This is a genomic window from Kitasatospora sp. NPDC057965 (assembly GCF_042887135.1).
Lineage (GTDB): Bacteria > Actinomycetota > Actinomycetes > Streptomycetales > Streptomycetaceae > Kitasatospora.
Window position 1 is genome coordinate 273,400 of sequence record NZ_JBHVPZ010000003.1, and the last position, 56,638, is coordinate 330,037.

Here is a 56,638-nt window from a genome sequence, read left to right on the forward strand (position 1 = left end):
CCCGCCCTCCCCCCCCCCCACCCCCCCGGGCCACGCCCCCCCCCCCCGCGGCCCCCCCGGGCGGCGCCCGGGCACCGGCGGGGCCCCCGCCGAACCAACCACACATGCGTGGGCTTCCACCGAACCCCCGTGGTAGCGCCTACCGGGGGGTGTTCTTGGCGGCAGTCTGGGTCTTCTGGTTGTAGATCTCCTTGCCGTCCGCGTCGAAGGCGTGGACGTAGGAGACCGGCGGGAAAGCGTTCCCGTTGGCGCCCGGGGAGACGGCCGCCGTGTGGACGAACGCTCCGCCCGCCATGACGACCGGGTACTGCGTCGGGTCATCGCCGTAGCTGACGGTGATCTTGGCGACCTCGGGCGTGTAGTGCCCGGCCCCCAGCGAGAGATGCTGCCCATCACCGGCCGGCGCGCTGAAGCCGTCGAAGAACTCGATCCGGTGACCGGCGCCCCACAGGCGGCCGTTGATGAGCGTCGGAGGGGCCGACATGCTGCTGCCCTTGTCGCCCTTCGACTCGCACTGCACATACTTTCCGGCGGAGTCGACGGCGACGACCACGCCGTCGGTGTCCGACGAGGCGACGGGAGTGCGGACCGCGATCACCGCGTGGTACCGCGTCGCATCCGAGCCCAGGCAGGAGCCCAGGATCCCGGCGACGGCCCCGGCCTCGATCGGCACCGTCGCCGTGCTGGTGACGGTGAAAGCGGCCGGAGGGGCGGGAGAAGCCGGTGCGGAGGCGGCGTCCGAGGTGGCCGCTCCTTGTTGTGGTTCCGGTGATTGCTGCGGTGCCGGTGAGTTCTGCGTCCCCGGTGATGGCAGCGGCCCCGGTGAGTTCAGCACCGACGGGAGGGCCAGGCACAGCGCTGCCGCAGTGCAGGCCACTGCCGTGCCCAGGGCGCGCCGGCGGTGGCGGCGCCGGTCGGCGCGGCGGCGGATCTCCGCAGCGGGCAGGGTCGGTGCGGACATCTGCGTGCCGAGTTGCCGCAGCCGGTCGCCGAGGGTGTCGTGCGTGGGGTCAGACACGGAGCTTTCCTTCCTCGCTGGTCGGGGTCCGGTCGGCGAGTATGGCCGCGAGCGCGGTCCGGCCTCGGGCGAGGCGGCTCTTGACGGCGCTGACGCCGGCGCCGGTCTCGGCCGCGACCTGCTCGACGGACAGGTCGCACATGTGGTGCAGGACGAGTGCGGCCCGCTGTGCCTCGGGCAGGCACCGGAGCGCGGTGACCAGCATCAGGTGCTCCTCACTGGGCGGCTCGACGGTGGGTGGTTCCTGGCGGTGGTGGCGGCCGGCCAAGTGCAGGCCCCGGGCCAGCCGCCGCCAGCGGGAGTGGGCCAGCCGCCGGGCCGTGGTCCGGATCCATGCCTCCGGGGCGTCGTCCGGGTCGAGGGTGCGCCTTCGGTCCCACGCACGAATGAAGGCTTCCTGGACCACGTCCTGCGCTTCGGACCAGTCACCGGTTATCGCGTAGAGCTGCCCGGTCAGGCGGGAGAAGGACGCCGCGTAGAACGCGTCGAACTCCTGTGGCGTCATCAAGGGCCTCTCTCTTCTGGGACTGTCCGGCAGCTCGCGGCACAAGCGGGTCGTGAGGAGGCACTCCTCGCCCACGGCGGTGAAAGCCGTGCGTCGCGGGTGAAGCCTCCCGCCCTGTACGCACGAGCGCCGTGCCGGGGTCGCACCCGCGGCCTATGACATGGATCACGCGTGCGGGGTGCGACCCGCCGGGCATCGGGGGGCCTACAGGGGTGCCGGCGTCAACCGGACGCCCGCAGGAAAGGACACGGATCCATGCGCATCCGCCCGATCATGCTCATCGCCGCCACCGCGACCGCCGCGGCCGTCGCGGCCGCCGGGGGAATGGCCACCGCCGCGACCGGCACCTCCACCCCCGCCCCCACGATCCACAGCGAGCCCGCCGCCGCCCCGGCCACCACGCCGACCGCCACGCCGGAGGCCGCGCCCGCCGCCGCCCCGGCCACCGCGCCCGCCGCCCCGGCCTCCGGCAGCGGCACGGCCGTCACCGGTGCGCCTGGCGCCCCGGCCGCTTTCACCGTCACCAGCACGACGACGACCCCGATCGACGCCGGGACCGTCGCCGGGATCCTGGGCACCTGCCTGGGCTCCGACGCGTCGCAGTACAACGCGGTGATCGCGGTCCGCACCCCCGTCGCCTCGTCCGACACCGACGGCGTGGTCGTCGCCGTCAACTCCGCCGGAAAGTACGTGCAGTGCGAGACGAAGGGCAGCAGCGGCAACAGCCTGTCCTCCCCGCCGACCTTCATCAACGACCGCCTCTGGGGCACCGGTCACCGGATCGCGTTCTTCGACAGCTTCAGCGAGCCGGTCGCTCCCGGGCAGTACCTCTCGCTGGGCGCCGGGCACTACACGTCCGACGTCGCCAAGATCACCGTCAGCTACGGCGACGACCCGACCCAGTACCCGGCCGTGATGGCGGGCGGCGCGTTCGTCCACACGGCGGCCGTCTCCACCGACCCCAACGAGAAGCGCTTCCCCGCGACCCCCTACGTCCACGCCTTCAACGCCGACGGCAAGGAGATCTACAACCAGAAGGCGCAGCCCAACGTCAAGAACACCCACCGGTAGGCGTTACCAAGGGCACCCGGTGCGGGGCGGCCGTCCCGGCGGCAGAGCAGGTGGAAGGCCACGACGCGGCTGCGCTCCTCGGCGCGGCGCCGCGGCCTGACGCAGCCCGCTGCCGGGGCCGCGGCTCCCGCCGCCGCCACGTTCGTTCCGGTGCGGGAAGTCGGCCGGTCCGACTTCCCGCTCCTGCCCGCGCCCTGGGGAATGCGGGCAGTGCCGTGCTGGACCTGGCACAGAAAGTCGGCCAGTTCGACTTCCGGCTCCTGCCCGCGCCCGGGGGCGCCCGGCACAGGAAGTCGACCGGTCCGACTTCCTGTGCCGGGAGCAGCCGGATTGTCAGTTCTCCCGGCGGGGGCGTAGGGCGAGGGCGAGGCCGGTGGCGGCGGTCAGGATGCCGAGGAGGGCGAGGGGCCGCGACCACTCGCCCGCGCCGGTGTCGGTGAGGGCGGCCGGGAGGGTGAGGGCGGAGGCCGCGAGGGCGGCGACGGTGTGGGCGGGGCGGGGGCGGCGGCGGTCGGGGCCGAAGGCGTCGAGCAGCAGCAGGTAGGCGGTCAGCAGGACGGCGACAGCCGCGCCCCGCCAGAGGCCGGGCTCGCCGAGGGCGGCGAGCAGGACGCAGCCGGTCGCCAGCGCGGTGGTGCGCCGGGTGGCCAGCCGGGCCGGCCAGGTGGTGGGGCGGCGCTCCGGCTCGGGCGGCGGCGGGGCGGCCCAGGTCGCCACGGCGAGCAGGGCGACGAGTCCGACCGGCCCGACCAGGGCGGCCGCGCCGTCGTCGGCGCCGACCCCGGCGCAGGCCAGCAACAGGGCGTCGCCGACGACGCACAGGAGGATCCTCTCCAGCCGGTTCGTCATCGGGATCCTCCTGTGATCCGGCGGCGCAGCAGCGGCGCGAGGGCGAGGTCCAGCGCCTCGCCGGGAACGTAGCGGGCGACCGGGACGCCGCGCCCGCGCAGGGCGGCGCGCATCGCCTCCCGCTCGGCGCGCCAGAGCCGCAGGGCCAACGCACCCACCTCGTCGTCCTGTTCGACCACGGGCTCGCCGACCGGGATCTCCACCACCACCAGCGGGTTGCCGTGGTCGGCGACGCGGCCGAGCACCTCCAGGATCCGCTGGTCGGCGAGCGGGGTGAACGCGTAGACGAGGGTGTGGCCCGGCAGAGCGGTCAGCGGCAGCCGGGGCAGCGCGGGCCCGCGGTGGGCCCGGTCCTGGCGGACCTCCAGCACGCTCTCGACCATCCGGTACACCTGGCGGTCGCCGGTGCCGGCGGTGAGCCAGCGCAGTTGCCCGCCGACCGCGATCAGGCCGACCCGGTCGTGCCGGCGCAGGTAGGCGCGGGTCAGTCCGACGGCGGCGCGCAGGCTCTCGTCCAGGCTGGACAGTCCGGTGGCCGGGTCGTGCACGTCGTCGAGCGTGTCGAGCAGGACGACGGCGTCGGAGGCGCGTTCGGCGGCGAACTGGTTGATCTGGATGCTGCCGCGGCGGGTGGTGGAGGGCCAGTGGATGCGCCGCTGGCGCTCGCCGTGGACGTACGGGCGGACGCCGACCACCTCGACGCCGGCGCCGTCGTGGCGGGTGGTGTGTTCGCCGAGGCGCTCGGGCAGCCGGACCGGGATCGGGGTCAGGCGGGCGGTCGCGGGCACCGGGAAGACGTCCGCGGTGCCGAGCTCGGTCCGTACGGTGCGGCGGGTCAGGGCGCCGGCGTCGTGCACGTCGATGTCGACGGTGCCCAGGCTCCAGCGGCCCCAGCTGTCGGCGCGCAGGGCGAGGTCCACGCCGGTGGGGCGCACGGTCAGCGCCTCCAGGACGACGCCGGGGCCCAGGGCGATGGTGGGGTCGAGCGGGCCGGTCCGCCCGTCCTGGTGGATCTCGATGCGGGCGGTGATGCGCTCGCCCTCGAAGCAACGGCGCGGCTCCACGGTGACGGTGGCCGCCAGCTCGGTGGGCCGGCCGCCGCCCGGGGCCGCCAGGGCGAGCAGCACGGCGGGGGCGGCGGCCAGGGCGAGCAGCCAGCCGTGACCGGTCAGCAGGGCGGCCACGGCGGCGGCGGTGGCGACGGAGAGCAGCCGCAGGGTCCGTTCGGCGGCCCGCCAGTGCGGCGAGGGCGGGCTGCTGGGCAGGCCGTCGGCGGTGGCCCGGGCGCTGCGGGCGAGGATGCGGGCGGTCACCGGGTCGGGGGTGGGAGACGCGGCCGCAGGAGGCGGGCCTGCGGCGGGAGGCGAGACGGTCACCGCGCGGCGTCCACGCCCGGCCCGGCGGCGCGCGGTACCGTCTGCGGCGCCGGGACGCCCGCGACCACCCGCGCCAGCACCTCGTCCGCCTCGACCTGGCGCACCCACAACTCCGGCTTGAGGGTGACGCGGTGGGCCAGCGCGGGGACGGCGAGTTCCTTGACGTCCTCCGGTATCAGGTAGTCGCGCCCCTCCAGCATCGCGTGCGCCCGGGCCAGCTGCACCAGCGCGAGACCCCCGCGCGGCGAGGCGCCGACCTGGATCTGCTGGTCGTTGCGGGTGGCGTCGACCAGCGCGACGACGTAGTCGACGAGGTCCTCGTCGACCTCGACGCGCTCGACCGCGGCCCGTACGGCGAGCAGTTCGGCGGGGCTGCTGACGGTGTCGAGCACCGCCTCGGGGGCGGAGCGGTCCAGCCGGGCGCGCAGCATCGCGGCCTCCAGACCGGTGGACAGGTACCCCATCCGCACCCGCAGCAGGAAGCGGTCCAGCTGGGCCTCGGGCAGGGAGTAGGTGCCCTCGTACTCGATCGGGTTGGCGGTGGCGATCACCGCGAAGGGCTGCGGCAGGCGGCGGGTGGCGCCGTCGACCGAGACCTGGCCCTCGGCCATCGCCTCCAGCAGCGCGGCCTGGGTCTTCGGCGGAGTGCGGTTGATCTCGTCGGCCAGCAGCAGCTGGGTGAAGAGCGGGCCGGGCCGGAACACCATCTCGCCGCTGTGCTGGTCGTAGAACGGCGCGCCGGTGACGTCCGAGGGCAGCAGGTCGGGCGTGAACTGGATCCGGCGGAAGTCCAGGCCCAGGGTGGTCGCGAACGAGCGGGCCAGCAGCGTCTTGCCGAGCCCCGGCAGGTCCTCGATCAGCACATGGCCGCCGGCGACGATGCCCAGCATCACCAGGCGCAGCGCGTCGGGCTTGCCGACGACGGCGCGTTCGATCTCCTTCAGCACCGCGCGGACGCGCTCCCCGGCCTGCTGCGGCGTCAGCTCTCCGGGCCCGCCGTGGTCGCTCGGGTCGACGGGGGCCTGGGGGTCGGCGGTCATGGCTCTCCTGAGGGGACGGGCGGGACGGGCGGGACGGACGGAACGGACGGGACAGGCGGCTGCGGATGCCTCGGCGTCGGGACTCATGGCTGGAAGGACGCTCGGCCGGGCGGCTACAGGGACTCCAACCGGTCGACGAGCTCCCGCAGGACGTCCGGCGGGAAGGCCGGGGCCGGCGGCTCGCCGACCGGGTCGATCCACGGCCAGAGGCGGGCGCCGATCAGCTCCGCCGCCCGCTGCCGGTCGGCGGTGAGCGAGACGTGGTGCTCCTCCGACAGCCGGGCGGCGAACAGCCGTTGGAGCCGGCCACGCAGCAGCTGGGCGTCGCGGTCCGGCGTCAGCCCCTGGCGCACGGTCCAGCGCCAGTCGGACAGGCCCGGCTCGTGCGAGTCCATCAGCCGCGGCCGCCGGCGCAGGCCCACGTCCTCGGACCCGGCGCCGGCCACGTACCGGCCGGTGAGCAGGGCGACGGCGACGAGCACGGCCGCTCCGGCGACGACCGCCGGCGGGCCGCCGACCAGACCGAGCACCACCTCGGCGAGGACGGCGACGACGGTCAGTTCGGTCAGGCTGTGGCGTACGGAGCCGGTTCGGGTCGGCTGCCGTCCGCCCTCGGACGCGGCGGCGCGGCGGCGGGCGGGTTCGCTGCTCATCGACGGCTCCGGGGCGCGGCGGCGCGGTCGGCCGCGGACTGGCCGGCCCCGTCGGCGGCGGGCCGATCGCCGCCGTCCGCGGCCAGCCGGGCGGCGATGGTGTCCAGGGCGGCGCGGGCCCGGCGCACATGGCCGTCGTCCATCGCGTGGGAGGAGTACCTGGCCTCCCGGAACAGCTCGGTGAGCGCGTACGCGGGGGCCCGGTCGACCCGGTCGTCCGCGACGGCCCGCTCCAGCAGCTCCGCCGGGTTGTCGCCGATCCGCCGTTCCACGCCGGACTCGGCCAGCGAGCCCTCCATCGCGGCGTAGCAGGCGATCACGGCGGCCCGCGCGTCGGCGCCGTGCAGGGAGCGCCGGCCGGTCGCGACGGCGGCCGCGAGGGCGTCCTCCCCGGGGGCGGCCCGGCCGACGGCGGGCAGCGGGCGCGCCCGCTGCCGGGCGCGGTACCGGACCAGCACCACCCGGGTCAGCGCCACGACCAGGGCGACCACGAGGAGCGCGCCGAGCGCGTACAGCAGCAGGGTGAGCAGGTTGCTGCCGCCCTCGACCGGCGGGGTGTCCTCCGGGGGCTCCGTCGGGGCCGGCCGCGTCGGGAGCACCATCGGCTCCTGCGGGCCCGACGGCTTCCGCAGGCGGTTGTGGAGGGCGAGCAGCAGCAGCGGGACCAGCGCGGCGGCGGCGCCCAGCAGCAACCCGGCCGCCTCGCGCAGGCGTTCGGTCCAGGGCGTCGGCCCGACGAGCGGGCGGACCTCCGCCCGGAAACGCGCCGTGAACCATCCGACGAGCACCGCCCAGCCGAGGGCGATCAGCACCACGGGGCCGGTCGTACGGACCACCGCGTCCCCGGGCGGGCCCAGCAGGCCGTCGGCCGGCCGCAGCGCCGCGGCGGCGAGCAGCAACCCGCCAACGACCAGCAGCAGCGGTACCGTCCGACCGCCGACCGCTCCCCCGCCGGCCCGGCGACGGCTCCCGTCCGGCGGCACGTCCTCGGCCAATCCGACCCCCCGACTCCCCGAGTCACCGCGCCCGCGTTCGACCGTACGGCCGGGCGGCGCGTGCGTGGAAGCGTCGCACACCCACGGTCGCACTGTCACCCTCCGCCCGGAGCCCGGACCGCGGAGCCCGGACCGCGGAGCCCGGACCGCGGACCGCGGACCACAGCGCTACGGACCCCGCCGCTACGGCAGCCCCAGCAGGCGGGCCACCGCGCCCGGCGTCCCGGGGCCGTCCGCGTGGACGGCGGTGATGCCCAGTGCCTCGGCCGGGGCGAGGTTCGGGGCGTGGTCGTCGACGAAGACGCACGCCTCGCCCGGCAGGCCGAGCCGTTCCAGGGTGAGCCGGTAGATGTCCGGGTCCGGCTTGGCCAGCCCGACCTCGCCGCTGATCACCCGGACGTCGAAGAGGTCCCAGACGCCGGTGGCGGTGTACGGGTTGTAGGGGTCGAGACCGTAGGAGTTGGAGAGCAGGGCGACGGCCAGGCCCGCCGCGCGGGCCGCCCGCACCAGCTCCACCATCGCGGGCACGGACCGCACCCCGGCGTGCGCCCGGCCCATGAGGTCCTCGGGCTCGACCCCGATCAGGGCGGCCGTGCGGCGGTTCCACTCGTGCTGGGTGATGCGGCCCAGCTCCAGCTCCCCGTACAGCGCCCGCCCGGCGGGGTCGTCCACCAGGGCGCGCCGCCAGGTGTCCGGCGCGAGGCCGTTGCGCGCGCACCAGCCGCGCACGGACTCGCCGAGCGGGGTGGTCAGCACTCCCGCGAAGTCGACGATCAGACCTTCGTACGGCAACGTCCCCGCCCCTTCCGACCGTCCGCCCGGCAGCCACCGCGTCACAGGTCGCAGGGCACCCGTTGTCAGTGGGGTGTGCCACGCTACACGGGCCGCGACGGGCGGGTGACGTCCGCGGCCGCCGCACCACCGAGCACCAAGGAGACCACCGTGCCCTCAGCCGACGAGATGCTCAACCCGGACACCGTCGCCGGACTCGCCCGCTGCCTGGCCCGGACCGGCCACGGTGTCACCACCGACGCCCTCGACGGGTGCGGAGCGGCGCTGGACGGGCTCGGCTTCAGCGAACGCGTCGCCGCGGTCCGCGACGCCGTGCTCGCCGACCTCCCGTCCGACTACCCCGCCTTCGAGCGGGTGCTGCGCGAGGCGCTGCGCGACGAGGAGTTCACCGGCCCGATGACCTTCCCCGTCGGCGAGGCCGTCGCCGTCCGCGGTCTGGACGCCTTCGAACCGGCGCTCGCACTGCTCGCCGCGCTCACCCCGCGGCTGACCTCCGAGATGGCCGTCCGCCCGTTCCTGCGCGCCGACCAGGGTCGCGCGCTCGCCGTCGTGCGGCGGTGGACGGCCGACCCGGACCCGCATGTGCGCCGCCTCGCCAGCGAGGGCACCCGGCCCCGGCTGCCCTGGGCCGCCCGGCTCCCGGCGCTGATCGCCGATCCGGCGCCCGCCCTGCCCGTGCTCGACGCGCTGTACCGGGACCCCTCGGAGTACGTCCGCCGCTCGGTCGCCAACCACCTCAACGACATCAGCCGCGACCACCCCGACACCGCTGTCGAGACCGCCGCCCGCTGGCTCGCCGACCCGGCGCCGACCACCCTCCCGCTGATCCGGCACGGCCTGCGCACCCTGATCAAGGCCGGCCGCCCCGAGGCGCTCGCGCTGCTCGGCCACCGGCCCGACGTCCCGGTCGACGTCGAGGGCCCGCTCGTGCGCACCGCCGAGATCACGCTCGGCGAGGAGCTGGTGTTCGAGTACGCGGTGACCAACACCCACGACGAGAGCGCCAGCGTGGTCATCGACTACGTCGTGCACCACGTGAAGGCCAACGGCAGCCGCACGCCCAAGGTCTTCAAGCTCACCACCCGCTCGCTCGCGCCCGGCGAGACCTGGCGGGCCGTGCGCCGGCACGCCGTGAAGCCGATCAGCACCCGGCGCTACCACGCGGGCGTGCACCTGCTGGAGCTCCAGGTCAACGGCCGCCGCCACGGGGAGGGTTCGTTCACCCTGAGCCTGTGACGGGCCGCCGCCGCGCGAGCGCCGCGAGCACGGCGTCCGCCAGCTCGTCGGCCGCGCGGCCGCTTCCGGCGTCCAGCCGGTCCAGCCCGAGCCGGTCCAGCTCCGCCAGCATCAGCTCCTGGTACCGGACGCTGCGGGCCAGGAACCTGTCCATCAGGTAGCGCCCGTCCTCCGTCGCTTCCGCGTACCGTCCGGCGAGCCGGATCCGCTCACGGATCACGGCCTCGTCCGCGGTGAGCCAGAGCGCCGCGGTGCCCGGGCCGACCAGCCGTGCCACGCCGTCGGGCCACAGCGCCGAGCCCCCCAGGACGAGACCGGGGCCGTCGCCGTCCGTCACCCGCTCCGCGACCAGCTCCCCGATCACCGGTCTCAGCCGCGCGTAGTGGGCGAGCGCCGAGGCGATCAACTCGTCCACCGTGAGCGTGCGGTAGTGCTCCGCGACGTGCGGCGGCACCTCCCACCCCGGCACCGGCCAGGGGCGGCCCGGGTGCCGCGCCAGTGTGTCGGTCGACCGGTACTCGAAGCCGAGCCGCTCCGCCACCAGCCGGGCGACCGTCGACTTCCCGGTGTTCGACGTCCCCCCGATCAGCACCACCCGCAGCACCTCGTCCGTCATGCCGCCGACCCTACCCGGCGGCCGTGGACCGAGACCGAACCTTGACCTCGGACGGCCCGCCCCGACCCCCGCCCGCGCAGCTGGACGGGCCCTTCCCGGCCTCCCGCGACAGCACCACCTGCCGCCCGCCCCACCCGCGAGGGGACCCTGCCGGACCGCCGCCGGGCGCGCCTGCCACCGGCCGCACGACCCTTTCCACGGACCCGACTCGGGGGTGCTCGAACGCCCGCGAACTCCTGGGCTCGACCGCACCGAAACCCCACCGGAAGGGCCGCCCTTGAACCGCTCCATCCGCTCCACCGACGACGTCCTCGCGCTGCTCGACGGGCTCTTCGCGCCCGAGGCGGACCGCTGGACCGACCGGGCCGCCGCCTGGTGGGACGACCTCTACGCCGACCGCGCCTCCGGGCGGCCGTTCTTCGCCGCCGCGCCGGACGAGAACCTCGTCGCCCACCTCGACCGCGGCCTGCTCGCCCCCGGCGCGCGGGTGCTGGACCTCGGCTGCGGGGCCGGCCGCAACGCCGTCCACCTCGCCGCCCGCGGCTTCGAGGTGGACGCCGTCGACCTCTCCGCCACCGCCCTCGCCTGGGCGCACGAGCGCGCACAGGCGGCGGGCGTCGCACCGCGGTTCCACCACGGCGACATCTTCACCGTCGAACTCCCCCTCCCCGCCTACGACCTGGTGTACGACTCCGGCTGCCTCCACCACCTGCCCCCGCACCGCCGGATCAGCTACCTCGCGCTGCTGGAGCGCGTGCTGGCACCCGGCGGGCACCTCGGGCTCACCTGCTTCGCGGCCGGCGCGATGGGCTCGGAACTGCCCGACACCGAGCTCTACCGCACCGGGAGGCTGGACGGCGGCCTCGCCTTCACCCCGGACGAACTGCGCTGGATCTTCGGCGACTTCACCGAGCTGGAGCTCCGCCCGATGCTGCCGCAGGAACCCGGCTCGCCGCTGTTCGGCCTGCCCGTGCTGCTCACCGCGCTGTTCCGCAGGCCGCCCGCCGGGTGAGACGCGCGCCGGCGCGGGGTAGGAGGAGAGGCGGGGGTGGCCGGCCGTACCGGCCAGTGGAGCAGGGCGACACGAGGGGACGGGACACATGTCCGCCGACGAAACAGTGTGGGACGCCGCCGTCGGGCGCGGACTGGGCTTCCTGCACGGGGCGTTGGGCCCCGGCGGGCTGCCGTCCGCCCGGCCCGGCCTCGACCCGGAGCTGCGGGCACCGCTCACCGGCGCCGACGCCCGCCGGCGCCTGCTGGTCTCGCACGGGGTGGACCTCGGGTTCGACCCCGACCACGAGGGCCTGTCCGCGATGTGGGGCCTCGCCCTGCTGCGGCCCGACGCCGAACGGCCCGAGGAGCGCGAGTTGGTGGCCGCGCTGGCGGAGCAGGTCCGGAGCCACCGCGATCCTCAGCGCAACCGGTTCGGCCTGTTCCCGCCCGGTGTGCCCTTCCCCGCCGACACCGGCAGCACCGCGGTCGCGCTGTCCGGACTCGCCCGGCACGGGCTGCTCGCACCGGACGAACCGGCCGACTACGCCGGCCAGTTGCTGGACACCCAGATCGGCCCGGACGACGGCCCGATACCGGCCTACTGGGAGGACACCGACCGGACCTCCTCCCGAGGCCGCCGCTACGACGCGGTCATCGCCGCCGACATCCTCTTCGCGCTCCACCTCCCTGGCGCGGCGGGCCGGTTGCCGCACCCGGCGGCCGAGGCGACGCTGCGGTACGTCCGCCAGCACCTGAGCGGCCCGCGCACCGGCACCCGGTACTACGCCTCCCCCGAGGCCTTCCTGCACGCCGCCGCCCGGGCGGCCACCACCGTGCCCGAACTGGCCGAACCGGCACGGCGCGCGGTCGAGCACGTCACCACCCAGTTCGCCGACACCCCGCTCGAACTGGCACTGCTCGTGCTCGCCGGCGAGTACACGGGCGCCACCGCCGACCTGCCCGGCCTGCGCCGGCGGCTGGCCGGGGCACAGCTCCCGGACGGTTCCTGGCCGGCCGCCGGCTACTTCCGCACCGGGCACCTGCCGCTGTACTTCGGCTCGCCGCACCTCAGCACGCTGTTCGCCGTCCGCGCGCTGCGGCCCGAGACCCCGTCGGCGGGCTGACCACCGACGAACCGACCACCGACGAACCGACCAGCGGCGCGCCGACCGCCGACGGGGCGGGCCCGGTCAGTCGGCGAGGCTGAAGTCGCCGCCGACCGCTGCGGCGATCGTGTCGGCGCGGACCAGGTCGGTGAAGGTCCGCACCGGGGAGCTGCTGTCCGTGGTGCCGCCGTCGCCGAGCTGGCCGGAGGCGTTGGCCCCGCAGGAGTGGACCTCACCGTCGGCCAGCAGGACGACGGTGTGCTCACGGCCGCCCGCCACCTGCCGCACCCCGGTCAGGCCCGGGACCGCCACCGGCGTGACCCGGAAGGTCGTGCTGCCGTCGCCGAGCTGGCCCGAGGTGTTCTGCCCCCAGGCCCTGAGCCGGTGGTCGCCGCCGGTGACGGCCAGGCTGTGGTGGGAGCCGGCCGCGATCCAGCTGACCCCGCCGGACCAGCCGCCCCGGGTGTGGACCGGGGTGTAGCGGTTGATCGTGGTGTTGTCGCCGAGCTGGCCGGAGGCGTTGAAGCCCCAGGCCTTCACCGCGTTCCCGCCGCTCACGGCGAGGCTGTGGTTGGCGCCGGCCGCGATCCGGGTGACCGCGCCGAGGCCGGCCACCTGGACCGGGACGTTGCGGGCGGCCGAAGTCCCGTCACCGAGCTGGCCGTTGACGTTGTGGCCCCAGGCCCACACGGTGCCGTCCGCGCGCAGCGCCAGACTGTGGTGGAGTCCGGCGGCGATGGCGATCACCTCGTCGAGGCGTCTGACCCGGACCGGAACACTGCTGTCGGCGTCGCCCCCGCTGCCGAGCTGACCGTGGGCGTTCTGGCCCCAGGCGAGCACCGTGCCGTCCTCGCACAGCGCGAGGCTGTGGGCGCCGCCCGCGGCGATGTCGGTGGCGTCGCCCAGGTTGACGACCCAGTCGGGCGCGCCCCGGCCGGAGACCGAGCCGTCACCGAGCTGCCCCGAGCCGTTGGCGCCCCAGGACCGCACACTGCCGTCGGTCAACAGCGCCAGCCCGTGCCCCGTGGCCGCGCCCGCCCCGCCCGCGGCGGTCCTGACCACGTCGGAGCCGGCCAGCCCGAGCACGGTGGTGGCCTTGGTGTGCAGGGCGGCCCAGGAGCCGTCCCCGAGCTGGCCGGCACGGTTGTTGCCCCAGGCCTTGAGCCGCTTGTCCGCCACTTCTTCTCCCGTCGTGTCGATGAACGGCCGCCGCGCCGTACCCCCCGGGGTCGACGCGAGCGCCGCGCGCCATGCGTAGCCAATCAGACACCCACGGTGTTCGTGGGCCCGTGACGGGCCGACGGGGCTTCCGACACACGCAGGGGTGACACGGCGGTGCGGCAGCACGGGCGGGCGCCGCCGGAACGGACCAGTCCGGCGGGCGGGCGACCCGCCCCCGACCTAGGCTTCCGGCACGGAAGCTCCCCCGGCGGCCTCGGATCGGAACCCCCATGCACCCTGTCGTACGCGGCGCCGGAGCCCTGGGCCTGGCCGTGGCGCTGGCCGGCGGCCTCACCGCGTGCCACAGCGGTGCCCCGGCGAGCTCCGCCAAGGTCGAGCCGTCGACCCCCGCGAGCACCGCCGCCTCCCCCGCCACCGCCTCCCCCACCGCCACCGCGGCCACCCCGGAGCTGCCCGCCGCGCTCACCGGCCAGCAGCTCGCCTGGCACACCTGCCCGGCCCCGTCGGCCGCCCAGGGCGGCGGCCGGGCCCCGGGCGCGCCGTGGGAGTGCGCCACCCTGAAGGCCCCGCTGGACCACGCCCGGCCGGACGGGCGCACCCTCGACCTCGCGCTGATCCGGGCGCGGTCGACCGGCGGGCCGAGGATCGGCTCGCTGATCTTCAACTTCGGCGGCCCCGGCGCCTCCGGCGTCGCCACCCTGCCCGCCCTCGCCAAGGACTACGCCGACCTCAACACCCGCTACGACCTGGTCGGTTTCGACCCCCGCGGGATCGGCGACAGCGCCGGCGTGCACTGCCTGGACGACGCCGCCACGGACGCCTCGGCCGCCGTCGACGGCTCACCGGACGACACCGCCGAGGCGCGGGCGCTCGACGAGGCCAACACCGCGTACGCCGCCGCCTGCCAACAGAACTCCGGCGCCGTCCTGCCCTACGTCGACACCGTCTCGGCCGCCCGCGACCTCGACCTGCTGCGCCAGGTGCTCGGGGACGACCGGCTGCACTACTTCGGCTTCTCCTACGGCACCGAACTCGGCGGCGTCTACGCCCATCTGTACCCGCACAACGTCGGCCGCCTGGTGATGGACGCCGTCGTCGACCCGGACCAGGACCCGCTGCAGGGCTCGCTCGGCCAGGCCAAGGGCTTCCAGCTCGCCCTGGAGAACTTCATGGCGGCCTGTGCCGACCAGGCGGGCGAGGCCTGCCCGACCGGCCCGGGCGGCGCCGAGGGCACCCGGCGGATCACCACCCTCCTGCAGGGCCTGGACGCCGCCCCGCTGCCGGCCGACGGCGGCCGCAGACTCACCCAGGACCTCGCCGTCACCGGCATCGCGGCCGCGCTCTACAGCGAGGCGAGCTGGAACGCCCTCGCCGTCGGCCTCCAGGAGGCGATGCAGGGCGGCTCCGGCACCACCCTGCTCGCCCTCGCCGACGCCTACACGGGCCGCGACGCCCAGGGCCACTACAGCAACCTGCTCGCCGCCAACCGCGCCGTCAGCTGCGTCGACGACCGGCAGCGCTACACCGAGGCCGAGGTGCGCGAACAGCTCCCGGCGTTCCGTCAGGCCTCCCCGGTCTTCGGCGACTTCGCCGCCTGGGGCCTGACCGCCTGCTCGCACTGGCCGGTGCCCGGACGCACCGACCACCCCGAGGTCGACGCCCCCGGCGCGGCGCCGATCGTGGTCATCGGCAACACCGGCGACCCGGCCACCCCCTACGAGGGGGCCCGTGCGATGGCGCAGCGGCTCGGCCCGGGCGTCGGGGTGACCGTCACCCTGCGCGGGCAGGGCCACGGCGGCTACGACACCGGCAACCCCTGCCTCAAGCAGGCCGTCGACCAGTACCTGCTGGACGGCGTGGTACCGCCCGACGGCACCACGTGCGGGTAACAAGCCGTCACCAACCTCCCACCCCGGTCGGGGACTTCGCGACCTGACGCCCTACCGTGGGCCCCGGAAAGGGGACCACATGACCGCCAACCCGCCACGGCTGCAGGGCAACCGCCGCCTGCTCGACCCCGCGCGCCCGTTCCCCGAACGGGTCGCGCGGCTGGTCCGGGACTGGGAGGACGACGGCCGGGCCGGCTACCGCCTGGTCGACGGCCGGGCGCTGCTCGCCCTGTACTGCTGGCACCTCGACGCGACCCGGCGCGGCACCGCCGACGAAGCCCCCGCCACCACCGCGTACGTCGCCGCGGCCTTCGCCGCCAACGGGGGTGCGGACGGCTGGGACACGCTGCTGCGCGAGCGGGCCGACTGCACGTGTCACGGTCAGAGTTGGCGGCTGGAGAACATATCGATCTGTCTGGGCTGTCTGCGCTACGTCTGCTACCGGGTCGACGCCCCCTGCTGCCCCGGCGCCCGCATCGTCGGCTGAGTCCCGTCCGGCTCCCCCGTCAGCAGCCGGGCCAGCAGTGCGGCGGGCCCCTCCGGCAGGGCGCCGTGGACGAGTTCGGTGCGGTGCACCAGGCGGGGCGCCCGGACCGGGACGGCCACCACCCCCGGCGCGCCGGCCGCCACCGCGGCGGGCAGCAGGGCCGGCCCGTGTCCGGCCGCGACCAGGGCGAGCAGCCCGCGCACATCGGTACCCAGGTAGCGCAGGGACGGCCGGTAGCCGTCGACGGCGGTGGCGGCGCGCAGCCGGGCACCGGTCGGGGCGAGGGCGGGGGCGTGCAGCCAGCGGGCGGCGGACAGGTCGGCGAGCGCGAGCCCGGAGCGCCCGGCCAGCGGGTGGCCGGCCGGCAGGGCGACGGCGAGCGGCTGCTCGGCGACCGCGACGGTGGCGAGCGGGCCCACGTCGGGCAGCGGGAGCGGATCGGACGGGGCGGCCGGGCCGTCGACGAGCGCGAGGTCGACGGCGCCGGTCGCGACCTCGGCGGGCAGCGCGTCCTGGGCGAGCACCCGGACCGTCAGGTCCACCGTCGGATGGACGCGACGCACCTCGGCGAGCGCGCGCCCCACCTCCGCCCCGAGCGCCAGCGGTGTGGCCCCGACGGTGAGACAGGCGCTCGCGGCACCCGCCAGGCGCGCGATGTCGGCGCGCGCCGCGTCGATCCTCAGCAGCAGGGCCGCAGCGTGCTCCAGCAGCCGCGCTCCCGCCTCGGTGGGGCCGACCGGACGGCGGTGCAGCACCGCCGTGCCGAGGTCCGCCTCCAGCGCGGCGATCTGCTGGGAGACCGCCGACTGGGTGTAGCCGAGTTCGCGGGCGGCCTCGGAGAACGAGCCCAGCCGGACCACGGCGACAAAGGTGCGCAGCTGCTGCGGCTCCACGCGCTCATCACGTCCACTGATCGAGGGGTAAGCAATCATCGTTGGCGCTGATGTCGAGCCGCCGGTCAGGATAGTCCCATGACCCACCCGATCCCCCGTCTCGCCCTGGTCGGCGACCGCTCGACCGCCGTCCGCTCGCACACCCGCGTCCCCGCCCTGCTCGACGCGCTCGCCGACCGCGACCAGCTCGTCCTGGACGCCTACTGGATCCCCACCGAGGACGCCGCCGCCCCCGGCGCGCTGGACGGCTTCGACGCCGTCTGGCTGCTGCCCGGCAGCCCGTACCGCAGCGAGGACGGCGCGGTGGCCGCCGTCCGCACCGCCCGCGAGCGGCGCATCCCCTTCCTCGGCACCTGCGCCGGCTTCCAGCACGCGGTGCTGGAGTACGCCCGCCACGTCTGCGGGATCGGCGGCGCCGCGCACGGCGAGAGCCGTCCCGGTGAGGCGGACCTGGTGATCGTGCCGCTCAGCTGCTCCCTGGTGGGGCACGAGGGCGCCGTGCGGCTGACCCCCGGCTCGCTGGCCGAGCGCGTGCTCGGCGCGCCGCGCACGGTGGAGCGGTACCACTGCGGGTACGGGCTGAACGACGCCTACCTGGAGCGGCTGCGCGCGGGCGGCCTGCGGTTCAGCGGCGCGGACGACTCCGGGCAGCTGCGGATCCTGGAGCTGCCGGCCGAGACGCACCCCTTCTTCCTGGCCTCGCTGTTCCAGCCGGAGCTGGCCGGCGACGGCACCCGGGCCCACCCGATGATCCGCGCCTTCGCCGCCGCCGCGGCCGGCCGCATGGCAGTGGCCTAGCCACGGGCGGTGAGCCGCTCCCACACCTCGGCGACCCTGGGCGCCAGCTCCTCCAGCGGGCCGCTGTTGTCGATCACCAGGTCGGCGACGGCCAGCCGGTCGGCCCGGCTCGCCTGGGCCGCCATCCGGGCCCGGGCCTCCTGCTCGGTCATCCCGCGCAGCCGGACCAGCCGCTCGACGCGCACCTCGTCCGCCGCGTCGACCACGATCACCTCGTCGTACAGCGGCCCGAGCCCGTTCTCGGCGAGCAGCGGGACGTCGTGCACCACCACCGCGTCCGGCGCGGCCGCCGCCTCCAGCTCGGCGGAGCGCGCCCGGACCAGCGGGTGGACGATCGCGTTCAGCGCCCGCAGCCGCGCCGGGTCGGCGAAGACGATCGCGCCGAGCGCCGGCCGGTCCAGCGAGCCGTCCGCCGCGAGCACGTCCGCGCCGAACTCGGCGACCACGGCGTCGAGGCCCGCCGTACCGGGGGCGACCACCTCGCGGGCGATCACGTCGGAGTCCACGATCACCGCGCCGTGGGCGGCGAGCAGCCGCGACACCTCGCTCTTGCCCGCGCCGATGCCGCCCGTCAGTCCGATCTTCAGCATGGCGCCAGGCTACCGGCGGACCTCACCGCGCGGTCACCCCAGGTCGAGTCACCCCAGGTCGAGGCTCTCGCCCTCGCCCAGGGTGTGCAGCTCCGCGCCGGTGCCCGGGCCGCCGGGGCCGACCAGCCGGGTGTGCACGGCGACGCCGGCCGGGCTGAGCACCGCGTCGTGCACCGGGACGGCCTGCCGCGGCCCGGCCTCGCGCACGTAGTCGATCAGCTCGCCGACCTTGGTCCACGGCGCGGCGATCGGCAGCAGCAGGGTGTCCACCGGCTGCGGCGGCAAGGTCAGCGCGTCGCCCGGGTGGAACAGCCGGCCGTCGAAGAGGAAGCCGACGTTGCGCACCCGCGGGATGTCCGGGTGGATCACCGCGTGCCACTCGCCGTGCACCGAGACGCCGATCCCGCCGAGGTCGAAGGCGTCGTCCTCGCCGACCGCCGTCACCCGCCGGCCCACCCCCTCCAGCTGCCGGGCGACGTCCGGGTTGGTCCACACCCGCAGCGCCGGGTCCGCCTCCAGCGCGGCCCGCAGCCGGGCCTCCTCGAAGTGGTCGGCGTGCTCGTGGGTGATCAGTACGGCGTCCGCGCCCACCAGGGCCGCGGGATCGGTGAACATCCCGGGGTCGACGACGACGGTCGTCCCCTCGTGCTCCAGGCGTACGCAGGCATGTCCGAACTTGGTGATCCGCATGCCTCAGCACGGTACTCCGCAACCGTTACGGAGCGGTGCCGACGAGTTCCTTCGGAGCGGCGGCGGACCGCTGGACCGGCAGCGCCGCCGGCCCGATCTCCGGCAGCTCGACGTGCTCGCTCAGTCCGAACCGGTTGTGCAGCCGGCGCAGCGGGGCCGGCGCCCACCAGTTGAACTCGCCGAACAGCTTCATCGCGGCGGGCACCAGCAGGCAGCGCACCAGCGTGGCGTCGACCGCCACGGCGACCGCCAGCGCGATGCCCATCTGCTTGACCATCAGCATGTCGCCGAGCGCGAAGCCGGCGAAGACGATCACCATCAGCAGCGCCGCCGAGGTGATGATCCGACCGCTGCGCTGGACGCCCAGCTCCACCGACCGGGAACAGCTGTGCCCCTTGTCCCGCAGTTCCTTGATCCGGGAGAGCAGGAAGACCTCGTAGTCCATCGACAGCCCGAAGGCGAAGGCGAACACCAGCACCGGGATGAAGGTCTCCAGTCCGCCGGTCGGGCTGAAGCCGAGCAGTCCGCTGAACCAACCGTCCTGGAAGACCAGGGTGAGCGCGCCGAGCGAGGCGCCCAGCGAGAGCAGGTTCATCAGCAGGGCCTTGACCGGCATCACCACCGAGCCGGTCATCAGGAAGAGCAGGATCAGCGTGCCGAGGGCCACCAGGCCGAGCGCGATCGGCCCCCGGCTGCGCAGTTCGTCCTGGAAGTCGACCACCGAGGCCGCCCCGCCGGTCACCTGGGTGGTGAGCCCGCCGCGGTCCGCGCGCAGTTCCTTGACCACCTGCTTGGCCTGCCCGCCCTGCGGATCGCCGTGCACCAGCACGTCGATGGTGGAGACGGTGTCGCTCACCGGGGTGACGGCGCGCACGCCGCTGACACCCGGCAGCTTGGCCACCACGTCGTCCGCGTAGGCCTGGGCGACGGCCGCGCCGCTGTCCACCACCACGGTGATCGGAGCGGCCGAGGCCTGCGGGAAGCGCTGGTCGATCGTCTCGGCGACCTGCCGCCCGGCCGAGGAGGCGGGCAGCACGGCGGCACCGGAGTTGCGCATGTCGGCGTGCAGGAACGGCGCCCCGGCGGCCATCAGCAGCGCGGTGCAGGCGAGCACCACCGGCACCGCCCGCTTGCCGACCCGGCGCACCGTGCGGCTGAAGAAGCCCTCGTCGGGGACGGGCGCGCTGGGCGTCTTGATCCGGCTCCCGGCGAAGCCGAGCAGCGCCGGGACGAGGGTGAGCGCGGCGGCGACCGCGATCACCACGACGCTCACGCCCGCCGCGGAGACGGCGGCGAGCACCGGGCTGGTGAAGACGAACAGGCCGGAGAGGGCGACGGCCACGGTCAGGCCGGAAAAGGCGACGGTGCGACCGGCCGTGGCGGCGGTCCGCTCGACGGCGGCGGCGATCGGGGCGCCGTGGCCGCGCTCCTCGCGGAAGCGGTTCACCATGAGCAGCGCGTAGTCGATCGACAGGCCGAGGCCCAGCACGGTGGCGATCGGCAGCACGCTGGTGTCGATGTCCATGATCCGGCTGAAGCCGAACATGGCCAGCAGCGCTCCGCCGACCGAGGCGACGGCGCCGATCACCGGAAGGCTCGCGGCGGCCAGGCCGCCGAAGACCAGGACCATCACGACCAGGGTCAGCGGCAGGGTGACGATCTCGCCGAAGCGGGTGTCCTTCTCGGTCTGCTTCTTGACCTCGTCCTGGAGCACCAGGTCCCCGCCGACGGTCACCTTCGCGCCGTCCGCCCCGACCTCGCCCTGAATGGCGGAAAGTCGCTGGGTGACGGCGGTGGTCTCGGCGGAGGTACTGGTGTCGGCCATCCGCACCGAGACCAGGCTCGCGTTGCCGTCGGCCGAGCGCAGCGCCGCCGCGCCCGGGCCGGGGCCGTAGGCGTCGGTCGCCGAGGAGACCCCGGGCAGGGCGGCGATCTCGGCGGTGGCCCGGGTGACGGCGTCCCGGACGGTGGTGTCGTCCACCGGCCGGCCGTCCACCACCGCGGTGACGGTGCCCTTGGCCGGGTCGGCGGCGGTGACGACGGCGCTGCCGCGGTCCGCCTCGGAGGCGGAGGAGGAGGCGCCAGCCACCGAGCCCGCGAAGACCCGTCCGCCGATCAGTACGCCTATCACCAGCACGACCGCCCAGAAACCGAGCACCCAGCGACGCTGCCGGAAGCAGAACCGGCCGAGGGCGGCGAGGCGTCCGCCGACCTGCGGATCGACGGACGGGCGGGGGGAGGCATCGGAGGACACGGCGGAGCGAAGGCTCATGTGCGGAGGGTGCCTAGCGTGCGGGGCCGGGTGAGCGACCCATCGGGCAACTCCTCCCAAGGTAGGCCCGAATTCCCGAATCACCCATAGGCATTGAATGAGCCCCTCATCACAAAAATCCCCCACATAAGGAATGAATAATGAAGGTCGAAAAACAATGAACCCCGCTCGGAAACCGAGCGGGGTTCATCGGTGACGCTATGCGCTAGTCACGCACCAGCGGGGCAGAGCTTCAGCTCTGGCCGCCGGCCAGCTTCTCGCGCAGGGCGGCCAGGGCCTCGTCCGAGGCCAGGGCGCCGGAGCCCTCGTCGCTGCTGGACGAGTAGGAGCCACCGGCGGCGGCGGCGACGGCGTCGCCACCCTCGGCAGCGGCCTCCGCGTCGGCCTCGCGGCTCTTGATGACCTGGGCCTGGTGCTGCTCGAAGCGGGACTGGGCCTCGGCGTACTGCCGCTCCCACTCCTCACGCTGCTTCTCGTAGCCCGCCAGCCAGTCGTTGGCCTCGGGGTCGAAGCCCTCCGGGTAGATGTAGTTGCCCTGGTCGTCGTAGGACGCGGCCATGCCGTACAGGGTCGGGTCGAACTCGACCTCGGCCGGGTTGGCACCCAGCGCCTCGTTGGCCTGCTTCAGCGAGAGGCTGATGCGACGACGCTCGAGGTCGATGTCGATGACCTTGACGAAGATCTCGTCGCCGACCTGGACGACCTGCTCCGGGATCTCGACGTGGCGCTCGGCCAGCTCGGAGATGTGGACCAGACCCTCGATGCCCTCGTCCACGCGGACGAACGCACCGAACGGAACCAGCTTGGTGACCTTACCCGGAACGACCTGGCCGATCTGGTGGGTACGGGCGAACTGCTGCCACGGGTCCTCCTGGGTCGCCTTCAGCGACAGGGAGACACGCTCGCGGTCCATGTCGACGTCGAGAACCTCGACGGTGACCTCCTGGCCGACCTCGACAACCTCGGACGGGTGGTCGATGTGCTTCCAGGACAGCTCGGAGACGTGAACCAGGCCGTCGACGCCACCCAGGTCCACGAAGGCACCGAAGTTGACGATCGAGGAGACGACGCCGGAGCGCACCTGGCCCTTCTGCAGGGTGGTGAGGAAGGTCTGGCGGACCTCGCTCTGGGTCTGCTCCAGCCAGGCACGGCGGGACAGGACCACGTTGTTGCGGTTCTTGTCCAGCTCGATGATCTTGGCCTCGAGCTCCTTGCCCACGTAGGGCTGGAGGTCGCGGACGCGGCGCATCTCGACGAGCGAGGCCGGCAGGAAGCCACGGAGGCCGATGTCGAGGATGAGACCACCCTTGACGACCTCGATGACGGTACCGGTGACGATGCCGTCCTCTTCCTTGATCTTCTCGATCGTGCCCCAGGCACGCTCGTACTGAGCGCGCTTCTTGGACAGGATGAGACGACCCTCCTTGTCCTCCTTCTGGAGAACCAGGGCCTCGATGTTGTCGCCGACGGCGACGACCTCGTGCGGGTCGACGTCGTGCTTGATCGACAGCTCGCGGGACGGGATGACGCCCTCGGTCTTGTAACCGATGTCGAGGAGGACCTCGTCACGGTCGACCTTCACGATGACGCCCTCGACGATGTCGCCATCGTTGAAGTACTTGATGGTCTCGTCAATCGCGGCCAGGAACGCCTCGGCGTCGCCGATGTCGTTGAGCGCGACCTGCGGGGTGGTGCTGAGGGAGGAGTCGGTGGGGCTCGTCATTAGGAAAAGGGCTCCGGTACGGACATGAAAGTCGTAGGTAATGCCACGCGGAGGGCCCGTATCGCTCCCACCGAAAGCCGGACAGCCAAGAACACGGAGCACCGGGATTCCCGAGACAACGGGAGATCGGCGTCCGTCTTGCGACCGTGGGGTCTTCGACAGATGCGAGCGCGACCTGCTCCGTCCGAGGCGCGCAGGCCCGCAGCGCAACTTGTAGCATACGGGGACGGCCAGGCACGGTCAACGCCAAGAACGGCAAGACGGTGGAGCCCGGTATGGAACAGGCCATATCCTCCGATTGCGCACCTCAACGGGTGGCGGCCGCAGGGAGGACCTTCCCCGGATGCCACCGCCGGGACACCGGACCTCTCGGCCCGGTTCGCGGCAGCGGCGCTTCCGCAGACGACACCCTACGCGATGGGCCTTGCTACCGTGACCGGCACCCCCCTCCCCGACCCCATTGATCTTGACGAGGACGGCGACGACGCGGTAAGGCGCTCCGCCGGCACCGGCGAGAGCAGCCGCGCCAGCCGCCACTGGTGGGACCGCAACGCCGACGAATACCAGGACGAACACGGCGAGTTCCTCGGCGACGACCGGTTCACCTGGTGCCCCGAGGGCCTCGACGAGGCGGACGCCCGGCTGCTCGGCGAGGTCGCCGGCCGCACCGTCCTGGAGATCGGCGCCGGCGCCGCCCAGTGCTCGCGCTGGCTGGCCGGCCGGGGCGCCCACCCGGTCGCCCTGGACATCTCGCACCGCCAGCTCCAGCACTCGCTGCGGATCGACCTCGCCCGCGGCGCCGCCCCCGTCGCGGTCGTCCAGGCCGACGCCGCCGTGCTGCCGTTCGCCGACGCCTCCTTCGACCTCGCCTGCTCCGCCTACGGCGCCGTCCCGTTCAGCGCCGACACCGCCGCGCTGATGCGCGAGGTCCACCGGGTGCTGCGGCCCGGCGGGCGCTGGGTCTTCTCGGTCACCCACCCGATCCGCTGGGCCTTCCCCGACGAGCCCGGCGTCGAGGGGCTCACCGCCGTCTCCTCCTACTTCGACCGCACCCCCTACGTCGAACAGGACGAGCAGGGCCGGGCCACCTACGTCGAGCACCACCGCACCCTCGGCGACCGGGTCCGCGAACTCGTCGCCGCCGGCTTCCGGCTGGTCGACCTCGTCGAGCCGGAATGGCCCGAGGGCCACGAACAGGACTGGGGCGGCTGGTCCCCGCTGCGCGGACGGCTCATCCCCGGCACCGCGATCTTCGTCACCGAACGGGACTGAGGCGTGCACCCGTCCTGGCGCGAGCTGCCCGTCCGCACCGCCCTGCCCGCCCTGCACCGGGCCCTCGACGCCCACGGCACCGCCGTGCTCGCCGCCCCACCCGGCACCGGCAAGACCACCCTGGTGCCGCTCGCCCTGGCCGGCCTGCTCGACGACGGCGCCCCCGTGCGGCGCGTCCTGGTCGCCGAGCCCCGCCGGCTCGCCGTGCGGGCCGCCGCCCGGCGGATGTCCTGGCTGCTCGGCTCGGCCGTCGGCGAGGAGGTCGGCCTCACCGTGCGCGGCGAACGGAAGGCAGGGCCCCGGACCGTGGTCGAGGTGGTCACCACCGGCGTGCTGCTCCAGCGCCTCCAGCGCGACCAGGAGCTGCCCGGCGTCGACGTGGTGATCCTCGACGAGTGCCACGAGCGGCACCTGGACGCCGACACCGCGCTCGCCTTCCTGCTCGACGTGCGCGCCGCGCTGCGGCCCGAGCTGCGGATCGTCTGCGCCTCGGCCACCTCGGACACCGCGGCCTGGGCCGAACTCCTCGGCGGCGCTCCGGTCGTCGAGGCGCACGGCGTCTCGCACCCGGTCGAGGTGGTCTGGGCGCCGCCCGCCCGGGCCGTGCGGCCCGCGCACGGCACCCGGGTGGACTTCGCGCTGCTCGACCACGTCGCCGCGGTGGTGCGGCGGGCGCTCGCCGAGCGGGACGGGGACGTGCTCTGCTTCCTGCCCGGCGTCGGCGAGATCGCCCGCGTCGCCGGGCAGCTCGGCGGCGTGCCCGCCGAGGTCCTGCAATTGCACGGGCGCGCCCCGCAGACCGTCCAGGACGCCGCCCTCGCGCCGTCCACCTCCCGGCGCGTCGTCCTGTCCACCGCCGTCGCCGAGTCCTCGCTCACCGTGCCCGGCGTCCGGATCGTGGTCGACGCCGGGCTCGCCCGCGAGCCGCGCACCGACCACGCCCGGGGCCTCGCCGCCCTGGTCACCGTGCGCGCCTCGCTCGCCGCCGCCCGCCAGCGCGCGGGCCGCGCCGGGCGCGAGGCCCCGGGCACCGTCTACCGCTGCTGGCACGAGGCCGAGGACGCCCGCGCCGCCCGCTTCCCCACCCCGGAGATCGCCCTCGCCGACCTGACGTCCTTCGCCCTCCAGGCCGCCGTGTGGGGCGACCCGGACGCCACCGGCCTCGCCCTGCCCGACCGGCCCCCGGCGGGCGCGATGGCCGCCGCCCGGGAGACCCTGATCGCCCTCGGGGCGGTCTCCCCGGACGGCCGGGCGACCCCGCGCGGCACCCGCCTCGCCCGCACCGGTCTGCACCCCCGGCTGGGGCGGGCGCTCGTCGACGGCGCGCCCGCCGTGGGCGCCCGCCGGGCGGCCGAGGTCGTCGCCCTGCTCTCCGAGGAACCGCCGCGCGCGCTGGGCGACGACCTCGGCGCGGTATGGCGCGGTGTGAAGGACTCCCGTGATCCCTACGCCGGGCGCTGGCGCGACGAAGTCCGCCGCCTGCAACGCGCCACCTCCGACGAACCCGCCACCGCACTTCCCGACGCCACCGCCGTCGGCCTGGTCGTCGCCCTCGCCTTCCCCGAACGCATCGCCCGCGCCCGGGTGGAGCGGCCCGCCCCCGGCGAGCGCAGCCCCTACCTGATGGCCTCGGGCACGGCGGCCGAACTCGCCCCCGGAACCGCGCTCGGCGCCCTGCCCTGGCTCGCCGTCGCGGTCGCCGACCGCCCGGCCGGCTCCCCCTCCGCGCGGATCCTGCACGCTGCGGCGCTCGACGAGAACACCGCCCGCCTCGCCGGAGCGCCGCTGTTGTCCACCCGCGCCGAAGTCCACTGGGACACCCGGCGCAGCGAGGTCGTCGCCCGCCGGGTCGACTCCCTCGGCGCCGTGGAACTCGCCGAGAAGCCCCTCACCAACCCCGACCGGGCCCTCGTCCGCACCGCCCTCCTCGAAGGCCTCACCCGCGAGGGCGTCAGCGCGCTGCTGACGTTCCCGTCCAACCTGCGCGAGCGCCTCGCCTTCCTCCACGCGGCGATCGGCGACCCCTGGCCGGACGTCAGCGACGCGGCGCTGCTCGAACGCGCCGAGGAGTGGCTGGAGCCCGAACTCTCCCGCGCCCGCCGCCGATCCGACCTCGCACGGATCAACACGACCGACGCCCTGCAACGCCTGCTCCCCTGGGCAAGCGGCCAGGCCGGCCGCCTGGAGGAGTTGGCCCCCGAGCGCATCACCGTGCCCACCGGCTCGAAGATCCGGGTGGACTACAGCACCGACCGCCCGGTGCTGGCCGTCAAGTTGCAGGAACTCTTCGGCTGGAAGGCCGCCCCTGCCCTGGCCGGCGGCCGCGTCCCCCTCACCATCCACCTCCTCTCCCCCGCCGGCCGCCCCGCCGCCATCACCGGAGATTTGGCATCCTTCTGGCACAACGGCTACCCCGCCGTCCGCGCCGACCTCAGGGGCCGTTACCCCCGCCACCCCTGGCCCGAGGACCCGTCGACGGCTGAACCCACCAAACGCACCAACGCCCGGAAGTAGACCTCAAGAGGAGGCCCCGCCGCCCCAAACCATGGGCAGCGGGGCCTTGGACGACTCGTGGATTCCGTCAGACCTCGCCGAACTCACCGACTCGAACGGCCACAAGGAACGACTGCCACGCCTCCGTGGGAAACACGAGTACCGGGCCATGGGGATCCTTGGAGTCGCGCACCGCTCCGGGGTGGGAGTCGTCGACCTCGACACATCCGCCCTGCCCGTTGCTGTAGGAGCTCTTTCGCCACGCGGCGGCAGCCGGGTGGTCACTGTGCATGCCGTTCATAATCCCTCCGTGCCTCCCGGATCATGGTCACGCTGTCCAGCCGCGTGAGGGCGTCGACCTGAAGGCGATCGTACTGGCCGGCCCATCCGGCCACGACCTCGGAGTCGCGTTCCAGAAGGCCCCGTCCGAGCGTTTCGGTGTACCCGACCATCGTGCGCGTGGGCAGGGTCAACAACGTGACCGAATGCGAGAAGGGGCGCAGCTCGCCAAGGGTGCACGGGGCGACCTGAAGGATGACACGGGGCCGTGCCGCCAGGTCTTCCAGGTGCTTCATCTGACGGGCCATGACGGCAGTTCCGCCGATTTGGCGCCGCAGAGCCGATTCGTCGAGGACCGCATGGACCGTCACAGGACGGTCGAGCAGCCGCTGGCGCTCCGCCAGGACCTTCAGCCGCTCCTCCGCCTGCTCCTGCGTGGCTTCACCTCGTCGGACCGGCGCCATCTCGTAGGCGGCACTGTAGTCCGGGTGCTGAAGCATGCCAGGAACCATGTCCAGCTCGAAGATCCGAACGGTCACGGACTCCCGCTCTTTCACCGTGTACTGGTCGAAACCCTCGAACAGAAATCGCTGTTCGGACTGACGCCACTCCCGCTCGAACCGGTCCGTTTCGAACGCATCATCAATTCGTTTCGCAAAGCGACTGGTTGGAGGCTTGCGCCCGGTTTCCACTGCCGAGATGTGAACGGCCGAGTACCCGGCCAGCCCGCCCAACTGATCCTGCGTCCAGCCTCGCGCCTCCCTGGCCTGGCGAAGCAGCACGCCGAACTTGGCCGTGGGTGAGGAGTCGGGGTCAAGCTCCTTGCGATTCATGATCGCCGACGACTATCCCTTCCGCTCCGAAAGGTTGAAGGTATCGCCGATCCTAGGCCACAGTGAGCGCGCTGGGTAATCGCATCGCTACACACCGAAGCGTCGCCCTGACGTCCCTCCATCCCACCCCCACCGAGGTGCTCCGCCATGCCCGCTTCCCGCCGGCCCCGCACGTTCGCCGCCCGCCTCGACTCCCGCACCGCCTCCACCCCCATCGCCCGGCACCTCCTCCGCGCGTATCTCGCCGCCCTACCCACCGGCGACCGCTACACCGACATCGCCGAACTCCTCCTCGGAGAGCTGTTCGCCAACGCCGTCCAGCACTCCGACGCCCCTGCCGACCGCCTCATCGAGGTCCGCTTCGCCTTCGTCAACTCCCGCCTGCGTCTCGAAGTCCACGACGCCAGCAGCGGCCGCCCCTCCCTCCACGCCGCCACCCCGGACGACGAGCACGGACGCGGGCTCCTCCTCGTCGACGAACTCGCCGAGCGCTGGGGCTGCTGCCCCACCCGGGCCGCCACTCACACCACCCCCTGAAAGCCCCGCGCAGGAAGTCGGCCCCGCCGACTTCCTGCGCAGCGCACCGTCCTGGGGCCTATGGGCCGCCCTTCATCGCTCGGCGACCGTGTGTACCGCGACGACTACCCTCTGAGCGGCCGGACCCAGGAGGCCACCATGGCGCTGGATTTCGCAGGACGCCTTCGGCCTCAGGGCATCGGCGGCAGTCCAGCGGGTCTGGCTCGGCAGCGAGGACGGCCCGGGCTGGGACCTCCCCATCTGACCCGCCGGCGTGCCGAACCCCTCCCGCACGCCGGAGGGCTGCGGAGCGGCCGATCCGCTCCGCAGCCCTCGGCCAGGCCAGGCCGGCGGTCAGAGTTGACCCGCCAGGACGCGGTCGGAATCCACAGGCGGGACCAGCGTCCACGGTGCCTGAGAACACCGGAGCCCGGGGCGAGCCTCACCCCGGGCTCCGGTGACCGTCCATCAGTGTTCGACGGCGGCCGACAGGAGCAGGTCCACCAGGTGGTCGGCGGCGTCCGGCCGGCCGTAGGAGCGCGCCCGCTCAGCCATACCCGCACGACGGTGGGCATCCGTCAGCAGCGGATCGACCGCCTCCCGGAGCCGCTCCGCCGTCACATCACCGAGGAGGGCGACCGCCGCCCCCGCGTCGTGCAGGTGTCTGGCGTTGTGGGCCTGCTCGTTGCCCGCCGAGCTGGCGAGGGGGACGAGGACGGCAGTTTTGCCCAGCGCCGTCAGCTCCGCGATCGTGCCCGCCCCGCTCCGGGAGACCACCACATCGGCCAGCGCGAGGACATCGGGCAACTCGGGACCGACGAACCCGGTGAGCAGATACCGGGACGCCAGATGCGGGGGAAGGGCCTCGGCGCGGGCCCGCAGGGCTTCGACGTTCGCCGGGCCGCACTGGTGGATCACATTGGCGCCGGTCAGCAGCCAGGGCAGAACCTCGGCCACCAATCCGTTGATCTGCTCCGAGCCCTGCGCACCTCCCGTGACGTAGACGGTCGGCAGGTCACGGCGGAAGCCGCGCAACCCGAGCGACTGGATCGCCTTGTCCGCGTGACCGGCCAGCATCTCGGGCCGCACCGGGTTGCCGGTGACGACCGCGATCGACCGGGACGCCTCCGGCAGCAGCGGAAGCGTGGACTCGGACGACACCGCGATGCGTGCCGCCCGTCCCGCGAGTGTCCGATTGGCCAGGCCAAGGCGCACCGTCTGCTCGTGGACGACGAGCGGACGACGACACAGCGAAGCGGCGATGCCCACCGGAACCGCGACGTATCCGCCCGTGGCCAGCACCACGTCAGGGCGGAACCGGGAGACCACTGCGCGGGCCTGAGCGATACCGAGCGGCACACGTGCCATGTCCCGCACGTTCGCCGGGGAGACCATCTTGATCGGATTCCGGTGGCGTCGGATCTTCCCCGTGGCGACTGCGGCGAACCGGATCCCCTCACCCGCCGCGACACGGGACTCCAAGCTGTCCGCCGTGCCCACCCACAGAACGTCCGGCGCCCGGCCGACGGCGGCGAGTCTCGCCCGCGCTGTGCGGACCACTGTGAGCGCCGGATAGGTGTGACCGCCGGTTCCGCCGCCCGTCACGATCAGCCGGAAAGGCCGCTCCGGGTGGCGGCCGACGGCATCGCTGATCACAGAAGCACTCTCCATCCGTCCGTGCCTGGCAAGCGGCGCCGGACACGGCGGACACTAGCAGGCCACCAGGGGGGCCAGGTTCGTCGGCGCCGCTCGAACTGCGTGATGCCGTGGGCGACTTCACCCCGTCGAGTGCACGTGTGCGACGCACCCACCCACGAGCTCGCAGGAAGTCGGCGGGACCGACTTCCTGCGCTCGGCCTCGTGTCTCAGGAGGAGGCCCACCAGGTCGAGGGGGAGGCGACGGTGTAGCCCAGGGACTCGTACAGGGGCCGGCCCAGCTTGGAGGCGGTGAGGGTGGCCGGGAGGTTCGTCAGGTGGGCGAGGGCGCCGAGCATGACGGCGCGGCCGACGCCGCGGGAGCGGAAGGCCGAGGAGGTGGCGATCCAGTAGTGGCCGGCGATGCCGTCGGCCACGACGCTCACGCCGGCTCCCGCGGTCACGCCGTCGACCGAGGCGACGAACACATCCACGCCCGGCTGTTCGATCAGGCGGGCCGGGAAGAGCTCGCCGGGGCGGTAGGGCTCGAATGCGGTCAGTTCGAAGCCCTCGATCACGATCCGTTCCGCCGCCCCGAGGTCCTCGGGCCGCCGCACCCGGGTCACCTCCAGTGCCGGGGCGTCGACGGGGCCGGGCAGGCGCAGCATGATCGGCATCTGCCAGGTGCGCAGGCCCAGGTGACTCAGGTCCGTCGAGCTGAACGGATCCTCGACGATCACCGGACCGGCGGCCCGGCGGACCAGTTCGCCCACCTCGGCGACCTCGCCCGGGTCGAGGTCGGGCTCCTGGATCAGGATCCGCCCGCCGGCCCGCTCGTCGCCGTGGACGGCGAGGAACCCGCGGCGCCGGATCACCTCGTGGCCCCGGGACACGCCGGTCGCGGTCCAGAACGCGGCGGAGTTGCGGGCCTGGAGCGTCGGCGCCCCGGCCGGGGAGGCGGACTGGCCGGTCGTCCTGGATTCCGTCGTCATCGGGCCCACGGTAGTACGAAATCGACTTCTTGACACGGGTTGATCAACTGCGGGCCGGCGCAGCACACGGACGCGCGGCGCCGGCCCGGTGACGGCGGGGGCCCGTCAGAGTGCGCTGACCCAGTACGGCTCGACGGTCATCCAGCCGTTGGCGCGGGCGCCGTTGAGCCGGCCGGTGCTGGTGCGGGCGAGGGTGTACCAGGACTCGACGTAGTCCGGGTCGTCGGTCCACCAGTTCGAGGGCAGCGCCGCCAGGACGGCGTTGACCAGCGGGATGTAGGCGCCCTGGTCGGCGATGGTGAGCAGGACGGCCGCCACCGCCTGGGCCAGGGCCAGGTAGTTGGTGTCGCCGTCGTCCTCCATCAGGACGACGTCGGCCAGGTTGTACTTGTAGTTCGACCAGTTCACCAGGATCTGGTTCGGGTAGTACACCGTGTGGTCGTACTGGAGGTACGGCATGGCGACCGAGTCGACCCGGACCTTGCCGTCCAGACCGAAGCCGGACACCAGGCTGAACATCTCGGCGGCGCCCTTGAACCAGGGCTCCTCGTCGTCGTTCACCTCGATCGAGGTGATCTTGGTGCCCCACCAGCCGGCGGCCTGCGCGGTGGTGGGGGCCTGGGCCGCGGGAGCGATGCCGCGGGTGCCCAACTCCCGCTGGAGCACGGCGATCCCGGCCGTCAGTGCCTTGGCGGTGTCGATGTCGACCAGGTAGACCGGACGGGTGGGCAGGGTGGCGGCGTCCAGGCCGCGGACCCGGCCGGCGGTGTCGTAGGCGCGGACGCTGCGGGCGTGCTCGTCGGTGCCGGCGGTGGCCACCAGCGGCGCGGCGCCGGCGTCCAGGGCGGCCCGCATCGACGGGTCGGCCAGCTGGACCCGCAGCAGTGGCCCGAGGTCGGCGCCGAGGCCCTTGGCGGCGGCTATGCCGAGGTCCGCGCGGGTGGTGGCGTCGGCGAGCCCGCGAGCGGCCGGGCCGGACAGGCCGGCGGCCAGCGGGGCGAGTTCGGCCCCGGCGGGCGCGGCGGCGGTCGCCGAGCGCAGCCGTTCGCGCAGGGCGGGGTCGGCGAGGGAGGCGGCCAGGGTGCGGGCGACCTCGTCCTCGATCGCGGTCACCTGGGAGGCGGCGGGGATCGGGGCCGGGGTCGGGGCGGCCACGGCCTGGCCCGCGCCGAGCGCGAGCAGGGGCAGGGCCGTGAGCGCGACAACGGCGCGCCGCAGGCGGGACTGGGACATGAGGGGATCTCCAGACTCGTCGGGTGAGGCGTCGGAGCATGGGTGCGGACGGTTCGGCGCCGCGACCGAGGACGACGGCGCCATGACAAGTGAAGAGCCTCCCTGACCCGGTATCAAGCCCCCGCAGCCGCAACGGCGGACCGGACCGTTCCGGCGGTGCCCCACCGGCTCCCGGGCGCGCGGACGGCGGCACGACGGTCCGCGGCCTGCCGCCGGCACTCAGGGCCGCTGCTCCGGCGGGGCGCCGCCGGGCGGGCGTCCTCAGGCGCGGCGTCCGCGGGGACGGCCCCGCCGGGTCGGGCGTCGACGGGCGGGCGGGCCGACGCCGCGGGGAGTTTCCGCGCCGTTCGCCGGACGGCGCTGAACTCCACCGGAACTCCGGTGGGTTCCAGCACCCGGGCGAGCGCCGCCGCCACGGCCCGCGACGCGCCGCCCGCTCCGGCTCACCCGCCGCCCGAGAAGCCCCCGCCGGAGTTGGCCGAGCCCGAGCCGCCGTACACCCAGCCGCCGGCGGGGACGGGGGGCTTGCGGCGGACGCGCCGTTCGGTGCGGCGCAGGACGGGGACACCGGCCGGGCCGAGCAGGTCCTCCAGGGACCGCTGGAGCGCGTCGACGTCGGTACCGTCCGGCATCCGGTGTCGACGGCCGTCGTCACCGGTCAGGGTCACCACGGTGATGGTGAGGGTGCGGGCGGCCGGTTCGGGATCGCCCTCGTAGGGCTCCTCCACGGCCTCGTCCAGCTGGATGCGCCGCAGGCCGGAGATCGGGGCCCAGGCGCCGGCGCGGGCACCCCGGACGAAACGCAGTTCGGTCGGAGCCCGGGCCGGGGCGAACTGCACCCGGCGGACCGACCGCAGCTCGGCGACCGCGGCGAACGGCCACAGGAGCAGCGCGGCGGCCGCCCACAGCGCCCCGCAGACGGTCACCGTGCCCACGAAGGTGGCGCCGACGATCACCGCGACCGCCACCACCAGGATGCCGGCGGGGAGGAAGACGAGGCCCACGGCGAGCAGGACGGCGAGCGTGCGCAGCACCAGGAGCGCGGCGGCGGACCAGGAGCCCCCGCCCGACTCGAACACGAGGTCTGCGGTGGTGCCGTCACGGCTGCGGCGGAGCACCTCATCGGCAGGCATACCCGCCAGGGTAGGACCGCTCCCCGGGGCCTGTTGACGGGCCGTCAGCGCAGCCGGTGCCGTCAGTGCCGTCAGTGCGCGGCGGCCTCCCAGTCGGCGCCGACGCCGACCGACACGTCCAGCGGGGCGCGCAGCGGGTAGGCGCCGGCCATCTGCTCGCGGACGATCGCCTCGACCGGCGCGCGCTCGCCCGGCGCCAGCTCCAGCACGATTTCGTCGTGCACCTGGAGCAGCATCCGGGAGGTGAGCCCGGCCGTGCGCAGCGCCTCGTCGACCCGCAGCATGGCGATCTTGACGATGTCGGCGGCCGAGCCCTGGATCGGGGCGTTGAGCGCCATCCGCTCGGCCATCTCGCGACGCTGGCGGTTGTCGCTGTTGAGGTCCGGCAGGTAGCGGCGGCGGCCGAGCAGGGTCTCGGTGTAGCCGGTGGCGCGGGCCTCCTCGACGACCCGGTGCAGGTAGTCCCGCACGCCGCCGAACCGCTCGAAGTAGGTGTCCATCAGGCCCTGGGCCTCGGCGGGCTTGATGCCGAGCTGCTGGGAGAGCCCGTACGCGGAGAGGCCGTAGGCCAGGCCGTAGGACATCGCCTTGATCTTGCGGCGCATCTCGGCGTCGACGGCGTCGCGCGGCACCTCGAAGACCTGGGAGGCGACGGTGCTGTGGAGGTCCTCGCCGCTGGCGAAGGCCTCGATCAGCGCCTCGTCCTCGGAGAGGTGGGCCATGATCCGCAGCTCGATCTGCGAGTAGTCGGCGGTGAGCAGCGACTCGTAGCCCTCGCCGACGACGAAGGCGCGGCGGATCATCCGGCCCTCCTCGGTGCGGACCGGGATGTTCTGCAGGTTGGGGTCCTGCGAGGAGAGCCGGCCGGTGGCGGCGACCATCTGGTTGAAGGTGGTGTGGATGCGCCCGGCCGCGGAGACGGTCTTGAGCAGGCCCTCGACGGTGGTGCGCAGCTTGGCCTGGTCGCGGTGGCGCAGCAGGATGACCGGCAGCTCGTTGTCGGTCTGGGTGGCGAGCCAGGTGAGCGCGTCGGCGTCGGTGGTCCAGCCGGTCTTGATCTTCTTGGTCTTCGGGAGGGCGAGCTCGCCGAAGAGGATCTCCTGGAGCTGCTTGGGCGAGCCGAGGTTGAACTCGTGGCCGGCCGCGGCGTGCGCCTCCTCCACCACGCGCTGGATCTCGGCGGCGAACTGGGCCTCCAGGCCGGTGAGCCAGTCGCGGTCGGCGGCGATGCCGGTGCGCTCCATGCGGGCGAGCAGGGCGGCGATCGGCAGCTCCATGTCGCGCAGCAGCTCGGTGGCGCCGACCTCGGAGAGGCGGGTGTCGAAGAGCGCGGCGAGGTCGAGCACGGCGCGGGCCTGGAGCATCAGCGCCTGGGCGTGCGCGGCCGGGTCCTCCTCCGGGGCGTCGAAGGCGAGCTGGCCGGACTCGGCGGCGGGGGCCGGGGCGAGCGAGCGGCCCAGGTACTCCTCGGCGAGCACCTCCAGGGTGAAGGTGCGGCGGCCGGGCTTCTCCAGGTAGGCGGCGAGCGCGGTGTCGGCGACGACGCCCCCGATGGTCCAGCCGCGCTCGGCGAAGGCGCGCATGACCTGCTTGGCGATGTGCAGGGCCTTGGGCGCGGCCGGGTCGCTCAGCCAGTCGGCGAAGGCGCGCTCGTCCTCCTCGGCGAGCAGCGCCGGGTCGAACCAGGCGGCCGTCTCCCCCGCGGCCAGCGCGACCTCGGTGACCTCGCCGCTGCCGAGCGCCCACTGGTACACGGCGGCCAGCGCGACCGGGGACTTCCCGCCGGCGTGCTCGCGCAGCCAGGCGGCGAGGGTACCGGGGTCGGTGAGCAGTTCGCCGTCGACCTCGACGCCGGGGGCGAGCTCGGGGGCCTCGGGCTCGGCGGCGGCCGGGTCGATGCCGAAGACCCGGTCGCGGAAGTTGGCGTTGCGGAACTCCAGCGACTCCATCAGCGCGCCGACGGCCGGCGCGTCGAACGGCGCGCGGGCCAGGTCGCCGACGCCGAGCGGGAGTTCGACGTCGCGGACCAGCTCGGTGAGGACGCGGTTGCGCTTGACCGAGTCGAGGTGCTCGCGCAGCTTCTCGCCGATCTTGCCCTTGACCTCGTCGGCGCGGGCGACCAGCTCGTCGAAGGAGCCGAACTGGTTGACCCACTTGGCGGCGGTCTTCTCGCCGACGCCGGGGATGCCGGGCAGGTTGTCGGACGGGTCGCCGCGCAGCGCGGCGAGGTCCGGGTACTGGCGGGGGGTGACGCCGTACTTCTCGGCGACCTTCTCCGGGGTGTAGCGGGTGAGCTCGGAGACGCCCTTGGTCGGGTACAGCACGGTGATGTGCTCGGTGACCAGCTGCAGGGAGTCGCGGTCGCCGGTGACGATGTCGACGTCGAAGCCGGCCGCCTCGGCGGCGGTGGCCAGGGTCGCGATGATGTCGTCGGCCTCGAAGCCCTCGGCGGTCAGCCGCGGCACGTGCATCGCGTCGAGCAGCTCGCCGATCAGGCCGACCTGGCTGCGGAACTCGTCCGGGGTCTTGGCCCGGTTGGCCTTGTAGTCGGGGAACTCGACCGAGCGGAAGGTCTGGCGGGAGAGGTCGAAGGCGACCGCGAGGTGGGTGGGCGCCTCGTCCCGGACGGTGTTGGCGAGCATCGAGGCGAAGCCGTACACCGCGTTGGTGGGCTGGCCGGTGGAGGTGTTGAAGTTCTCCACGGGCAGTGCGTAGAACGCCCGGTAGGCCATGGAGTGCCCGTCGAGCAGCATCAGGCGGGGCCGCGACCCGGCTCCGCCGCCACCCGCCGCGCCCTTGTCCGTACTCTGCGTAGCCACGTCAACGTCCGTTCCTGCCGATTCCACTACCGGCCACCGATCCTAGGGCCCGCCGCCGACAAAAGGGGCACGCCCGGGGCGGGCGCCCCTCGGGTGCACTCGTGCCCCGGCCGCCACACCCGGCTTCTCCCGTCACCGTCTCTACCGCCGAGTAGGACGGTCGTACGATCACAGGCAGCACGACGACGTGACCCCCGAGCGGCAGGAGCCCCCCATGACCGACCCGGCCACCGACCCGGCCACCGCCACCTCCGGCGCGGCGCCCGGCGCGACCCCCGACGGCGGCGTCCAGGCCCCCCTCCTCGACGTCTCGCCGGAGATGCTGGAGCACTTCGCCCGGCTCGGCGTGGACCCGGCCACCTTCTCCGGCGGGCGGCTCGGCGAGAAGCTGGGCATCCGGATCGTCGAGGCCTCCGGCGACCGGGTGGTCGGCACCATGCCGGTGGACGGCAACCAGCAGCCGTACGGCCTGCTGCACGGCGGCGCCTCGGCCGCGCTGGCCGAGACGCTGGGCTCGGTCGGCGCGATGCTGCACGCCGGCCCGGGCCGGTACGCGGTGGGCGTGGACCTGAACGCCACCCACCACCGCTCGGCCACCTCCGGCCTGGTCACCGGCGTGGCGACGGCGGTCTTCAAGGGCCGCACGGCCGCCACCTACGAGATCGCGATCACCGACGACACCGGCAAGCGGGTCACCAGCTGCCGCCTCACCTGCATGCTGCGCGACCTCTGAGCCGATACTTCGTCAAATCCCTTGCCCGCCCCCTTGTTTGACCTCCGACAGCCCTGGGCAGTCGTTGGTCTGGACAAGGGGGCGGCGGCATGTCCGGGCATTTTTCAGTGATGTAACACTGCGTAACAAGTAGGACATCCAAGCAACTGACAGTTTCGGGGGTCGGGACTGACGAAAGCGGCTCACCGGATCCATCGCTGTCCGATATTCGGACGCGCATGCCCGCCACCAGCACCGTGAACACCACTGTCCGATTATCGGCAAGGCCAGGAGTAACCTGCCCTTCTACGCCTTACATAGGGCGAGTTGAGGAAAGAACCCCTGGCGCCGACGGATCGGTCGGGCCGGAACGACCACATGGTGAGACGACTTCTCTGTGTGCTCATAACAAGAGAATCACAGCCTCGCCGCACCACTGCCCGAGCCGCCGACCGACATCTAGAGTCACGGCCAGTCACCGCGCCACACGGAATGGGCCAGGCCCACCGCGCATCCAGGCTCCCGCCGTTCAGGCGCGGCGCCCTCCTGAACCGAAGGGGACCCTCGTGCGTCATCGTTCAGCAGTTGTCGTGAGCATTGCCGTGATCGGCGCCCTCACCCTCACCGCATGCGGCTCCCGCGACGACAAGAAGTCCGGGGACGACGCGAAGGGCAAGGAGACCACCGTCTTCATCGGCGTCGACGCCCCGCTCACCGGCGACCTCTCCGCCCTCGGCCTCGGCATCCGCAACTCCGTGGACCTCGCGATCCGGCAGGCCAACGAGAAGCACGAGGTCCCCGGCATCAAGTTCGAGCTCAAGGCCCTCGACGACACCGGCAAGCCCGGCCCCGGCCAGCAGAACGCCACCCAGCTGGTCGGCGACAAGGACGTCATCGGCGTCGTCGGCCCGCTCAACTCCAGCGTCGCGCAGTCGATGCAGCAGATCTTCAACGACGCCAAGCTCGTCCAGATCTCCCCCGCCAACACCGGCGTCGCCCTCAGCCAGGGCGAGAAGTGGGCCAGCGGCGTCAAGGCCCGCCCGTTCGAGACCTACTTCCGCACCGCGACCACCGACGCCGTGCAGGGCCCCTTCGCCGCCGACTACCTGGTCAAGGACGCCAAGAAGACCAAGGTCTTCATCATCGACGACCAGAAGACCTACGGCGCCGGCCTCGCCGCCACCTTCAAGGGCCAGTTCCTCAAGAACGGCGGCCAGGTCGTCGGCGAGGAGCACGTCAACCCCGACGACCGCGACTTCGCCGCCGTCGTCACCAAGGTCAAGTCCTCCGGCGCCGACGCCGTCTACTACGGCGGCGAGTACCCCGCGGCCGGCCCGCTCTCCCTCCAGCTCAAGGACGCCGGCGTCACCGTCCCGCTGATGGGCGGCGACGGCATCCAGAGCGGCGACTTCATCAAGCTCAACCCCAAGGGCCAGGGCGACCTCGCCACCGCCGTCGGCCTGCCCGTCGAACAGCTGCCCACCGCCGCCAAGTTCATCGCCGACTACAAGGCCGCCGGCTTCAAGGACGCCTACGAGACCTACGGCGGCTACTCCTACGACAGCGCCTGGGCCATCATCCAGGGCGTCAAGGCCGTCGCCGCCGCCAACAAGGACAAGCTTCCCGCCGACGCCCGCGCCGCCGTCGTCAAGGCCGTCCAGAAGGTCTCCTTCGAAGGCGTCACCGGCAAGGTCTCCTTCGACGAGTTCGGCGACACCACCAACAAGCAGCTCACCGTCTACACCGTCAAGGACGGCAAGTGGGCCGTGGAGAAGTCCGGAACCTTCGCCGGCTGAACCCCCAGCGGCTGAACCCCGACGGCGCCGACCCGACCCGACGCTCCGTCAGGCCGGCCACAGCACAACGGAGTCGACCGCGCGGGGGCATCACGAGTGCCCCCGCGCGCACCCGCATCCACCACCCACGGACACCCCACACGCACAACGGAGGCCCAGCGGTGCACGACCTACCGCAGCAGCTGGCCAACGGCCTGATCCTCGGCGCCCTCTACGGGCTCGTCGCGATCGGCTACACGATGGTCTACGGCATCGTCCAGCTCATCAACTTCGCCCACGGCGAGATCGTCATGGTCGGCGGCTTCGGCGCCCTGACCGCCTACCTCGCCCTCCCCGGCGGCACCACCCTGTGGCTGGCCCTACCGCTGATGCTGGTCGCCGGCATCCTGGTCTCCACCCTCACCGCCGTCGCCGCCGAACGCTTCGCCTACCGGCCCCTGCGCACGGCACCACGGCTCGCCCCGCTGATCACCGCGATCGGCCTGTCCATCGCGCTGCAGCAACTGGTCTTCGCCTTCTACCCCGACGCCAAGAAGGCCCGGGTCTTCCCGAAGATCCCCGGCGACCCCTTCGAGATCGGCTCCGTCGCCATCCAGCGCAGCGACCTCTTCCTGATCATCGCCGCCCCGCTCTGCATGATCGCCCTCGGCTGGTTCGTCACCCGCACCCGCTCCGGCCGCGCCATGCAGGCCACCAGCCAGGACCCCGACACCGCCAAGCTCATGGGCATCGACACCGACCGGATCATCGTCATGGCCTTCGCCATCGGCGCCGCCTTCGCCGCCGTCGCCGCCGTCGCCTACGGCCTGCGCAGCGGCCAGGTCGACTTCCGGATGGGCTTCCTGCTCGGCCTCAAGGCCTTCACCGCCGCCGTCCTCGGCGGCATCGGCAACATCTACGGCGCCATGCTCGGCGGCATCACCCTCGGCCTCGCCGAGGCCCTCGCCACCGGCTACATCCAGCACCTGCCCGGCATGCACCTCTTCGGAGGCGGCGCCTGGAAGGACGTCTGGGCCTTCGTACTCCTCATCGTCGTCCTGCTCGTCCGGCCCCAGGGCCTGCTCGGCGAGCGCGTCGCGGACAGGGCGTGAGCACCATGACCACCACCGGCACCGAAACCACCCCGGTCATCTCCCTCCCCGGCCGCACCGCCGCCCTGCTCACCGGCGCCGGCGCCCTCGCCGTCACCGGCTCCGCCCTGACACCCTGGACCTGGACCTCCGACTACCCCGGCGACCTCACCTACTACGGCTCCCCGGCCGGCCTCCAGTGGCTCGCCCTCACCGCCGGACTGGTCACCCTCCTGCTGCTGCTCGCCACCCAGGGCGTGCCCGGCCTGCGCTGGGCCGCCCCCCGGCACAGCCACAACGCCGTCCTCTTCGCCGCCACCGGCGCCCTCGCCGTCGGCTGGTTCTCCGCCCTGTCCATCGCGAGCGACCTCGGCGGCCTCGCCAACCTCGAACCCGGCGGCTGGGCCCTCGCCGCCGGCTCCCTGCTCGCCGTCACCGGCGCCCTCGGGCTGCCGCTCGACCGCCGCACCGCCGTCCCGCCGCGCATCCTCGACCGACGGCTCTTCCTGCTCGTCCCGATCGCCCCCACCGTCTGGTTCGCCACCCACGCGATCCCCGACGACAAGCCGGTCGCGCCCGTCCTCACCGCGCTCGCGGGCGGCCTCGCCCTCGCCGCCGGCGCCGTGCTGCTCGTCCAGCTCGGCCACCTCGCCAACACCTGGCTGCGGCTCGGCACCGTCCAGCGCCCGCTGCCCGCCCCCCGCGAACTGCCCTCCTGGGCCGAGGTCGGCCTCATCGTCGTCGCCTTCGCCGCCGGCCTGTTCGCCATCACCTTCGGCATCGACACCGAGTACGGCGAACTCTTCACCGGCTACCTGCTGCTCGCCGCCTCCGTGGTCGCCGCACTCGGCCGCTCCGGCCTGCTCGCCCGGCTGCGCGCGCTGACCGTCAAGTACCAGACCGTCACCACCGGCGCCGCCTTCGCCGCCGCCGCCAGCTTCCCCTTCACCCAGACCAGCGACCAGTACACCTCGGTCGCCACCAACATCCTGATCTTCGCCACCGTCGCCCTCGGCCTGAACATCGTCGTCGGCCTCGCCGGCCTGCTCGACCTCGGCTACGTCGCCTTCCTCGGCGTCGGCGCCTACAGCGCCGCCCTGGTCTCCGGCTCCCCCGCCTCGCCGATCCACGTCCAGTTCCCGTTCTGGGCCGCCGTGCTCACCGGCGCCGCCGTCTCCATGGTCTTCGGCGTCGTCATCGGCGCCCCCACCCTGCGGCTGCGCGGCGACTACCTCGCCATCGTCACCCTCGGCTTCGGCGAGATCTTCCGCATCACCATGCTCAACCTCAACGGCACCACCGGCCCCAAGATCACCAACGGCTCCAACGGCATCCCCCGGATCCCCGACCTCCAGATCCTCGGCTGGGACCTCGGCAAGCCCACCACGGTCCTCGGCGTCGAACTCGGCCGGTTCTCCAACTACTACCTGCTGATGCTGCTCGTCACCGCCCTGGTCGTGCTGGTCTTCGCCCGGGTCGGCAACTCCCGCATCGGCCGCGCCTGGGTCGCCATCCGCGAGGACGAGACCGCCGCCGAGGCCATGGGCATCAACGGCTTCCGCCTCAAGCTCCTCGCCTTCGCCCTCGGCGCCTGCCTCGCCGGCCTCGCCGGCACCGTCCAGGCCCACGTCAGCTACACCGTCACCCCCGACCAGTACACCTTCGCCGAAGCCCTCCCGCCCAACTCCGCCTTCCTGCTCGCCGCCGTCATCCTCGGCGGCATGGGCACCATCAGCGGCCCGCTGGCCGGCGCCACGCTCCTCTTCCTCATCCCGAAGAAGCTGGAGTTCCTCGCCGACTACCAGCTGCTCGCCTTCGGCATCGCCCTCATCGTTCTCATGCGCGTCCGCCCCGAGGGCCTCATCCCCAACCGGCGCCGGCAGCTGGAGTTCCACGAGGCCGCCATCCCCGCGCAACCCACCGGCGACGGCGTCGCCCTCACCAAGGCAGGGGCGTGACCCCCGATGACCACCACCAGCGCCCCCGCACCCGCCGCCCCCTCGGCCGGCACCGACGGCCCGCTGCTCGACGTCTCCGGCGTCACCATGCGCTTCGGCGGCCTCACCGCCGTCAACGACGTCTCGCTCACCGTCGGCCGCGGCGAGATCATCGGCCTGATCGGCCCCAACGGCGCCGGCAAGACCACCTTCTTCAACTGCCTCACCGGCCTCTACGTCCCCACCGAGGGCACCGTCACCTACCAGGGCACCGTCCTGCCGCCCAAGCCCCACCTCGTCACCCAGGCCGGCATCGCCCGCACCTTCCAGAACATCCGGCTCTTCGCCAACATGACCGTGCTGGAGAACGTCCAGGTCGGCCGGCACAGCCGGATGAGCCAGGGGCTGCTCTCCGCCGTCCTGCGCGGCCGCGGCTTCCACCGCTCCGAGGCCGAGAGCCGCGAGAAGGCCATGGAACTCCTGGAGTTCACCGGCCTCGCCGGCAAGGCCGACCACCTCGCCCGCAACCTCCCCTACGGCGAGCAGCGCAAGCTGGAGATCGCCCGCGCCCTCGCCTCCGACCCCGGCCTGCTGCTGCTCGACGAGCCCACCGCCGGCATGAACCCGCAGGAGACCCGCGCCGCCGAGGAGCTCGTCTTCGCCATCCGCGACCGGGGCGTCTCGGTCCTCGTCATCGAGCACGACATGCGGTTCATCTTCAACCTCTGCGACCGCACCGCGGTGCTCGTCCAGGGCCAGAAGATCGTCGAGGGCGACCGCGAGACCGTCCAGAACGACGAACGCGTCATCACCGCCTACCTCGGCGCCCCGCTCGAAGGCACCGCCCCCGTTACGGAGACCGACCAGTGACCGCACTCCTCGACGTCCAGGACCTCCGCGTCGCCTACGGCAAGATCGAGGCCGTCAAGGGCATCAGCTTCACCGTCAACCAGGGCGAGGTCACCACCCTGATCGGCACCAACGGCGCCGGCAAGACCACCACCCTGCGCACCCTCTCCGGCCTGCTCAAGCCCACCGCCGGCAGCATCACCTTCGACGGGCAGGACCTCGCCGCCGTCCCCGCCCACAAGATCGTCGCCCTCGGCCTCGCCCACTCCCCCGAGGGCCGGCACATCTTCCCGCGCATGACCATCGAGGAGAACCTCCTCCTCGGCGCCTTCCTGCGCAGCGACACCGACGGCATCACCAAGGACGTCGACCGCGCCTACGGCCTCTTCCCCATCCTCGGCGAACGCCGCAAGCAGGCCGCCGGCACGCTCTCCGGCGGCGAGCAGCAGATGCTCGCCATGGGGCGGGCCCTGATGTCCCGACCCAAGCTGCTGATGCTCGACGAGCCCTCGATGGGCCTCTCGCCGCTGATGATGCAGAAGATCATGGCGACCATCGTCGAGCTCAAGGCCGACGGCACCACCATCCTGCTGGTCGAGCAGAACGCCCAGGCCGCGCTCTCCCTCTCCGACCGCGGCTACGTCATGGAGACCGGCGCCATCGTCCTCCAGGGCACCGGCGCCGACCTGCTGCACGACGAGTCGGTGCGCAAGGCCTACCTCGGCGAGGACTGACCCCGCCCCGCTCCACGGCAAAGGGCCCGGCACGCGTGTGCCGGGCCCCTCCCGTTCCTCCGCTACTCCGCGCCGCCCGCGGCCTCCTCGGCCTTCTTGCGGTCCTGCGCGGCGCCCTCCTCGATGACCGCCTCGGCCACCGCCGCCATCGTCATCCGGCGGTCCATCGACGTCTTCTGGATCCACCGGAACGCGGCCGGCTCGTTCAGCCCGAACTTGGTCTGCAGCACGCTCTTCGCGCGGTCCACCAGCTTCCGGGTCTCCAGCCGCTGGGTGAGATCCGCGATCTCCTCCTCCAGCGTCCGCATCTCCGTGTACCGGGACACCGCCATCTCGATCGCGGGCACCAGGTCGCTCTTGGAGAACGGCTTGACGATGTACGCCATCGCCCCCGCGTCCCGCGCCCGGTCCACCAGCTCCCGCTGCGAGAACGCGGTCAGCATCAGCACCGGCGCCAGGTGCTGCTCATGGATCTGCTCGGCCGCGGACAACCCGTCCAGCACCGGCATCTTCACGTCCAGGATCGCCAGATCCGGCTTCAGTTCCTCCACCAACCGGACCGCCGTGGCTCCGTCCCCGGCCTCCCCGACGACGGTGTACCCCTCCTCCTCCAGCATCTCCTTCAGATCGAGACGGATCAGCGCCTCGTCCTCGGCGATCACAATCCGGGTGATCTGGGGCGAATCGGTCTCAAGCGGCTCGGCCTGCTCGTCGGCGGTGCTCACGGGGCTCCTCGTTCCGGCGGGGGTACTGCATGCACGAGGGTACCTAGCTGCGCCGGACGATGCGCGCAGGGTATCCTTCACGGGCGCGACTCGCCGAGTTGGTGGAAGGGCAGACACGATCGCCTCAAAAGCGATTGCCTGAAAGGGCGTGTGGGTTCGAATCCCACACTCGGCACAGGATTTTCCTCATATTCCCAGGCAGTGGGAAGTTCATCACATCGAGCGGCTTTCAGTAGAACCCCTGCCACAGCCCACGACTCCGCCAAAACTGGCGCACATGACCACGAATTCCGTGCGCGAACAGGCTGTCCGTCTCCTCCGTGCAGGCGCTGCAAACACCGAGGTTGCTCGCCGGTTCGATGTTCCGCCTGGCACCGTCTCCTGGTGGAAGCACCAGGACCTCGCCAAGCGCGACCGGCTTCCTGGCCGGAAACGATCCACCTGTCCGCACTGCTTCGGCGACACACTCGACCGCCCGGCCTACGCCTACCTCCTCGGCCTCTACCTCGGCGACGGCCACATCACCTGGCCCGAACAGCACCGCAGCCCCAGCCTCTTCATCACCTGCGATGCCAAGTGGCCCGGCATCATCGACGCCGTCGATCAGGCCATGCGCCAGGTGATGCCACGCAACAGTCCGTGTCGCATTCGGCGGACGGGCTGCTACGTGGTCAAGCTCTACTCGCAGCACCTGTACTGTCACTTCCCCCAGCACGGCGCCGGCAAGAAGCACGAGCGCACCATAGCCCTGGAGCCCTGGCAGCAGGAGATCGTCGACGCCCACCCCTGGGAGTTCCTGCGCGGCCTGATCCACTCCGACGGCTGCCGGATCACCAACTGGACGACCCGCACCGTCGGCGGCGTCCAGAAGCGCTACGAGTACCCGCGCTACTTCTTCACCAACACCTCGACCGACATCATCCGCCTCTTCACCGACACCCTCGACGCCGTCGGCGTGCAGTGGAAGGCCTCGGTCCCCCGGCCGACCGGCCAGGTCAACATCTCGGTCGCCCGTAAGGAGTCCGTGGCATTGATGGACGCCCACATCGGCCCCAAGTACTGACTTCTCAGCTCGCCCGGTCCAGGGGCTCCAACTCCACGGTGAGGCGCATGCCGAGGGCCGAGGCGAGACGTTCGAGAACGACGATGGTGGGCATCGTGCCGCCGGCCTCGAAACGGGCGATCGCGGGCTGCTGCATACCGCAAGCCGCCGCGAGCTGAGTCTGGGTCATGCCGAGCGCTTCCCGACGAAGCCGGACGGTCTCGCCGAGCTCGAACCGGATGCGAGCCGCCTCATAGGCGCCACCCGCGCCCGGGCGGTTCAGGATCTCCTCCCGCATGGCCCGCCAGGACGTTCGCTCACTCATCACGCTCACTCCTCCTCGTCGACGGTGTGCCGCTCCGCCGCACAGCGTCGCAGTGCCCGCCCGGCCCGGTCGACCTCGACACTCTCCCGCATCCGGGTCTTGCGGAACACGGTGAGCAGGATGATCCTCCTGCCCGATGCGATCCAGTATGTGATCCGCATGTCGAGCTCGACCAGGTGGAACCGGAGCTCGCGGAGCTTGCCGTCCAGCTGTCTGCTGTGGGGCTCACCAAGTAGCGGACCCCGGTCCGCGAGCAGGTCCACGTAGAAGGCCACGGTCTCCTGCGCCTCCTGCCCCAGGCCGAGGATCCAGTCCCGGACCTCGGGTTCGAGCTCTACTTCTCCCCATGTCATAACACGGATGGTATGAAGCCGCCAGTGGTCCGCTCCGCCTTCGGGACCGCGACGAGGGCGGCATTCCCCGACATGGGGGATGCCGCCCTCGCGCGAACGTGCTGCTATGGGTCAGTCGTCCAGGGTGCCGACGTGGTGGACGCGGACGAGGTTGGTGGAGCCGGCGAGGCCGGGCGGGGAGCCGGCGGTGATGACGACGATGTCGCCCTTGCGGCATCGGCCGAGGGAGAGCAGGGCGGCGTCGACCTGCTCGACCATCTCGTCGGTGGTGGGAGCGAAGGGGCCGAGGAAGGTCTCCACGCCCCAGGTGAGGGCGAGTTGGCTGCGGACGGCCGGTTCGTAGGTGAAGGCGAGGACGGGGATCGGCGAGCGGTAGCGGGCCAGCCGGCGGGCGGTGTCGCCGGACTGGGTGAAGGCCACCAGGTACTTGGCGTGCAGGAAGTCGCCGATCTCCGCGGCCGCCCGGGCGACGGCGCCGCCCTGGGTGCGGGGCTTGTTGCTCGGGGTGAGCGGGGACAGCCCGTCGGCGAGGATGTCCTGCTCGGCGGCCTCGATGATCCGCCCCATCGTGCGGACCGTCTCGGACGGGTACTTCCCGACCGAGGTCTCGCCGGAGAGCATCACCGCGTCGGTGCCGTCGAGGACGGCGTTGGCGACGTCGGAGGCCTCGGCGCGGGTGGGCCGGGAGGAGTTGATCATCGAGTCGAGCATCTGGGTCGCCACGATGACCGGCTTGGCGTTCCGCCGGGCGAGCGTGACGGCCCGCTTCTGGACCATCGGCACCTCCTCCAGCGGCATCTCGACGCCCAGGTCCCCGCGGGCCACCATGATGCCGTCGAAGCGGTCGACGATGGAGTCGAGGTTCTGCACCGCCTGCGGCTTCTCGATCTTGGCGATGACCGGGACCCGGCGCCCCTCCTCGTCCATCACCCGGTGGACGTCCTCGACGTCCCGCCCGCTGCGGACGAAGGAGAGCGCGACCAGGTCGGCCCCGGCCCGCAGGGCCCAGCGCAGGTCGGCGATGTCCTTCTCGCTGAGCGCGGGCACCGAGACGGCGACCCCGGGGAGGTTGAGGCCCTTGTGGTCGGAGACCAGGCCGCCCTCGACGACGACGCAGCGGACCCGCGGTCCGGCCACCTCGACGACCTCCAGGGTGACCCGCCCGTCGTCGACGAGGATCAGCTCGCCGGCGGTGACGTCCCCGGCGAGCCCGGGGTAGGTGGTGCCGCAGCCGTTCTGGTCTCCGTCGACGCCGTTGTCGGTGGAGATGGTGAACTCGTCGCCGCGTTCGAGAAGTACCGGGCCTTCGGTGAAGGTCCCGAGGCGGATCTTCGGGCCTTGAAGGTCGGCCAGCACGCCGACGCTTCGGCCGGTCTCGTCCGCGGCCTTGCGGACCCGGCGGTAGCGCTCCTCGTGCTCGGCGTGGGAGCCGTGGCTCAGATTCAGTCGGGCGATGTCCATCCCGGCGTCGACCAGGGACTTGATCTGGTCGTAGGTGTCGGTGGCGGGCCCGAGGGTACAGACGATTTTTGCTCGGCGCATAGTGCTGAGAGTAGGCATTACCGGCGCGTAACGACGATGCGGGTCCGGACAACGGGATGGCCGTTGCCGTAAGGAGAGTTGAACAATCTGACACAACGTCGGACCGGCGTGCGAGAGGTTCCCCGGAGTCGCCCCGCACCCGTCCCCTGATGCGATTCCGTGAAGGTGTGTTCACCTCCGGTTCACCGCCGCTTCCGCCGCCGCACGTGGCACGGCGGGACGCTCGTCATCCCGGTGCGGTGCCGGGGTCCGGAAGTGGTTCCAGCGAGGGGGAAGCGTCCGGCATGAGGCGTGGTGCGTGGTTCGGGGCCGCGGTGGCACTGCTGGTGGTCGGCGGTCTGGTGTTCACGGTCCTCAAATGGATCGATTCCCCTGACGATCCGCCGGCGCCGCCGACGCCGCCCGTCGCGAAGATCACCGGTGTCGTCGGGTCGGAGAAGAACGCGTTCTTCCAGGACTCCGGGGTCAAGGCCGCGCTGGCCGCGAAGGGGCTGGACGTCAGCGTGGCCAGCGCGGGCTCCTGGCAGATGAACGACGTCAAGAAGGAGTCGGCGGACTTCGTCTTCCCGGCCAGCCAGCTGCCGGCCGACGAGGTCGCGCACCAGAACCAGGTGACCGGAACCCTGGCCCGGCCGTTCTACTCGCCGCTGGTGATCGTCACGCACACGGACGTCGCCAACGTCCTCAAGGAGAACAACCTGGCGAAGCAGGATCCGGGCTCCAAGCTCTGGACGTTCTCGATGGGTGAGTTCCTCAAGGCGGTCGGTGCCGGCCGGAGGTGGGACCAGCTCAACGCGACCAACCGGCCGAGCTCCCTCAGCGGGGACATCTTCCTGACCACCACGAATCCCGAGACCTCTTCGTCCGGCACGCTCTACATCGCGATGGTCGCCTACCTGCTGAACAACAAGCAGGTGGTGAAGGACCAGGCCACCGTGGACGCCATCGCACCGGCCCTGAGGGACGCGATCAACAAGCAGGGGAGCATGAAGAACTCCACGGAGGAGCCGTTCAACGACTTCGTCTCCAACAACGGCCACCCGCTGGTGCTCGCCTACGAGTCCCAGGTGCTCCGCCTGGCCCTGGACGGGACGGGGAGCATGCCGAAGGACATGGTGATGCTCTACCCCGACGTCACCATCACCTCCGACCACACGCTCGTCGGGTTCACCCCGGACGGGCTGAAGCTCGGGAAGGTCCTGACCGAGGAGCCGAAGCTGCGGGAGCTGGAGGTCAAGTACGGCTTCCGGCCCACGGGCAGCGTGGCCGGCACGGAGGAGTTCGCGGCGGAGGTGCGCGGTCTCAACGGCACGCCGGGCACGCCGGGGTTCACCTTCGCGCCCGATCTGGGTGCGGCGGGCATCGGCCTGGCCTCGGTGCCGAGGCCGGAGATCATGAAGAGCCTGGTCCAGGCCGTGAAGAAGTGATGACGGGGGACATGGGGACGGGAGCAAGGACGATGCGCAAGAGCGGTGTTCGGGGCCTGGCCGTCGGGCTGGCCCTCCTGGTGGCGACGGTGACGGCGTGCACGTCCTCGCCCGCGCCCGCGCCCACGCCCGCCCCGCCGGGGACCAGCGAGCCGCCGGCGCCGAGCGCGCAGCCGGGGGTGCTGCGCGTGCTCGCGGGCAGTGAGCTCCAGGACATGGCGCCGGTGCTGGAGGAGGCCCAGAAGGCCACCGGGGTGAGCGTGCAGTTCGCCTGGACGGGCTCGCTGGACGGCGCGGACGCGGTGTCCTCGGGCAGGGCGGAGGGCAAGTACGACGCGATCTGGTTCCCGTCGAACCAGTATCTGCACCTGGACGAGGGCAGCAGGTCGAAGCTGCTCTCCGAGACGCCGGTCATGGCCTCCCCGGTCGCCTTCGGCATCCGTTCCTCGGTGCTCAAGGACCTGGCGTGGGGCGACGGTTCGAAGGTGACCTGGGGCAATCTGGCGGAGGCCGCGGCTTCCGGGAAGCTGGCGTACGGGATGGCGGACCCGTCGCGGTCCAACTCGGGCTTCTCCGCGCTGGTGGCGGTGGCCTCGGCGTTCTCGGGGGCGACCTCGGCGCTGACCGACGCGGACGTGCAGAAGGCGGCGCCGCAGCTCAAGCAGTTCTTCACCGGGCAGAAGCTGACCTCGGGTTCGTCCGGCTGGCTGGCCCAGGCGTACAGCCGGGCGGAGCAGGGGTCGGTCGGGGCGCTGGTGAACTACGAGTCGGTGCTGCTGTCGCTGAACAAGACGCTGCCCGCCGAGCAGCAGCTCACCGTGGTGCGCCCGACCGACGGTGTGATCTCGGCGAACTATCCGCTGACCCTGCTGAGTTCGTCGCAGCAGCGGGAGCGGGAGTCGTTCCAGCGGCTCACCGCCTACCTGCTGAAGCCGGACGTGCAGAAGCGGATCTCGGAGCTGACGCTGCGTCGGCCGGTCACGCCCGGGGCGGCCCCGGCGGCCGGCCTGTCGACGGAGCGGCTGCACGAGCTGCCGTTCCCGGGCACCCGGGCGGTGGCGGACGGGCTGCTGTCCTCGTACCAGAACGAGCTGCGCCGGCCGTCGCGGACGGTGTACGTGCTGGACACCTCGGGGTCGATGAACGGGGCCCGGCTGGCGTCGCTGAAGTCGGCGATGGGCCGGCTGACGGGCACGGACGACACCCGGGGGGTGCGGAGCTTCCGGGAGCGCGAGGAGGTCACGCTGATCTCGTTCGCGGAGAAGGTGAAGTCGACGAAGACCCACTCGGTGCCGCCCGGTTCGGACTCCGACAAGGAGTTGAAGGCGATCGACGGGGACGTCCAGGCGCTGTCGGCCGAGGGCGGGACGGCGGTGTACTCCTCGTTGGAGGAGGCGTACCGGGTGATCGAGCGGCAGCAGTCGGCCGCCAAGGACGACCGCTTCACCTCGATCGTGCTGATGACGGACGGGGAGAGCAACCAGGGGGCGACGGAGCAGGACTTCCGGGCCTTCTTCGGCGGGCTGTCGCCGGCTCAGAAGTCGGTGCCGGTGTTCCCGATCCTGTTCGGCGAGGCGGCGAAGGGCCAGTTGCAGGGCATCGCGGACCTGACCGGCGGCAAGCTGTTCGACGGGACGGGCTCGCTGGACGGGGCGTTCGAGGAGATCCGTGGTTACCAGTAACGGTGGCGGCGGGAACGGTGGGACCGGCGGGCCTGGTGGGCCCGCCGGTCCCGGCGGTTCCGGCGGCCGGGTCCGGGCGTACCTGAACTCCACCCGCTTCTCCGTGGCCGGAGGGGCGGGTGTGGCCACGGGGACGGCCGCGTACTTCCTGCAGGCTCCGCCGGCGATGTGGCTGCTGATCGCGGCGGGGTCGTACGTCGCGACGGTGCTCCTGTGGCCGAAGGATCCCGGTGACGACCGGTCCACGCGGCGCGGGGGCGGGGACGACGGGGACGACGGGAAGGACTCCGGGGGTGGCTCGGACACGGGCACGGGCTCGCGGACCGGCTCGGACGGCGGGTCCGGGAAAGGCTCCGGGCCGGGCCCGAGGCCCGGCACCTCCCCGTCGCCGTCCGAGCCCGACCGGCGCGGCCTCGGTCCCGCGCTGTCGTCGGAGGCGGCGGGGCCCTCCGTCGCGGCTCGTGCCCGGGGCCCCCTGCCCGGTCGCGCCGTGCCACTGAGGGCCCCGGCCGCGGCGGCGCCGGAGGCTCCGTCGACGGCTCTGGCGGCGGCCCCGCCCGCGCCGCGGATCTGGCCGCAGTTGGAGGAGCTGGCGGCGTTCGTCGGCTCGGCGCCGCTGCCGCCGGCGGCGAACGTGCCGGGCCTGCTGGTGCGGCTGCGCACGGCCGGGCCGGGGCCGACCACGGAACCGATCGTCCGCCGGCGGCTGCCGCTGGCGGTGGACGGCTACCTGCGGGCGCTCACCTGGCAGCCTTGGGTGCCGGACGGGGCGGACCCGGCGGCCGAACTGGCCCGCGCGGTGGACGAGATGGCCGCCCTGGTCCCGGCGTCCTGACCAGAACCCCACGGCCGGTCCCGGAAACGCACCCCCCGGGGCCGGCCGCAGCACACCCGCCGACACCTGCACCGCCTGTCGAGAGTTCCGGGCCCGTCAGCCCCACGGCACCGTCCCGCCCCTGCTCCGGGGCCGGTCCCCACCGGCACCGCCCCGCGACGCGGCCCGCGCTCCCCCGTCAGGCCTCCAGGGCTCCGGACAGTTCCAGGCGGCGCCGCACCCCCAGTTTGCGGAAGCTGTTGGTGAGGTGGGTCTCGACCGTGCGGACCGCCAGGTGGAGCATGGCGGCGATCTCGGCGTTGGAGTGCCCGGCGGCGGCGAGACGGCAGATGCGCAGCTCGCTGTCGGTGAGCGCCTCCGCGCCGGCGTGGTCGGCGCGGCCGATGCGGGCGCCGGAGGCGCGCAGCGACTCCAGGGCGGCGGCGCGGTGGCGGACGGCGCCGAGGCGTTCGGCGCGGCCGGCGGCCTCGCGCAGGGCGCGGCGGGCGGCGCCGCGGCGACCGCCGTCGCCGAGCAGGCGGCCGTGGGTGATGAGGGCGGGGATGAGTTCGGTGTCGATCTCGGCCTCGCGCAGCAGGTGGACGGCTTCGGTGGCGAGGTCGAGGCCGTGGCGTCCGCCGGTGGCGGCGGCGAGGGAGCGCAGGGCGCGGCCGACGGCGCGGGGGGTGCCCCAGACGCGGGCGAGCCGCAGTTCCTCCTCGGCGAGGGCGACGGCGGGTCCGGGTTCGCCGAGTTGGAGGTGGCATTCGGCGGCGACGGAGCGCCAGGGGGTGACGATGGGGCTGTGGACCTGGCGTTCGCCTTGGCGGCGGCCGCATTCGAGCAGGTCGGCGAGGGCTTCGGCGGGTTCGCCGGAGGCGAGCCGGAGCAGGCCGCGGGCGTAGAGGTACTCGTTCCATTCCCAGGAGTCCTGGGCGCGGTCGGCGGCGACGGCGCGGGCGAGGCCGTGGGCCTGCCAGAGGCGGCCGGTCTCGACGAGGGCGATGACGCTCTGGGCGACGAGGTGGGCGTTCTGCTGGCCGAGGAGTTCGGCGTAGCGGCCGGGGGCGGCGTCGTCGGTGGCGGGGTGGGGTGCGGGGGTCCACCAGGAGGGGCCTGGGGCGGCGTCGGGGAGGCCGGGGGCGTCCCAGGGGCGCGGCCGGGGCAGTCCGGACGGTCCCCAGGGGGTGGCCTGGCGGAGTGCGGGGACGGGTGCCGTGACGGAGGCCGCGGGGCCGGAGCCGCTGGCGGTGAGGGCGTAGTCGTCGAGCAGGGCCTGGTACTCGCCGCGCATGATCCTGGTCTCGGCGCGGACGCTGAGCAGGCACTGGTAGCCGGGGTCGAGGGGGCCGCCCCGGTAGCAGGCGAAGCCGCGGGCGACGATCTCGTCGGCCTGGTCGAGGAGGTCGGCCCACTGGGAGAGGGTGGCGAGGGAGACCAGCAGGTAGGAGCGGCAGAGCGGGTCGACGGGGGCCGCGTCGAGTTCCTGGATGCGGGCGGCGACCTCGGTGGCGGAGAGCAGGCCGCTGGTGGCGTCGAACTCGGTGAGCAGGGCGAAGGCGGGTGGGGCGAGGCGTTGGGGGGTGCGGGTGGCGAGGCGCTGGACGCCTTCGACGACCTGGAGCCAGCTGCGGCCGTCGTGGGCGGCGATCTGGGCGGTGGCCGCCTGGACGGCGTGGAGGACGTCCTCCTGGTCGACGAAGCGGTGGGCGAGCTCGTCCATGAGTTCGAGGGCGGCGGCGGTGTCGCCGCGGGTGGCGAGGACGGCGCCGAGGGTGTTGGCGGCGCGGAAGACGCCTTCGTCGGTCTGCTGGAGGTGGACGGCCTCGGCGAGGTGGCGCAGGCCGACGGTGCGTTCGTCGGGGCCGAGGGTGACTTCGAGGCTGCCGAGTTCGGTGAGCAGCAGGCCGCGCTGACGGTCGCTGAGGGGTTCGGCGAGGACGCGGCGCAGCAGGGCGGCGGCGCCGGCGGGGTGGTCGGCCTCGGCGGCCTTGCGGGCGGCGCGGCGCAGGGTGTCGGCGGCCCAGCGGGGGGTGGGGGCGGGGGTGAGCAGCAGGTGGCCGGCGACGGTTTCGTCGGGGGCGCCGGTGCGGTGGAGGTGTTCGGCGGCGGCGAGGTGGACTTCGGCGCGGTGGCCGGGGGCGTGCCCGGTGAGGACGGCGTCGGCGAGCAGCGGGTGGGCGAAGCGGGGCCAGTGGCCGGGGCCGGGGGTTTCGAGGTGGCGGTGGAGGGTGAGGTGGGCGAGCCAGCCGGCGAGCCGGCCGGGGTCGGCGGCGGTGAGTTCGGCGACCAGCGGGACGGGGTCGAGGTGCGGGGTTCCGGGGGCGGGGGTGGTGTCGGCGGCGGGATGTTCGCGCATCCGGGCGAGGACGCGGGCGGCGGTGACGGCCTGTGGGCCGGCGCCGTGCAGCCAGGTGTCGACGGCTTCGGCGAAGGCGCCGCCGGGCAGGGCGCCGCAGCGTTCGGGCAGGGCGGCGGGCAGGGCGACAGTGCCCTCCCCGTCGGCCGTGTCCGCCTCGTCCGCCCCGTCCCCCGAATCCGCCCGGCCCGCCGCGAGGTCGGCCAGCAGCGCGGTGAGCAGCAGCGGGTTGCCGCCGCTGGCGCGGGCGCAGTCGGCGGCGAGCCCGGGGGGCGTGCCGGGTCCGAGGCGCTGCCGGGCGATCCGGACGGCGGCGGGGGTGCCGAGCGGGGCGAGCCGCAGGGTGGTGGCGAGGTCGGGGGTGAGGTCGCGGGCGAAGCGGTCGGACGGGGTGTCGAGGGTGGCCTGCCGGTGTTCGGTGACGATCAGCAGGGCGGGCAGCCGGTCGATGCGGCGGGCGACCTGGCGCAGCCAGCGGCGGGAGGGCTCGTCGGCGAGGTGGATGTCGTCGACGGCGAGCACCAGCGGGTGGTGGCTGCCGTGCAGGCGGAGCAGCGACCAGAGGGTGGCTTCGGCGGTGTCGGCGTCGCTGTCGGCGTCGGCGCCCGCGGCCGTGAACGTGGATGCGGACGCGGACACCGGCACGGACCGCTGCGTGCTCCGGGCGGTGCGGTCGTAGGGGCCGGTGGGTGTGGGGCCGGTGTCGAAGAGCTGGCGGGCGGCCGCGTAGGGAGTGGTGGTCTCCTCGACCGAGCAGCGGGCGCGCAGCACGGCGGTGCCGTCGACGGCGGCGCGGCGGGCGGCCTCGGCGAGCAGCGCGGTGCGGCCGGTGCCGGTGGCGCCGGTGATCAGCAGCAGGTGGCCGGTGCCGCGGCGGGCGGCCTCGGCCCGGTCCGCGATCAGCCTGAGCTGTGGTTCGCGTTCCGCGAGGTGGGTCGACGTGGTGACACTCATCCCCGGTTGCTCCTTTCTCGCCTTCTGCCCTTCCCGGCCTTCCGCCGGTGACCGGACGGGCAGCATCCGCCGTTGTACCGGGAAAACGGCTTGACGTGCTAACCACGCGTTACCGGCGAGTCCGGTTCTCACCGTGAGGCGGCGGATCCGCCCGACCGGCCGCCGAGCCGCACAACCGCCCGGAGGGACACCCTCCACTTGCCGTGCGGGCACCGCTGCCGTCCCTCTGACCACCGTCGGAGCCCGAACCGTTGCCCCCGCCGATCGGCGGGGACTGCCCGGCGGGTCCGATCTCGTGGTGGACCACGATGGCCGGGAGGCTGCCCCGGCGGGAAGCATGGTGGCAGTTTCCGGGGCACGGGCAGCGCTCCCGGATCGCCGTCGAAACGGCCGGCCGTCCCGGGTGGGGCGCAACGTCCCGAGGTTCGGGGTCTACCGGGTGGCCGGGCCGGCTTCTCCAGGAGGGGGCCAGATTTGACTGTTCTGCACACCGAGTACGACCGCCGTGGTCCGGCGGTGCGGGCTTCGGCGTCCGCCACGCGTACGGTGCCGCCACAGCGCCCGGTGGCGTCCCGCGGGGTCGCCGTGGCCGGGCACCCGTCGGGTACGGCCGCGGTGGCGGCCACCCATTCCCAGACGTCCGCCGCCGGGCCGGTCCGCGCTCCGGCGGGGGCGGCCCGGCCGGTCGCCGGCGCGGCGGCCCGCACCTCGACGGTGCCGGTCGCCGTCCAGGCCGCCGATCCGCTCTCCCGGGCGGGGGCGGAGGCGCAGCTGCGCCGCTTCCCCGGCGTCGCGGTGGTGGACCCGACGGGGACCGCCGCGCCGGGCACCGTCACCGTGCTGGTCGCCGAGTCCGCCGACGCGGCCGCCACGGCGGCCCTGCGGCGACTGGTGCGCGGGGCCGGCCAGCGGGTGGTGCTGGTGGTCGAGCGGCTGCGCGAGACCGAGTTGATGGAGGCCGTCGAGTGCGGGGTGGCGGCGATCCTGTGGCGCCGGGAGGCGACGCCGGAGCGGCTGGGCCGGGCGGTGCTGGCCGCCGCCCGGGGCGACGGCGACCTGCCGGCGGATCTGCAGGGCCGGCTGATCGCCCAGGTGGGCCGGCTGCAGCGGTCCGTGCAGGGCATGCCGGGGCAGGCTCCGGCGGGTCTGTCGGAGCGTGAGTCGGACGTGCTGCGGCTGGTCGCGGAGGGGTGGGACACCGGGGAGATCGCGGCCCGGCTGTCGTACTCGGAACGGACCGTCAAGAACGTGCTGCACGGTCTGACCACCCGCCTGCAGCTGCGCAACCGGGCGCACGCGGTCGCCCACGCGGTCCGCGAGGGCTACATCTAGATCGGTCCTTCCGGGGCACGTCGGGCGGGCAGGTGCGGCATACGGCACCTGCCCGCCCGCGTCATGAACGAGTCGCCAAGATCTCACCTGTTGGAAAGGTCCGGGGGCTATCCATCGGCCCGGCCGGACGGCACACTTCTACGCGCGTACTTCTACGCGCGTCACTGTTGACGGTCCGTTCGCAGTCCCCACCCGGGAGAGTCCTCCAATGTCCTTGAACCGCCGTGACTTCGTCACCCGGTCCGCCGCCACCGCCGCCGGCGCCGCCCTCGCGAGCAGCGCCGCCCTCGCCGCCGCCACCCCCGCCGCGGCGGCCGGACCGGAGGAGGCCCGCGCCAAGGGCCGGACCAAGCGTCAGGCCTTCACCGTGATGGGCACCACCGACCTGCACGGCCGGGTGCTCAACTGGGACTACTTCACCGACGCGGTCTACGCCGACAAGGCCCACAACGAGGTCGGCCTCGCCAAGATCTCCACGCTCGCCAAGCAGGTGCGGGAGGAGAAGGGCTGGGACCGCTGCCTGCTCATCGACGCCGGTGACACCATCCAGGGCACCCAGCTGACGTACTACTACGCCCGGATCGAGCCGATCGCCACCGAGGCCGACACCGCGCCCGAGCACCCGATGGCGCTCGCCATGAACACCATGGAGTACACCGCCGCCGCGCTCGGCAACCACGAGTTCAACTACGGCATCGACACCCTGCGCGCCTACGAGGAGCAGCTGGACTTCCCGCTGCTGGGCGCCAACGCGCTGAACGCCCGCAACGACAAGCCGGCCTTCCCGCCGTACGTGATCCGCAAGCTGAAGCTGGACAACGGCCCGGCCCTGAAGGTCGGCATCGTCGGCCTGACCAACCCGGGCATCGCGATCTGGGACAAGGCCAACGTCGCCGGCAAGATGACCTTCCCGGGCATCGTCGAGACCGCGAAGACCTGGGTGCCCAAGGTCCGGGCCGCCGGCGCGGACGTCGTCGTGGTCGCCTGCCACTCCGGCATGGACGAG

General features: G+C 73.4%; 49 protein-coding genes and 1 tRNA gene (1 of these 50 cut by a window edge). 23 read left to right on the forward strand and 27 right to left on the reverse strand.

The genetic code is table 11. The annotated features are described in order from the left end of the window. Positions 1 to 139: 139 nt before the first annotated feature. Together ACFVVU_RS05130 and ACFVVU_RS05135 are read right to left on the reverse strand one after the other, a co-directional pair. Positions 140 to 1,018 (reverse strand): hypothetical protein, encoded by an 879-nt coding sequence (locus tag ACFVVU_RS05130; RefSeq protein ID WP_387788436.1) that lies wholly within the window; start codon positions 1,016 to 1,018, stop codon positions 140 to 142. Next, positions 1,011 to 1,523, reverse strand: coding sequence for a SigE family RNA polymerase sigma factor (locus ACFVVU_RS05135; protein ID WP_380689809.1), 513 nt, complete (start codon positions 1,521 to 1,523; stop codon positions 1,011 to 1,013). The genes ACFVVU_RS05130 and ACFVVU_RS05135 overlap by 8 nt, the downstream gene beginning before the upstream one ends. 255 nt (positions 1,524 to 1,778) lie before the next feature. Here ACFVVU_RS05135 and ACFVVU_RS05140 point away from each other — a divergent pair, with 255 nt between their 5' ends. Then, entirely contained in the window at positions 1,779 to 2,594 is an 816-nt protein-coding gene (locus tag ACFVVU_RS05140) for a hypothetical protein (protein WP_380689807.1), read from the forward strand. 333 nt (positions 2,595 to 2,927) lie between these two features. Here ACFVVU_RS05140 and ACFVVU_RS05145 read toward each other — a convergent pair whose 3' ends face one another. The 6 genes from ACFVVU_RS05145 to ACFVVU_RS05170 form a co-directional block, all read right to left on the reverse strand. Then, a complete protein-coding gene (locus ACFVVU_RS05145; RefSeq protein ID WP_380682426.1) occupies positions 2,928 to 3,443 on the reverse strand; it encodes a hypothetical protein in 516 nt (171 codons plus the stop codon). Next, entirely contained in the window at positions 3,440 to 4,756 is a 1,317-nt protein-coding gene (locus ACFVVU_RS05150) for a DUF58 domain-containing protein (protein WP_380682425.1), read from the reverse strand. Before ACFVVU_RS05150 ends, ACFVVU_RS05145 begins: the two co-directional genes overlap by 4 nt. 59 nt (positions 4,757 to 4,815) lie before the next feature. Beyond that, complete coding sequence (locus ACFVVU_RS05155; RefSeq protein WP_387788437.1) at positions 4,816 to 5,859, reverse strand: AAA family ATPase; 1,044 nt, start codon at positions 5,857 to 5,859, stop codon at positions 4,816 to 4,818. Positions 5,860 to 5,972: 113 nt separating this feature from the next. Beyond that, positions 5,973 to 6,512, reverse strand: coding sequence for a hypothetical protein (locus tag ACFVVU_RS05160; protein ID WP_380682423.1), 540 nt, complete (start codon positions 6,510 to 6,512; stop codon positions 5,973 to 5,975). Further along, the gene (locus ACFVVU_RS05165; RefSeq protein ID WP_387788438.1) at positions 6,509 to 7,507 is read right to left on the reverse strand and encodes a DUF4129 domain-containing protein; all 999 of its coding nucleotides are present in this window, start codon (positions 7,505 to 7,507) and stop codon (positions 6,509 to 6,511) included. Before ACFVVU_RS05165 ends, ACFVVU_RS05160 begins: the two co-directional genes overlap by 4 nt. Positions 7,508 to 7,690: 183 nt before the next feature. Beyond that, positions 7,691 to 8,299, reverse strand: coding sequence for an HAD-IA family hydrolase (locus ACFVVU_RS05170; protein ID WP_380682420.1), 609 nt, complete (start codon positions 8,297 to 8,299; stop codon positions 7,691 to 7,693). Positions 8,300 to 8,449: 150 nt separating this feature from the next. Here ACFVVU_RS05170 and ACFVVU_RS05175 point away from each other — a divergent pair, with 150 nt between their 5' ends. Further along, positions 8,450 to 9,535, forward strand: coding sequence for a DNA alkylation repair protein (locus ACFVVU_RS05175; protein WP_387788439.1), 1,086 nt, complete (start codon positions 8,450 to 8,452; stop codon positions 9,533 to 9,535). Here the strand turns inward: ACFVVU_RS05175 and ACFVVU_RS05180 are convergent. Next, a complete protein-coding gene (locus tag ACFVVU_RS05180) occupies positions 9,519 to 10,151 on the reverse strand; it encodes a hypothetical protein (RefSeq protein ID WP_387788440.1) in 633 nt (210 codons plus the stop codon). The two genes, ACFVVU_RS05175 and ACFVVU_RS05180, sit on opposite strands and share 17 nt — an antisense overlap. Before the next feature lie 277 nt (positions 10,152 to 10,428). Between ACFVVU_RS05180 and ACFVVU_RS05185 the strand changes: the two genes are divergently transcribed. Together ACFVVU_RS05185 and ACFVVU_RS05190 are read left to right on the forward strand one after the other, a co-directional pair. After that, on the forward strand, positions 10,429 to 11,163 hold the full coding sequence (locus ACFVVU_RS05185; RefSeq protein WP_387788441.1) for an SAM-dependent methyltransferase: 735 nt from the start codon (positions 10,429 to 10,431) through the stop codon (positions 11,161 to 11,163). Between the two features lie 88 nt (positions 11,164 to 11,251). Next, entirely contained in the window at positions 11,252 to 12,268 is a 1,017-nt protein-coding gene (locus ACFVVU_RS05190) for a hypothetical protein (RefSeq protein WP_387788442.1), read from the forward strand. Positions 12,269 to 12,334: 66 nt separating this feature from the next. On the opposite strand, the gene ACFVVU_RS05195 is transcribed toward ACFVVU_RS05190, so the two are convergent. Further along, entirely contained in the window at positions 12,335 to 13,429 is a 1,095-nt protein-coding gene (locus ACFVVU_RS05195) for an RCC1 domain-containing protein (protein ID WP_387788443.1), read from the reverse strand. Between the two features lie 272 nt (positions 13,430 to 13,701). Between ACFVVU_RS05195 and ACFVVU_RS05200 the strand changes: the two genes are divergently transcribed. Together ACFVVU_RS05200 and ACFVVU_RS05205 are read left to right on the forward strand one after the other, a co-directional pair. Beyond that, the gene (locus tag ACFVVU_RS05200) at positions 13,702 to 15,321 is read left to right on the forward strand and encodes an alpha/beta hydrolase (protein ID WP_387788444.1); all 1,620 of its coding nucleotides are present in this window, start codon (positions 13,702 to 13,704) and stop codon (positions 15,319 to 15,321) included. A gap of 79 nt (positions 15,322 to 15,400) precedes the next feature. After that, positions 15,401 to 15,808, forward strand: a complete 408-nt coding sequence (locus ACFVVU_RS05205; RefSeq protein ID WP_380682413.1) for a hypothetical protein — start codon at positions 15,401 to 15,403, stop codon at positions 15,806 to 15,808. On the opposite strand, the gene ACFVVU_RS05210 is transcribed toward ACFVVU_RS05205, so the two are convergent. Next, the gene (locus ACFVVU_RS05210) at positions 15,760 to 16,701 is read right to left on the reverse strand and encodes a LysR family transcriptional regulator (RefSeq protein WP_380682412.1); all 942 of its coding nucleotides are present in this window, start codon (positions 16,699 to 16,701) and stop codon (positions 15,760 to 15,762) included. The genes ACFVVU_RS05205 and ACFVVU_RS05210 overlap by 49 nt on opposite strands. A gap of 78 nt (positions 16,702 to 16,779) precedes the next feature. Here ACFVVU_RS05210 and ACFVVU_RS05215 point away from each other — a divergent pair, with 78 nt between their 5' ends. Beyond that, on the forward strand, positions 16,780 to 17,499 hold the full coding sequence (locus ACFVVU_RS05215; protein WP_387788445.1) for a hypothetical protein: 720 nt from the start codon (positions 16,780 to 16,782) through the stop codon (positions 17,497 to 17,499). On the opposite strand, the gene coaE is transcribed toward ACFVVU_RS05215, so the two are convergent. The 4 genes from coaE to rpsA all read right to left on the reverse strand — a co-directional run bounded on the left by coaE (position 17,496) and on the right by rpsA (position 22,774). Continuing rightward, positions 17,496 to 18,089 (reverse strand): dephospho-CoA kinase, encoded by a 594-nt coding sequence (gene coaE / locus ACFVVU_RS05220; RefSeq protein ID WP_380682410.1) that lies wholly within the window; start codon positions 18,087 to 18,089, stop codon positions 17,496 to 17,498. The two genes, ACFVVU_RS05215 and coaE, sit on opposite strands and share 4 nt — an antisense overlap. A gap of 48 nt (positions 18,090 to 18,137) precedes the next feature. Next, a complete protein-coding gene (locus ACFVVU_RS05225; RefSeq protein ID WP_387788446.1) occupies positions 18,138 to 18,779 on the reverse strand; it encodes an MBL fold metallo-hydrolase in 642 nt (213 codons plus the stop codon). Between the two features lie 25 nt (positions 18,780 to 18,804). Continuing rightward, positions 18,805 to 21,051 (reverse strand): MMPL family transporter, encoded by a 2,247-nt coding sequence (locus tag ACFVVU_RS05230; protein WP_387788447.1) that lies wholly within the window; start codon positions 21,049 to 21,051, stop codon positions 18,805 to 18,807. A gap of 232 nt (positions 21,052 to 21,283) precedes the next feature. Continuing rightward, positions 21,284 to 22,774, reverse strand: a complete 1,491-nt coding sequence (gene rpsA / locus ACFVVU_RS05235; protein ID WP_376083884.1) for a 30S ribosomal protein S1 — start codon at positions 22,772 to 22,774, stop codon at positions 21,284 to 21,286. Positions 22,775 to 23,191: 417 nt separating this feature from the next. Between rpsA and ACFVVU_RS05240 the strand changes: the two genes are divergently transcribed. Both ACFVVU_RS05240 and hrpB read left to right on the forward strand, forming a co-directional pair. After that, positions 23,192 to 24,046 carry a class I SAM-dependent methyltransferase gene (locus ACFVVU_RS05240; protein ID WP_380682407.1) on the forward strand — a complete coding sequence of 285 codons (855 nt, stop codon included), beginning with the start codon at positions 23,192 to 23,194 and terminating at the stop codon, positions 24,044 to 24,046. A gap of 3 nt (positions 24,047 to 24,049) precedes the next feature. Further along, a complete protein-coding gene (gene hrpB, locus ACFVVU_RS05245) occupies positions 24,050 to 26,560 on the forward strand; it encodes an ATP-dependent helicase HrpB (RefSeq protein WP_387788448.1) in 2,511 nt (836 codons plus the stop codon). A 67-nt stretch (positions 26,561 to 26,627) separates the two neighbouring features. Here hrpB and ACFVVU_RS05250 read toward each other — a convergent pair whose 3' ends face one another. Together ACFVVU_RS05250 and ACFVVU_RS05255 are read right to left on the reverse strand one after the other, a co-directional pair. Beyond that, entirely contained in the window at positions 26,628 to 26,840 is a 213-nt protein-coding gene (locus tag ACFVVU_RS05250; protein WP_380689815.1) for a DUF397 domain-containing protein, read from the reverse strand. Further along, positions 26,821 to 27,651, reverse strand: coding sequence for a Scr1 family TA system antitoxin-like transcriptional regulator (locus ACFVVU_RS05255; protein WP_387788449.1), 831 nt, complete (start codon positions 27,649 to 27,651; stop codon positions 26,821 to 26,823). Before ACFVVU_RS05255 ends, ACFVVU_RS05250 begins: the two co-directional genes overlap by 20 nt. 147 nt (positions 27,652 to 27,798) lie before the next feature. On the opposite strand from ACFVVU_RS05255, the gene ACFVVU_RS05260 reads away from it, so the two are divergent. Then, a complete protein-coding gene (locus ACFVVU_RS05260) occupies positions 27,799 to 28,188 on the forward strand; it encodes an ATP-binding protein (RefSeq protein ID WP_387788450.1) in 390 nt (129 codons plus the stop codon). A gap of 447 nt (positions 28,189 to 28,635) precedes the next feature. Here ACFVVU_RS05260 and ACFVVU_RS05265 read toward each other — a convergent pair whose 3' ends face one another. From ACFVVU_RS05265 to polA, 5 genes are all read right to left on the reverse strand, one after another. Further along, a complete protein-coding gene (locus ACFVVU_RS05265) occupies positions 28,636 to 29,823 on the reverse strand; it encodes a glycosyltransferase (protein ID WP_387788451.1) in 1,188 nt (395 codons plus the stop codon). A 209-nt stretch (positions 29,824 to 30,032) separates the two neighbouring features. After that, on the reverse strand, positions 30,033 to 30,794 hold the full coding sequence (locus ACFVVU_RS05270; protein ID WP_387788452.1) for a GNAT family N-acetyltransferase: 762 nt from the start codon (positions 30,792 to 30,794) through the stop codon (positions 30,033 to 30,035). Positions 30,795 to 30,899: 105 nt separating this feature from the next. Next, positions 30,900 to 32,027: a DUF3103 family protein gene (locus tag ACFVVU_RS05275; protein WP_387788453.1), complete on the reverse strand. Its 1,128-nt coding sequence runs from the start codon at positions 32,025 to 32,027 to the stop codon at positions 30,900 to 30,902. A gap of 443 nt (positions 32,028 to 32,470) precedes the next feature. Next, complete coding sequence (locus tag ACFVVU_RS05280; protein WP_387788454.1) at positions 32,471 to 33,160, reverse strand: hypothetical protein; 690 nt, start codon at positions 33,158 to 33,160, stop codon at positions 32,471 to 32,473. Between the two features lie 71 nt (positions 33,161 to 33,231). Continuing rightward, entirely contained in the window at positions 33,232 to 35,913 is a 2,682-nt protein-coding gene (polA, locus tag ACFVVU_RS05285; protein ID WP_387788508.1) for a DNA polymerase I, read from the reverse strand. 385 nt (positions 35,914 to 36,298) lie between these two features. Between polA and ACFVVU_RS05290 the strand changes: the two genes are divergently transcribed. From ACFVVU_RS05290 to ACFVVU_RS05315, 6 genes are all read left to right on the forward strand, one after another. Next, the gene (locus ACFVVU_RS05290; RefSeq protein ID WP_344342964.1) at positions 36,299 to 36,712 is read left to right on the forward strand and encodes a hotdog fold thioesterase; all 414 of its coding nucleotides are present in this window, start codon (positions 36,299 to 36,301) and stop codon (positions 36,710 to 36,712) included. 545 nt (positions 36,713 to 37,257) lie between these two features. Beyond that, positions 37,258 to 38,487 carry an ABC transporter substrate-binding protein gene (locus ACFVVU_RS05295; protein WP_387788455.1) on the forward strand — a complete coding sequence of 410 codons (1,230 nt, stop codon included), beginning with the start codon at positions 37,258 to 37,260 and terminating at the stop codon, positions 38,485 to 38,487. Between the two features lie 161 nt (positions 38,488 to 38,648). Then, positions 38,649 to 39,578, forward strand: coding sequence for a branched-chain amino acid ABC transporter permease (locus tag ACFVVU_RS05300; protein ID WP_380683494.1), 930 nt, complete (start codon positions 38,649 to 38,651; stop codon positions 39,576 to 39,578). A 5-nt stretch (positions 39,579 to 39,583) separates the two neighbouring features. After that, positions 39,584 to 41,515, forward strand: a complete 1,932-nt coding sequence (locus tag ACFVVU_RS05305; protein ID WP_387788509.1) for a branched-chain amino acid ABC transporter permease — start codon at positions 39,584 to 39,586, stop codon at positions 41,513 to 41,515. A 6-nt stretch (positions 41,516 to 41,521) separates the two neighbouring features. Beyond that, positions 41,522 to 42,364, forward strand: coding sequence for an ABC transporter ATP-binding protein (locus ACFVVU_RS05310; protein ID WP_387788456.1), 843 nt, complete (start codon positions 41,522 to 41,524; stop codon positions 42,362 to 42,364). Further along, positions 42,361 to 43,077: an ABC transporter ATP-binding protein gene (locus ACFVVU_RS05315; protein WP_380683496.1), complete on the forward strand. Its 717-nt coding sequence runs from the start codon at positions 42,361 to 42,363 to the stop codon at positions 43,075 to 43,077. Before ACFVVU_RS05310 ends, ACFVVU_RS05315 begins: the two co-directional genes overlap by 4 nt. A 62-nt stretch (positions 43,078 to 43,139) precedes the next feature. Here ACFVVU_RS05315 and ACFVVU_RS05320 read toward each other — a convergent pair whose 3' ends face one another. Continuing rightward, positions 43,140 to 43,802: an ANTAR domain-containing response regulator gene (locus tag ACFVVU_RS05320; protein ID WP_380683499.1), complete on the reverse strand. Its 663-nt coding sequence runs from the start codon at positions 43,800 to 43,802 to the stop codon at positions 43,140 to 43,142. Positions 43,803 to 43,894: 92 nt separating this feature from the next. Between ACFVVU_RS05320 and ACFVVU_RS05325 the strand changes: the two genes are divergently transcribed. Together ACFVVU_RS05325 and ACFVVU_RS05330 are read left to right on the forward strand one after the other, a co-directional pair. Further along, positions 43,895 to 43,977, forward strand: a tRNA-Leu gene (locus ACFVVU_RS05325). 102 nt (positions 43,978 to 44,079) lie between these two features. After that, positions 44,080 to 44,865 (forward strand): helix-turn-helix domain-containing protein, encoded by a 786-nt coding sequence (locus ACFVVU_RS05330; RefSeq protein ID WP_387788457.1) that lies wholly within the window; start codon positions 44,080 to 44,082, stop codon positions 44,863 to 44,865. 4 nt (positions 44,866 to 44,869) lie between these two features. Here the strand turns inward: ACFVVU_RS05330 and ACFVVU_RS05335 are convergent, their stop codons facing one another. From ACFVVU_RS05335 to pyk, 3 genes are all read right to left on the reverse strand, one after another. Further along, positions 44,870 to 45,169, reverse strand: a complete 300-nt coding sequence (locus tag ACFVVU_RS05335) for a multiprotein-bridging factor 1 family protein (protein WP_380683501.1) — start codon at positions 45,167 to 45,169, stop codon at positions 44,870 to 44,872. A 5-nt stretch (positions 45,170 to 45,174) separates the two neighbouring features. Beyond that, positions 45,175 to 45,522 carry a type II toxin-antitoxin system RelE/ParE family toxin gene (locus ACFVVU_RS05340; protein ID WP_380683502.1) on the reverse strand — a complete coding sequence of 116 codons (348 nt, stop codon included), beginning with the start codon at positions 45,520 to 45,522 and terminating at the stop codon, positions 45,175 to 45,177. A 111-nt stretch (positions 45,523 to 45,633) separates the two neighbouring features. After that, positions 45,634 to 47,064, reverse strand: a complete 1,431-nt coding sequence (gene pyk / locus ACFVVU_RS05345; protein ID WP_387788458.1) for a pyruvate kinase — start codon at positions 47,062 to 47,064, stop codon at positions 45,634 to 45,636. A gap of 284 nt (positions 47,065 to 47,348) precedes the next feature. Between pyk and ACFVVU_RS05350 the strand changes: the two genes are divergently transcribed. The 3 genes from ACFVVU_RS05350 (at position 47,349) to ACFVVU_RS05360 (ending at position 51,008) form a co-directional block, all read left to right on the forward strand. Beyond that, a complete protein-coding gene (locus ACFVVU_RS05350) occupies positions 47,349 to 48,491 on the forward strand; it encodes a substrate-binding domain-containing protein (RefSeq protein ID WP_387788459.1) in 1,143 nt (380 codons plus the stop codon). A 32-nt stretch (positions 48,492 to 48,523) separates the two neighbouring features. Continuing rightward, positions 48,524 to 50,173, forward strand: a complete 1,650-nt coding sequence (locus ACFVVU_RS05355) for an extracellular solute-binding protein (protein ID WP_387788460.1) — start codon at positions 48,524 to 48,526, stop codon at positions 50,171 to 50,173. 490 nt (positions 50,174 to 50,663) lie between these two features. Beyond that, positions 50,664 to 51,008 (forward strand): hypothetical protein, encoded by a 345-nt coding sequence (locus ACFVVU_RS05360; RefSeq protein ID WP_380682061.1) that lies wholly within the window; start codon positions 50,664 to 50,666, stop codon positions 51,006 to 51,008. Between the two features lie 178 nt (positions 51,009 to 51,186). Here ACFVVU_RS05360 and ACFVVU_RS05365 read toward each other — a convergent pair whose 3' ends face one another. After that, positions 51,187 to 54,300 carry an AAA family ATPase gene (locus ACFVVU_RS05365; protein WP_387788461.1) on the reverse strand — a complete coding sequence of 1,038 codons (3,114 nt, stop codon included), beginning with the start codon at positions 54,298 to 54,300 and terminating at the stop codon, positions 51,187 to 51,189. A gap of 714 nt (positions 54,301 to 55,014) precedes the next feature. On the opposite strand from ACFVVU_RS05365, the gene ACFVVU_RS05370 reads away from it, so the two are divergent. Both ACFVVU_RS05370 and ACFVVU_RS05375 read left to right on the forward strand, forming a co-directional pair. Continuing rightward, on the forward strand, positions 55,015 to 55,632 hold the full coding sequence (locus tag ACFVVU_RS05370; RefSeq protein ID WP_380682064.1) for a LuxR C-terminal-related transcriptional regulator: 618 nt from the start codon (positions 55,015 to 55,017) through the stop codon (positions 55,630 to 55,632). 208 nt (positions 55,633 to 55,840) lie between these two features. Next, positions 55,841 to 56,638 carry the start of a bifunctional metallophosphatase/5'-nucleotidase gene (locus tag ACFVVU_RS05375; RefSeq protein ID WP_380682059.1) on the forward strand. The gene runs 1,029 nt beyond the window's last position, so only the first 798 of its 1,827 coding nucleotides appear in the window; the start codon lies at positions 55,841 to 55,843; its stop codon lies beyond the right edge, outside the window.

Excerpts from the sequence above, each read along its gene's own strand:
- ACFVVU_RS05135 (WP_380689809.1), bottom strand. The coding sequence starts at position 1,523 with ATGACGCCACAGGAGTTCGACGCGTTCTACGCGGCGTCCTTCTCCCGC.
- ACFVVU_RS05140 (WP_380689807.1), top strand. The coding sequence starts at position 1,779 with ATGCGCATCCGCCCGATCATGCTCATCGCCGCCACCGCGACCGCCGCG.
- ACFVVU_RS05145 (WP_380682426.1), bottom strand. The coding sequence starts at position 3,443 with ATGACGAACCGGCTGGAGAGGATCCTCCTGTGCGTCGTCGGCGACGCC.
- ACFVVU_RS05155 (WP_387788437.1), bottom strand. The coding sequence starts at position 5,859 with ATGACCGCCGACCCCCAGGCCCCCGTCGACCCGAGCGACCACGGCGGG.
- ACFVVU_RS05160 (WP_380682423.1), bottom strand. The coding sequence starts at position 6,512 with ATGAGCAGCGAACCCGCCCGCCGCCGCGCCGCCGCGTCCGAGGGCGGA.
- ACFVVU_RS05180 (WP_387788440.1), bottom strand. The coding sequence starts at position 10,151 with ATGACGGACGAGGTGCTGCGGGTGGTGCTGATCGGGGGGACGTCGAAC.
- ACFVVU_RS05190 (WP_387788442.1), top strand. The coding sequence starts at position 11,252 with ATGTCCGCCGACGAAACAGTGTGGGACGCCGCCGTCGGGCGCGGACTG.
- ACFVVU_RS05200 (WP_387788444.1), top strand. The coding sequence starts at position 13,702 with ATGCACCCTGTCGTACGCGGCGCCGGAGCCCTGGGCCTGGCCGTGGCG.
- ACFVVU_RS05205 (WP_380682413.1), top strand. The coding sequence starts at position 15,401 with ATGACCGCCAACCCGCCACGGCTGCAGGGCAACCGCCGCCTGCTCGAC.
- ACFVVU_RS05215 (WP_387788445.1), top strand. The coding sequence starts at position 16,780 with ATGACCCACCCGATCCCCCGTCTCGCCCTGGTCGGCGACCGCTCGACC.
- coaE (WP_380682410.1), bottom strand. The coding sequence starts at position 18,089 with ATGCTGAAGATCGGACTGACGGGCGGCATCGGCGCGGGCAAGAGCGAG.
- ACFVVU_RS05225 (WP_387788446.1), bottom strand. The coding sequence starts at position 18,779 with ATGCGGATCACCAAGTTCGGACATGCCTGCGTACGCCTGGAGCACGAG.
- ACFVVU_RS05230 (WP_387788447.1), bottom strand. The coding sequence starts at position 21,051 with ATGAGCCTTCGCTCCGCCGTGTCCTCCGATGCCTCCCCCCGCCCGTCC.
- rpsA (WP_376083884.1), bottom strand. The coding sequence starts at position 22,774 with ATGACGAGCCCCACCGACTCCTCCCTCAGCACCACCCCGCAGGTCGCG.
- ACFVVU_RS05240 (WP_380682407.1), top strand. The coding sequence starts at position 23,192 with ATGGGCCTTGCTACCGTGACCGGCACCCCCCTCCCCGACCCCATTGAT.
- ACFVVU_RS05250 (WP_380689815.1), bottom strand. The coding sequence starts at position 26,840 with ATGAACGGCATGCACAGTGACCACCCGGCTGCCGCCGCGTGGCGAAAG.
- ACFVVU_RS05255 (WP_387788449.1), bottom strand. The coding sequence starts at position 27,651 with ATGAATCGCAAGGAGCTTGACCCCGACTCCTCACCCACGGCCAAGTTC.
- ACFVVU_RS05260 (WP_387788450.1), top strand. The coding sequence starts at position 27,799 with ATGCCCGCTTCCCGCCGGCCCCGCACGTTCGCCGCCCGCCTCGACTCC.
- ACFVVU_RS05270 (WP_387788452.1), bottom strand. The coding sequence starts at position 30,794 with ATGACGACGGAATCCAGGACGACCGGCCAGTCCGCCTCCCCGGCCGGG.
- ACFVVU_RS05275 (WP_387788453.1), bottom strand. The coding sequence starts at position 32,027 with ATGTCCCAGTCCCGCCTGCGGCGCGCCGTTGTCGCGCTCACGGCCCTG.
- ACFVVU_RS05280 (WP_387788454.1), bottom strand. The coding sequence starts at position 33,160 with ATGCCTGCCGATGAGGTGCTCCGCCGCAGCCGTGACGGCACCACCGCA.
- polA (WP_387788508.1), bottom strand. The coding sequence starts at position 35,913 with ATGCTGCTCGACGGGCACTCCATGGCCTACCGGGCGTTCTACGCACTG.
- ACFVVU_RS05290 (WP_344342964.1), top strand. The coding sequence starts at position 36,299 with ATGCTGGAGCACTTCGCCCGGCTCGGCGTGGACCCGGCCACCTTCTCC.
- ACFVVU_RS05305 (WP_387788509.1), top strand. The coding sequence starts at position 39,584 with ATGACCACCACCGGCACCGAAACCACCCCGGTCATCTCCCTCCCCGGC.
- ACFVVU_RS05310 (WP_387788456.1), top strand. The coding sequence starts at position 41,522 with ATGACCACCACCAGCGCCCCCGCACCCGCCGCCCCCTCGGCCGGCACC.
- ACFVVU_RS05330 (WP_387788457.1), top strand. The coding sequence starts at position 44,080 with ATGACCACGAATTCCGTGCGCGAACAGGCTGTCCGTCTCCTCCGTGCA.
- ACFVVU_RS05335 (WP_380683501.1), bottom strand. The coding sequence starts at position 45,169 with ATGAGTGAGCGAACGTCCTGGCGGGCCATGCGGGAGGAGATCCTGAAC.
- ACFVVU_RS05340 (WP_380683502.1), bottom strand. The coding sequence starts at position 45,522 with ATGACATGGGGAGAAGTAGAGCTCGAACCCGAGGTCCGGGACTGGATC.
- pyk (WP_387788458.1), bottom strand. The coding sequence starts at position 47,064 with ATGCGCCGAGCAAAAATCGTCTGTACCCTCGGGCCCGCCACCGACACC.
- ACFVVU_RS05350 (WP_387788459.1), top strand. The coding sequence starts at position 47,349 with ATGAGGCGTGGTGCGTGGTTCGGGGCCGCGGTGGCACTGCTGGTGGTC.
- ACFVVU_RS05355 (WP_387788460.1), top strand. The coding sequence starts at position 48,524 with ATGCGCAAGAGCGGTGTTCGGGGCCTGGCCGTCGGGCTGGCCCTCCTG.
- ACFVVU_RS05365 (WP_387788461.1), bottom strand. The coding sequence starts at position 54,300 with ATGAGTGTCACCACGTCGACCCACCTCGCGGAACGCGAACCACAGCTC.